Raw genomic sequence first — 57,671 nt, forward strand, 5'->3', positions numbered from 1 at the left:
CAGAACAGAAAATTGTTGTAAAACAAAATGTAACCTATTACAACTTCATGAATTCTACCGAACTCGAACAAGCTTTTAACGAAAGTGAAATGGTCCTTTGCCGTTCCGGATACACTACAATAATGGATCTTGCGCAATTGCGAAAAAAAGCATTTTTTATTCCAACACCAGGACAATACGAACAGGAATATTTGGCTAAAAAATTAAAAAAGGAAGGCTTAGTTCCTTATGCGAATCAAAATGATTTTAGAATGGAAAATATTCAAGAAATTCAGGATTATAAAGGACTTCCACGCTTAGATTCTAAAATTGACTGGACAAATTTATTTGCGGTTTTTGAAAAATAGTTTCTAATAATTACCCACAAAAAAACCGATTTAGAAAAATCGGTTTTTTGATATTAAAATATATATTTTCAGATTATATTTTAGTCGTTTTAGCTTTTTCAAGAGTAAAAGAAAATTCAGAACCCACACCAAATGTACTGTCTACATAAATTTTCTCATCATGAGCTTCAATAATGTGCTTTACAATTGATAGTCCCAATCCGGAACCACCTTCAGTTCTTGCGCCACTTTTATCCACTCTGTAAAAACGTTCAAAAAGTCTAGGAATATTTTTTTTCTCTATTCCTTCTCCGTTATCAGTAATACGGACAATTACTTTTTCATCTGTCAAATCCTCGATACTCACTTCGGTTGAACCCTTTAATTTTCCATATTTTATGGAGTTTACAATCAAGTTCATCACCACTTGTTGAATTTTTTCCTGATCTCCAACAACCATAACCGGCTTATTGTATTTCATGTCAAACATCAACAAAATATCTTTCTTGGAAGCTTTCATTTCGAGCAAATCAAATACATTTTGAACGAGTTTAACAATGTCAAATTCAGCTATTTCTAAATTCAAGTCGCCAATTTCAAGTTTGGAAATCATATCTAAATCCTGAACAATATAGATGAGTCTTTCCACACCTTTTTCGGCACGTTCTAAGTATTTTTTTCGGATTGTTTTATCGTTCATGGCTCCGTCAAGCAAGGTTGACAAATACCCTTGAACCGTAAAAAGTGGGGTTTTGAGTTCGTGAGAAACGTTTCCAAGAAACTCTCTTCTATATTCTTCACGGACTTTTAACGTTTCTATTTCCAGCTTTTTATCAGTTGCAAACTTCTTGACTTCACGAGTAAGTGTCGCCATATCCGTTGTTATCGGCTGATTTCTAAAAGTGCTTGATTCTAATAAAGAAACGTCATCATATATTTTTTTTACCTTTTTATAAATGAAACGTTCTACCCGATATTGAATCACAATAAAGGAGAAAGTAGCAATTGACAAGGCAAAAATCAAACAAAACTGGTAGGAAAAACTAAAAAACCAATGGGTAAGAAAACCAACTAATCCGGTAGAAAAAAGGGTGACATAGAGCGCCGACTTTACGGCAAAGCGATATGTTTTTTTAAAATTTATAGTCATTTATACTTCAAACTTATACCCAACACCTTTTATTGTTTTGAAAAAATCTTCTCCAATTTTTTCCCGTAATTTTCGGATGTGAACATCAATCGTTCTTCCGCCCACAACCACTTCATTACCCCAAACTTTATCCAGAATTTCATCGCGTTTGAATACTTTTCCTGGTTTAGAAGCTAATAAATAAAACAGTTCAAATTCTTTTCTTGGCAAAGCAATTTCAACATTATCTTTTACAATTTTGTATTCTTCGCGATTGATTTCGATTCCGCCAACGTTTAATGTCTCGCTGTTTTGCTCTTTTTCTTTTAATCGGCGCAACAAAGCTTTTACTTTGCTAACTAATAATTTAGGTTTGATGGGCTTTGTAATATAATCATCGGCACCTGCGTCAAAACCTGCAACTTGGGAGTAATCTTCACTTCTGGCGGTTAAGAACGTAATTAGAACATTGCTGAGTTCCGGGATTTTACGAATATTTTCACAAGCCTCCATTCCGTCCATTTCTGGCATCATAACATCCATTATAATAAGGTCTGGAATTTCTTTTTTAGCTTTAGCTACAGCTTCTTTTCCGTTAGCCGCTGTAAAGATTTGATATCCTTCCTCAGAGAGGTTGTACCCTACAATTTCTAAGATATCCGGTTCGTCGTCTACTAATAGAATCTTCGTGTGTTTTTTCTTCATAAAGCGCCAAAAATTGTTTTTGAATTGTAAATGTAACAATAATTGGGGTACTGAAAAGCTGTTAACCGTAATTTAATATTAGGTGCATTTTTGGACCCAAAACAAAACATAACCATAACAAGTCAGTAACTTACATTTTACATTTCAGGCGTTACTTTGCAAAAAAATTAAACCAAATGAAATTCAAGTTACTATTTTTAACGTTATTTATAACTGCTGTTTCTTTCGCACAGAATAAAGGAACGATAGCCGGAATCTTAACAGACAAAGATGCTAATAATCAGTCATTACCTTTTGCTAACGTTCTTATCAAAGGAACAAATATAGGAACCAATACTGATATTGATGGTAAATATACCATAACAATACTACCTGGAAGTTACACTTTACAACTTAGTTTCGTAGGTTATGAATCTGTAGAGATTCCTGTGACGGTAGTTGCTGATGAAACAGTAACTATTAACAAAGCACTAGGCTCTGCTGGATACAAGTTAGAAGATGTTGTGGTGAGAGCTACTTTTAGCAGAGAAAAGGAAACTGCATTATTATTGGACCAAAAAAATGCAGTAGCAATAAAACAAAGTATTGGCTCACAAGAACTATCGCGCAAAGGAGTTAGTGATGTAGCAACTGCAGTAACTAAAACTACTGGAATAACAAAACAAGAAGGTTCTGGAAATATATTTGTCAGAGGTTTAGGAGACCGCTACAACTCTACCACCATGAACGGTTTGCCAATTCCGTCAAACGATCCAGAAAAGAAAAACTTAAACCTTGAGATTTTTTCAACAGATATTGTTGAATACATATCGATTGATAAAGTTTACAACGGCAGTATCTATGGTGATTTCGCAGGAGGAAATGTTGACATTATCTCTAAGGACTATAAAGGAAAAGGATTCTTAAAAATTGATATCGGATCAAAAGTAAACACAAATGCAATTGCTGAGGATAATTTTAAATTGCGCAAGGGTTATGACTTATTTGGTTTCACCAAACAATCTATACCAAACAACCCGCTTACCGAATTCAATTACGGTTCGCTTCAAATGAAAGACTATACACCAATAGCTTCCTCTTTTGGAATATCGGGAGGAAAGTCATTTGACATAGGTTCAGAAGGAAAACTTAGCTTTTTTGCAACTGCTTCATTTGGGAATGACTTTTCTGCAAAAAGTAACGGTACAGCGAAGGCAAGCGTTAACGGTAACGGTGTAGCTAATAAAATCTTTAATAGGTTTAGTGAATTAGAATACGAAACTAATACTACTGGGATGGCTAATATTGGTTATAAAATAAACAATAACAACAAAGTAAGCTTCAACTCACTTTACATCAATACATCTACACAATCTAAAGAAGAATATTACGGGTATATTGTAGATATTGCAAATGACGGAAATGGTTTAATTCGTCGTTTTAACTATGAAAAGAACAGTTTGTGGATAAACCAGATATTAGGAGAAAATAAAATTGGAGAGCGTTCTAAATTAAATTGGGGAATTTCATACAATATTATTGATGGAAGCATGCCAGATAGAGTCCAAAATATTTTTAGAAACGAAGCTACAGGTTATCAATTATCGAGTATCTCAGCTCCAGACAATCATAGATATTTTCAAAAATTAAAAGAAGATGAACTTGCTGCAAACGCATCTTATGATTACAAATTCAACAAGAATGAAGACGGTGATTTTCTAGGGAAAGTTACTTTTGGTCTAAATGAAAGAATAAAATCAAGAGGTTTTCAAGCTACACAATTTAATGTAAAAGCTACAGAGGGAAATACAAACACAATTGTTGACCCAAATAATTTAGATTTATTCTATAACCAAGCTAATTTTAGTAACGACAATTTTAGGATAGCTACTTTCCGAGGAAATTCTCAAGTGTTTAACGCCCTATTCCCGCAAACTTACGGCGGTGACTTAATGATTCATGCCGCATTTGCAAACACAGAATATAAATTCAAAAAATTAACTGCCTTACTTGGCCTTAGAGGAGAACAAATTACTCAAAAAGTAGCGTGGAACACCCAATTAGGATCAATTGGTGAGGATCAATTAGAAAAGACTGCTTTTTTACCAAGTTTAGTTGTAAAATATGAATTGAATGATAAGCAAAATTTACGTTTAGGGTTGAGTAAAACGTATACTTTACCGCAATTTAAAGAAAGAGCACCTTTTATTTATGAAGAAGTATTACAAGTAAAAGTAGGAAATAAAGATTTATACGAATCTGACGACTACAATATCGACATCAAATGGGAAATGTTTCCAAAAAGTAACGAGCTAATTTCAGTAACAGCTTTTGGTAAATACATTTTGAACCCAATGAATGAAGTAACAATATCATCATCTTCAAATGATATCTCTTTTATAAACACAGGAGATTATGGTTATGTTGCAGGTGCTGAACTTGAATACAGAAAAGAACTTTTTAATATCGATTCAAATAACGCTAAGAAACTTTCAGCTGGAATTAATCTTTCGTACCTATATAGCAACCAAGAATTGAATTCAGAAAAAGTAAAAACAGAGACCGATTTTCAAGTTGATTTTACAAATACTAAAGGACAATTCACTGGCGCTTCTGACCTATTATTAAATACTGATTTAACATTCTTTAACGAATGGAATAATAAAAAGAGTAACTTAACAACAACTTTAGCATACTCTTATTTTTCAGATAGAGTTAATGCCATTGGAACAAGTGGTAAAGGAGATTTAATTGATAAAGCCTTTGGATCGCTAGATTTTGTTGTGAAATCTAAACTTACTGAAAAACTGGGATTAGGGTTAGTTGCAAAAAACCTACTCAACCCATCAATTAATAGGGTACAAGCAAATAATACTGGTGATGTCAACGTCCTTTCTTACAAAAAAGGAGCAACGATAAGTTTGAATTTGAATTACCAATTTTAAAATAACAACATTCTACATTATTATAAAAGAGCAGCTTAATAGCTGCTCTTTTTGTATTTCTAATTATTAAATAGGATTTATAATAGAGCTATACTATCGAATAAACTATAGCTCATTAACTTAATCTGATTTACATTAAATTAATATTGAAGTCGCTTTTTATTAAACAAACATTCATCTTTAGATAACATCAAAAAAAAGTACTTGTTGCATCTTTGTACCAGTAAATAACAAAAAAATTTATTTAACAATCATGAAAAAATCAACTTTAAAATTATTCGGGATTTTAACATTAGCTGCAGGTTTAATTACTAGCTGTTCATCTGATGACAATCCTACACCATCCACTCCACCTTCATCTACATTTACAGCAGATGCAAACAATTTTCAAGGAGCTATAAACGATGGTGAAGTTACTCTGGACGCAACAAAAACGTATAAATTAACAGGTAAAATTCAAGTTAACAATGGCGCTACATTAACAATTCCAGCCGGAACAGTTATTCAAGGAACAGGAGGTACATCATCTTACATTGCTGTTGCTCAAGGAGGAAAAATAAATGTAAATGGTACAGCAGCTAAACCAGTAGTAATGACATCTGGTCTAGCTACCAAATTTGCTGGAGATTGGGGTGGATTGGTTATTTGTGGAAAAGCTCCTATTAATCGCATAACTGGAGGAGCTGGATCTGCGCAATCTGAAGTAGCTGACTTAACTTACGGTGGAACTGTAGCGAATGACAATTCTGGTTCAATTACTTATTTAAGAATTGAATATGCTGGAGCTGCTTTTAACAGTGAAAAAGAATTTAACGGACTTTCATTATTTGGAGTTGGTTCTGGAACTAAAATTGATTACGTAGAATTTTACCATGGTGCTGACGATGGAATTGAATTCTTTGGAGGAACTGTAAATACATCTAACTTAATTTCTATTGGAAACGAAGACGATCAGTTTGACTGGACTGAAGGATGGTCTGGAACAAACACAAATTGGTTTGGTAAACTAGGATTTGGTAAAGGAAATAGAGGAATTGAGGCAGATAATTTTGAATTAGGTTACGCTAATACTCCCATCGCTAACCCTACTATTACTAACTTAACTCTTGTAGGTCCTGGAAGTGCTCCAACAAGTGGTACATGGTTAGAAAACGACGCGATGAAATTAAGAAGAGGTACAAAAGGTATTTTTACAAATTTAGTATTAAGCGGATGGAAAACAGGTTTTAATGTTGAAAACAACGAAACAATCGCATTTATTCCAACTGCATTAAAAGCAGTTAATATTAGTTTCATTGATGTATTGACAAAAACTAAAGGTACTTTAAATGTTGTTGCTCCTGCAACTAGCGGTGCAAGTGCTGATGTATCTGGAATTGTTTCATCAGAGGGTGCTGCAACTGGTGCTGGAAATGGCGTTGCAATGCCAACTTGGGCTACTGGATGGTCAGTAGGATTCTAATAAAAATCTTATATAAACAAAAGGCACTTCTCTTTCAAGAGAGGTGTTTTTTTTTGGTATGCTTTTTGAAATATATTTTGTATATTTACTATTCAAAATGATCTGATGGCAAAAAACTACTTTTATATTATTATTGTATTGGTTCTTTTATTTTCTCTGAGCGTTAGTGCTCAGGAAACTAAACCGCAACCAAGAACACAAGAAACCGCTACTATAGAAGGTTTAAGCTTGTATCCGAACCCTGTGAGTAATGGCAAAGTTTACATTTCTACGAAAAACGACTTGGATAAAGAAATAATTATCTTTGATGTTTTAGGAAAAAAAGTACTTCAAACCACGATAAGCTCAAGAGAATTAAATGTTTCTAATCTATCCTCTGGTGTTTACATCATAAAAATTAATGAAAAAGAAGCATCAGCGACCAGAAAATTAATCATCCGATAATTTCAAAAATACACTATCAAAGCTCCAATTGCAATTGGGGCTTTTTTTATATCTTGTTCAAATAGAATCAATCCTAAGAATCAAGTTTATCCAATTCCGTTATTGGTTTGCCTTTAAATTTTTGATTACTTTTGCAAAAAAAATTCTTGATCACAGCCTCCGATATATTTTCTATTTCCAGTCAAAAACAATTTGAAAAAATTGCTTTGAAAGTATTTCGTTTCCAATACGAAAACAACTTAGTCTATCAGGAATTTTGTGATTTTCTAAAAACAGATCCTCACAAAGTAAAATCGCTACAACAGATTCCCTTTTTACCAATTCAGTTTTTTAAGAGTCATCAGGTGGTTTCGAATACCAATCCTATTCAGGAAACCTTTACCAGTAGCGGTACAACCGGAATGATAACCAGCAAACATCTGGTTACCGATGTTACTTTGTATGAAGAAAGTTACCAGAAAGGATTTTCCGAATTTTATGGGAATATCGAAGATTATGTAGTTTTAGCCTTGCTTCCATCCTATCTGGAACGGGAAGGTTCCTCCTTAATTTACATGGTTAAGGATTTAATTGAACTTTCCAATCATCCTGAAAGCGGTTTTTACCTGCACAATCACGAAGAATTGATTGCCAAGCTTATCGCTTTAGATGAAGCAGGTCAGAATGTAATCCTGATCGGAGTGACATTTGCTTTATTGGACTTAATAGAAAAATACCAGTTTCAATTGCAGCATACCATTATCATGGAAACAGGCGGCATGAAAGGCAAACGCAAAGAAATGATTCGGGAAGAACTGCACGAACAATTGTGTAAAGGATTTGGCGTTTCAGCCATACATTCTGAATATGGAATGACCGAATTGCTTTCGCAAGCCTATTCTTTAGGAAACGGCGTGTTTGAATGCCCTTCTTGGATTCAAATACTTATTCGTGACACCGAAGATGCTTTGACCTATATTCAAGACGGAAAAACGGGCGGAATCAATGTGATCGATTTGGCCAACATCAATTCCTGTTCGTTTATTGCTACGCAGGATTTGGGCAAAAAAAATCCCAACAACTCTTTCGAGGTATTGGGACGTTTTGATAATTCTGATATTCGAGGTTGTAATTTGATGGTTCTTTAAACCACCCTCACCACAAAATAGTTTTTCTTTCCACTTTGCAACAATACAAATTGATTGTTGATTAAATCTTTCGTCGAAAACACAAAATCTTCAGCAACTTTTTCTCTATTTACTGAAATAGAATTAGCCGTCAAAGCGCGTCTAGCTTCGCCATTCGATTTTAAAAATCCCGTTTTTTCGTTTAAAACGTCAACAATATTGATTCCGGTTTCAATTTCGTTTCTGCTGATTTCCGCTTGAGGAACACCATCAAAAACATCTAAGAAAGTAGCTTCATCCAATTGTTTCAAATCGTCTGAAGTAGAATTCCCGAACAATATATTCGATGCTTTTATCGCATTTTCTAAATCTTCCGCTGAATGTACCATTACCGTAGTTTCTTCGGCCAAACATTTTTGTAACAAACGTAAATGTGGTGCTTCTCTATGTTTTTCAGTTAAAACTTCGATTTCTTCTTTGGATAAAAAAGTAAAGATCTTGCTGTATTTTTCAGCATCAACATCAGATGTATTCAACCAATATTGGTAAAATTTATAAGGAGAAGTTCTAGCCGAATCCAACCAGATATTTCCACCTTCAGATTTTCCAAATTTGGTTCCATCCGCTTTAGTAATCAATGGACAAGTCAATGCGTACGCTTTTCCACTGGCGATTCTGCGCACTAATTCGGTTCCTGTTGTGATATTTCCCCATTGGTCACTTCCACCCATTTGCAACGTACAATTCTTTTCTCTGTACAAATGCAAAAAGTCATATCCTTGAACCAATTGGTACGTGAACTCTGTAAATGACATTCCTTCGGCAGCTTCAGAAGACAAACGTTTCTTCACAGAATCTTTTGCCATCATATAATTTACCGTGATATGTTTTCCTACATCACGAATAAAATCCAGAAAAGAAAAGTTCTTCATCCAGTCGTAATTATTCACTAATTCTGCTGCATTAGCCGAATTAGAAGTAAAATCCAGAAAACGAGCCAATTGACCTTTTATAGCTTCTTGATTGTGACGCAAAGTCGCTTCGTCCAATAAATTTCTTTCATTCGATTTTCCGGATGGATCACCAATCATTCCTGTTGCACCACCTACTAACGCTAATGGCTTGTGTCCCGATAGTTGAAAATGTTTCAATAACATCACTCCTACTAAATGTCCTATATGCAATGAATCGGCAGTTGGGTCAATTCCCACATACGCCACACGCATTTGTTCCATCAAATGTTCTTCTGTGCCGGGCATAACATCGTGGAGCATTCCTCTCCAAGTTACTTCTTCAATAAAATTCTTCATCTTTTTAATCAATTTACTTTCGTCAATTCAGCCTTTTAGGCTTCGTGTGCACAAAGATAAAATTTATTGCGGATTAGGTTATTTGTTTAATAGGTTATTCGAAAAAAATTATTCGTATTTTCGTAGCATGATTTTAGTCACAGGAGGAACCGGTTTAGTAGGCGCACATTTATTGCTTCATTTAATTGAATCCCAAAGTATCGGGACAGAAAAAGTGCGTGCCATTTATCGAAGTGTCGCTACACTAGAGAAAACCAAGTCGCTGTTCTCCATGTACAAAAAGGAAGCATTTTTCGAGCAAATTGAATGGATTCAAGCAGACATTACCGAAGTCCCTTCGTTAGAAATCGCCTTTCAAAATATTGACACTGTGTATCATTGCGCCGCTTTGATTTCTTTTGATCCAAAGGATGAAGATATATTGCGAAAAACAAATATTGAAGGCACAGCAAATATTGTAAATTTCTGTATCGCCTATCAAATAAAAAAACTTTGTTTTATAAGTTCCATTGCCACTTTGGGCGATTTACTACCTCATGAAAAATTCATTACCGAAGAAACCGAATGGAATCCGGAAAAGTACCATAATGATTATGCCATTTCTAAATATGGTGCCGAAATGGAAATCTGGCGCGGACAGCAAGAAGGTTTAGAGGTAATAATTGTAAATCCAGGCGTAATTCTCGGACCCGGCTTTAGAGAGCAAGGTAGCGGACAACTTTTTACGAAAGTAAAAAACGGATTGAAATTTTATACACTGGGTTCCACAGGATTTGTTGCCGTTACTGATGTTGTTCGAATGGCGCATGAGTTGATGGAAAGCGAAATCAAAAACGAACGCTTTACTTTGATTGCAGATAATAGTATTTTTCGTGACATTTTGAATGCCATGGCTGATGCACTCGACGTGAAACGACCTGAAATTCACGCAAAACCTTTTTTTATGGAAATACTCTGGAGATTGGATTGGTTTGTTTCAAATGTTTTTCAACAAAAGAGAAAATTATCGCAAGCCACTGCAAGAGCTTCTTACTCGGAAAACACCTATTCAAATCAGAAGATTAAAGACCAATTGAAAACTGATTTCATCGACATCCACCACTACATAAAAGACATTTCGAAATTGTAAAAATCTGCAATTTTTCTATTTCAATTTTGTAGTGTCACCAACAATTGGAGCTGGTTTTTTATTGTTTTGAAGAACCGGTTTCTTTTTCTTTTTTTCGACAGTTACTAATGAATCGGCACTTTTTTTAGTGGTTTCCAATCGTTTTGTAATTTGCTCAAACATCAATTTATAATCTTCATAATCTGATGCGTAATACACATTACTTTTAGCAAACTGAAGGCTGTCGACTTTATATTTTTTTAGAATAAAATCTCTTGGATTTATTTTAAAAGTATCCAAAGAAACAGGGTTTTGATACTTTATTGCTTCCAAAACAGATAAATCATACATAATATCAAGCATTACATCTTTTTCGATAAGACGTTCTGGTTTTTGTACTACTTCCTCTTTGCAACTTACCAAGAAAGTCAATACTACTAAAAATAGTATGGTTTTTTTCATCTGATACATTTATCTTTCAAACAGTAAACGTTTTCCTGCACGAATATCTTTCACTTTAAAAGCGGTGTAAACTAATTGTCCGTTGACAAAAGTATGGGTAATTCTAGATTTAAAAGTAAAACCTTCAAACGGAGACCAACCACACTTAGCCAAAATATTTTCTTTTTTTACGCTCCAAGGCAAGCCTGAATTCACGATAACCAAATCCGCATAATAACCTTCTTTGATAAAACCACGTTTTTCTATTTTGAAAATTTTAGCCGGATTATGACACATTTTCTCCACAATTTTCTCCACGCTTATTTTCCCTTGGTGGTGCGCTTCAAACATAGCCACAACAGCATGTTGAACCAATGGACCGCCGGAGGGCGCATTCAAATAGGATTGTTTTTTCTCTTCTAAAGTGTGTGGGGCGTGATCTGTAGCAATCACATCAATTCGGTCATCAAGCAAGGCTTCCCAAAGCACTTTTCTATCATTAGCTGTTTTTACCGCAGGATTCCATTTAATCAGATTGCCTTTTGTAGCATAATCATCATTGGTAAACCACAAATGATGCACGCAAACTTCGGCAGTAATTTTCTTTTCTTCCAAAGGGATTTTGTTGGTAAACAAATCCATTTCTTTGGCCGTCGAAAGATGAAAAACATGCAAGCGAGCACCTGTTCTCTTAGCTAAAGCAACGGCTTTGGAAGACGAAATATAACACGCTTCCTCGCTACGGATTAGGTGATGCACCGTAACAGGAACATCCTCTCCGTACTCTTCTTTGTATTTCGCTAAATTGTTTTGTATTGTAGTTTCATCCTCGCAATGCACCGCAATAAGCATGGGTGTACTGGAAAATATTTTTTCTAGTGTTGCTTCATTATCCACCAACATATTTCCGGTTGAGGAACCTAAAAATATTTTGATTCCGGCCACATTCTTTGGATTTGTTTTTAAAACTTCTTCCAAGTTATCATTAGTTGCACCCATCATAAAAGAGTAATTCGCATACGATTTCTGTGCAGCCAATTCATATTTTTGCTCTAATATTTCTTGAGTAACCGCATTTGGAATCGTATTGGGTTGTTCGATGTATGAAGTGATTCCGCCTGCAACTGCTGCTCTGGATTCGGATTCAATATCGCCTTTGTGCGTGAGTCCTGGCTCTCTGAAATGTACTTGATCATCAATAGCTCCCGGAATCAGATAATTCCCTTCGGCATCAATAATTTTACAATCGGAGAACTTGGCACTGATACTTTCTGAAATTTCAACAATTAAGTCATTCTCAATTAATACGTCGCCTTCAAAAATTACCCCTTCATTTACTATTTTGGCATTCTTAATTAAAACCCTATTCATCCTATCTTTTTCTTATAATGTGTTGACTAATCTTTTTAATCTAAGCGCAATAACTCCAAAAACGGCTTCAACTATAATTGAATTACTCATCTTGGATTGCCCTTTTGTCCGGTCGGTAAAAATAATGGGAACCTCCGTAATTTGAAATTTTTTACAATATGTTCTGTATTTCATTTCAATTTGGAAAGCGTAACCAACGAATTTTATTTTATCTAAATTGATCTCTTCTAAAACTTTTCTTTTATAACAAACGAATCCCGCTGTGGCATCATGAATTTTCATTCCCGTAATCATTCGCACATAAACCGATGCAAAATACGACATCAAAACGCGACTCAAAGGCCAGTTTACCACATTTACACCAGTGACATAACGGGAGCCAATCGCTAAATCAGCATCACCAAAATGACAGGCGGTGTATAATTTTTCTAAATCGTTGGGGTTATGGGAAAAATCAGCATCCATTTCAAAAATGAAATCATATCTATGCTGCAAAGCCCATCTAAATCCATGAACGTAAGCTGTTCCTAAACCAGATTTTTTTTCTCTTTTTTCCAAAAACAAACGGCCTTCAAATTCTTTCTGAAGTAAAACAACCTTATCAGCAGTGTGATCCGGCGAATTATCATCAATAATCAGAACATGAAAGGGTTTGTGTTGCGAAAGCACCGATCGAATAATGCTTTCAATATTTTCAATTTCGTTATAGGTAGGAATTATAACAATACAATCATTCATATTTCGACTAATTTCACCGCAAAAGTAAACTTTTTATGCCATTTCAGCCTTAATAAAATTATAATAAAAAGAATGATGGAAAAATTAGTAATTTTGCAGCGTTATGATCGAAACTATACTTCATCCAAGAATAACTGAGAACAAAGACTGGGCAACCGTGCTTTTCGTTCTGTCATTTGCTATTATTGCGATCACCAAATCTATTTTTGAAAATCGATTTGGTGATTTTGCAAATCTGATTTTTTCGAATAAATACACCAAAGTGTACAGAGACAGCAGCCATTTAAAAAGTGGATTTACTGTCGCATTATTTTTTGTCCAAGTGATTTCTCTTGCATTTTTTATTCAAATTTCGCTGAGTTATTTTGGCAATGCCTCAAAAACAGATTGGCTGCTTTACATCCAGATATTTACGTTTCTGGTTTTCTTCATTTTATCGAAATATTTAATTGAAAAAATAATTGCTACTTCCTTCAATATCGAAGAATTTATGGAGCAGTTTAACCTTCAAAAGGTAACTTACAGAACTTATATTGGATTATTCATACTTCCATTCAATATAATTTTGTTTTATTACGACTCCTTTTCAAGAAATATTCCATTAGTGATTATAGCTATGATATTACTCATCAACGCTTTAACATATTTTATTTCAATAAAAAATTATCAAAATTTAATATTCGGTAAGTTGTTTTATTTTATTTTATATCTTTGCGCTCTCGAAATAGCTCCCTATTATTTTATGTATTATTGGTTTACAAAAGGGAGTGCTTAGAAAACGTTAAATATGAAAGTGAAAACAATTTTGGTGTCACAACCTGAGCCTAAGGTGGAAAACTCACCTTACTTTGAACTTCAACAAAAGCATAAAGTAAAAATTGATTTCAGACCTTTTATTCATGTAGAAGGAGTTAATGCAAAAGAGATTAGACTTCAAAAAATCGATCTCAACCATTACACCGCGATAATTTTAACGAGTAAAAATGCTGTTGACCACTTTTTCAGAGTAGCTGATGAAATGCGTTACAAAGTTCCTGAAGGATTAAAATACTTCTGCCAATCAGAAGCTATTGCTTTTTACCTGCAAAAATACGTTGTGTACAGAAAACGTAAAATTTACGTTGGGCCAAAAGATTTTGCTGATTTATCTCCGCTGATTAAAAAATATAAAGACGAAAAATTCTTATTACCTGCTTCAGACCAATTGAATGCCGATGCCCCAATAACGCTCAACGCACTAAAAGTAGATTGGACTCCAGCCGTTTTTTACAGAACCGTAATGAGTGATTTATCCGATTTGGCCGATGTATATTATGATGTTTTGGCTTTCTTTAGCCCAACCGGAATAAAATCATTATTCATGAATTTTCCTGATTTCGAACAAAACGACACCCGAATTGCCGTTTTTGGGAGTACAACTCAAAAAGAAGCATTGGATCACGGTTTGAGAGTGGATATTCTTGCACCAACACCAGCAACACCTTCTATGACAATGGCTTTGGAAAAATACATTATTGAAGCCAATAAAGGAAAATAAAGAAAATACTTTTTAGATACAATTAAAGCCATTCGCAATCCGAATGGCTTTTTTTTATGGCGTAAATTATAAAAAATGCAACTTACTCTTTACACTAATCGTTTTTTACTTAAATTTGATTTCCAATTCAAACTAAATTTAATATTTTAGTTTAAAATAACAACTCATGAAAATCAATTCCCTAGTAGTAGAAATTGACGGCATCGATAAAGAGATTTTACGCGACCTGATGGAAGATGCCCGAAAACCAATTCTTCAAATCGCCAATAAAATAGGGATTTCAGGAGCGGCAATTCATCAACGTTTGCGAAAACTGGAGCAGTCCGGCGTCATTTCGGGATCAAAATTCACGGTAAATAATAAAATTCTGGGTTATAACACAATGGCTTTTGTTGGGATTTATCTGGACAAAGCCGCCCGAAATCCAGAAGCAGTTCGTGATTTAAAGAAAATTCCTGAAGTATTGGAATGCCATTACACCACAGGAAACTGGTCGATTCTGATAAAAATTATCTGTCGCGATAATGAACATTTAATGCAGTTGCTCAATACAAAAATCCAAGCGATAGAAGGCGTTTCCAGAACGGAAACCTTCATTTCCTTAGACCAACAAATCGACAGACAGATTCAACTTTAGATTTTTAGATTGTTAGATTGTTAGATCATATGCACAAATAAAAAGCCGTTTGCTTACAAACAAACGGCTTTTCTAATTATCTAAGCAGTCTAAATATCTAACAGACTAATCTCTTCTGCTTCCGCCCATATAAATGGAAACGTAATACAACAGCGTAGCAATTGATCCTAAAGCAGCCACGACATACGTTCGGGCAGCCCATTTCAAGGAATCCTTAGCTCCCGCTTGTTCTTGTTGCGTCAGCATTCTTTTGTTTTCCAACCAAGCCAATGCACGATTACTCGCATCATATTCGACTGGTAAAGTAACTATCGAAAACAAAGTGGTTGCTGCAAAAATGATAATCCCTACCAATAATAATTGCGGAAAAGTTTTCATCATTAAGATTCCGGCAAGCAAAATCCACTGCATGTACGTTGATGCCACATTCACCACAGGCACTAACTTGGAACGCATCGTAAGCCATTGATACCCCACAGCGTGTTGTACGGCATGACCACATTCGTGCGCCGCAACCGCTGCCGCAGCAGCATTGCGTTGGTTGTAAACCGCCTCACTTAGATTTACCGTTTTATCTGCTGGATTGTAATGATCCGTCAAACGTCCCGGCGTAGAGATCACTCTTACATCGCGAATTCCGTTATCGGCAAGCATTTTTTCGGCGATTTCTGCGCCTGACATTCCGTTTTGTAATTGTAATTTAGAATAATGTTCAAATTTACTTTTTAGTCTTGAACTAACTAACCAGCTGAAAAGCATAATTGCTCCGGCAAGAATCAAATAACCCATTCCCATATTTTTGTTTTTTAATTGTATTGTTAAAGTTATAAAAGAATTATCAAAATCTGAACCAATTTTTTATTTTGTCAATTTGGCATTGGTGAAATGGAACACGGATAACGCAGATGAAACGGATTTGCGCAGATTTTTATTGATTAGAATTAAAAAATCCAAATTCTAAAAATAGAATTTGGATTAATATGATTATTGCAATATTGGATAATTATCCCACCAAATTGATAATTTTCCCCGGAACAATTATCACCTTATTAGGCGTTCTGCCTTCTAATTGTTTGATGGTTCTTTCGTCTTTCATTACGATTTCTTCGATTTGTTCCTTGGTTAAATCCAAAGGTAAAACCATCGTGAAACGCATTTTTCCATTGAAAGAAACTGGGTATTCCTTTTCGCTCTCCACTAAATATTTAGCTTCAAAAACAGGAAAAGCAACCGTTGCAATCGAACCCTTATTTCCTAACAACGACCATAACTCTTCGGCGATGTGAGGCGCATACGGCGAAATCACAATAGCTAAAGGTTCCAATATTGCACGAGAATGACAATTTTGCGTAGACAATTCATTCACACAAATCATAAACTGAGAAACTGATGTATTAAAAGAGAAACCTTCAATATCTTCCGCTACTTTTTTAATCGTTTTGTGTAATGATTTTAAGTTGTCTTTGGTTGGTGCGTCATTGGTCACAATCAAACCATTTTCATCAAAATACAAACGACACAGTTTTTTCAAGAAACCAAAAACTCCAGAAATTCCTGCTGTGTTCCAAGGTTTTGCTTGTTCCAATGGTCCTAAAAACATTTCGTACAAACGCAACGTATCCGCTCCGTATTCAGTACAAATATCATCCGGCGTTACGACATTGTATTTGGATTTCGACATTTTTTCAACTTCGCGGAGAACTCTAAATTCTTTTTTTCCGTTCGGAATAAAAAGGGCGTTTCTAAATTCTTCTCTCGAATTTTTTAATTTTTCTAAATCTATTTCATTTTCATTTTTGAGCAATGAAATATCCACGTGAATATATCTAAACTTAATTTTTGAAATTTCTTCAATAGATAATTTCTTGTCTAAATAGAATTTATCTTTAATTTCAAAGTGATCAGATTCGGTATCTGAAAGGTCCAATAAATCTTTTGAAAGGTATATTGGTTCTATTTGAATTGTTTCGTGATAAGATTGAAGCACAAACGCACTCATCCCCAAAATCATTCCCTGATTGATCAGTTTTTTGAATGGTTCTTCGGTTGGCGCAAAACCTTTGTCTTTTAGGAATTTATTCCAAAAACGAGAATACAATAAATGACCTGTAGCGTGTTCGCTTCCGCCAATGTATAAATCAACGCTTTCCCAATACGCCAAAGCATCTTTGCTCGCAAATTCGTTTTCGTTATGCGCATCCATATAGCGCATCCAATACCAAGAACTACCCGCCCAACCTGGCATCGTGTTCAATTCTAAAGGAAATATTGTTTTGTTGTCGACTAAATCCGTATTAACTACTGAATTCGTTTCGGTATTCCAAGCCCAAACCGTAGCGTTTCCTAAAGGCGGTAAACCGTCTTCGGTTGGTAAATATTTTTCTACTTCCGGAAGGATGATTGGCAAATGTTGCGCATCAATCATTTGCGGCAAGCCATTCACGTAATATACCGGAAACGGTTCTCCCCAATAACGCTGGCGAGAGAAAACAGCATCACGCAAACGGTAATTTGTTTTTCCTTTTCCTTGATTTAATTTTTCTAATTCTTCAATTACTTTTTGAGTTCCTTTTTTGTAATCTAATCCATTAAGAAAGTTCGAATCTACTAATTGAAAACCTTCTTTGGCTCCAAAAGCAGCTTCAGAAATATCTTTGTCAAAAATGTTCTTGATTTCTTGCATTCCGATTTGACCTTTGAAGAAATTCGCAAAAGCATAATCTCTTTCATCGCCACAAGGAACCGCCATAACTGCGCCTGTTCCGTAACCCGCCAAAACATAATCGCCAATCCAAACTGGAATTTGTTCTTTAGTAAACGGATGTTCTGCATACGCTCCGGTAAATACTCCAGAAATAGTTTTTACATCAGCCATACGTTCTCTTTCGGAACGTTTTGAGGTTTTTTCTATATAGGCATCCACTTCCGCTTTTTGTTCTGCAGTTGTAATTTGAGAAACTAATTCGTGTTCCGGAGCCAATGTCATAAACGTAACGCCGAAAATAGTATCGGGACGCGTTGTGAAAACCGCAATTTTAGCTTCTGAATTCTGAACATTGAATTCCACAGTAGCACCAACCGATTTTCCAATCCAGTTTCTTTGGCTTTCCTTGATGCTTTCGCTCCAATCAATATCATTTAAACTTTGTAATAAACGTTCTGCATAAGCCGAAATTCGCATGCTCCATTGCGTCATTTTTTTACGAACAACCGTAAAGCCACCTCGCTCCGAAACACCATTTACGATTTCATCATTTGCCAAAACCGTTCCTAATCCCGGACACCAGTTCACCTCAGTCTCGGCTAAATAAGTCAATCTGTATTGTAGCAAAATTTTCTCCTGCTGTTCTTTTGCAAAAACATTCCATTCATTTGCTGTAAAACCTTCGATATTTTCATCACAAACGGCGTTGACATTTGCATTTCCTTCTGTCGAAAAAATGGAAACCAAAGTCGAAATATCTTCGGCTTTATCGCTGTTTTTATTGTACCAAGAATTGAATAATTGGATGAAAATCCATTGTGTATGCTTATAATAATCCGGATTTGAAGTGCGGACTTCTCTGCTCCAATCGAACGAAAATCCAATTTTGTCCAATTGCTTTCTGTATCCGGCAATTTTATTTCCTTCTTTATCCGTTCCACCGTCAATATTTACCGAAGTTGTATCTTCTGGGCGTTGTCCCGTTTGTATCGCATATTGTTCCGCTGGCAACCCAAAACTGTCGTAGCCCATGGGGTGCAACACATTAAAACCTTGATGTCTTTTGTATCTTGAATACACATCAGAGGCAATATATCCTAACGGATGTCCCACGTGCAATCCCGCTCCGGAAGGATAAGGAAACATGTCAAGTACGTAATATTTAGGTTTTTCTGAGTTGTTCTCGGCTTTAAATGTTTGGTTTTCTAACCAATATTTTTGCCACTTGGCTTCAATTTCGTTTGGATTGTATTTCATAGTATAAGCTTCAGAGAAACTGGCTAAGTCAGTTTCTTTCATTTTTTCTGGCAATGATTATTTTCAGGTGCCAAATTTACGTTTATTGTACGAAAGTTGAAACTTTGAGCGTTATTAACTTTAAATAAAGAAATTCTTTATTATTTTTACCCAATAATTTTAGTAAACTATGAGTTCTTCCTTTGATAATTTTCAAAAACGCCGGTTAATTTCCTCTTATTTTTCAGTAGTGCTAAGTGTATTCTTAGTTTTGTTTCTATTGGGAATATTGGGACTTTTTATTATAAATTCTAAAAAATTAGCCAACGATTTCAAAGAAAATATTGCCATGACGGTTTTTTTCAAGAATGAAGCCAATGACAGCATTGTGAAAGCTTTTGGAACCCAAATAAAAGCAAGTCCATTTGTGAAATCATACACTTATGTGACCAAAGAAGCTGCCGCTAAAGAACATACGGATATTATTGGTGAGGATTTTATGGAATTTCTAGGTGAAAATCCATTGCAAAACTCCTACGATATTCACTTGAAAGGAGATTATGTAATTAAGGACAGTATCACAAAAATTGAAGCTGGCTTGCGCAAAAATACTATGATTTCGGATATTGTATATGACAAACAATTAGTGAATTTAGTAAACGATAACATCAAAAAAGTGAGTATGTGGATTTTAATAATCAGCGGATTCCTTGCTGTTATTGCCGTATTACTAATCAATAGTTCGTTACGTTTATCGATACATTCGAACCGATTTATCATTAAAACCATGCAAATGGTAGGTGCTACCAAAGCCTTTATCAGAAAACCTTTTGTAATGCGAAGCATAAAATTGGGAATGATAGGTGCCGTTTTGGCGGTTTTAGCATTAATTGGCGTTTTGATTTATGTTGAAACCAGTTTTCCAAATCTTGGTATTTTAGAAGACAAAACTATGATTGGCTTGGTATTATTGGCAGTTTTAGGAATTGGCGTTTTAATTACTTGGTTAAGCACGTATTTTGCAACACAGCGTTTCTTGAATTTAAGAACAGACGATCTTTATTAATTTTAATAATGAGGAATAAGATTGCTTCGTTCCTCGCAATGACTTTATGAAAAACAACGAACAGAAACCAGAATTTCTTTTTGATAAAATAAATTACAAAATCTTATTAATTGGGATTGGAGTTATTGCTTTGGGATTTATTCTAATGTCAGGCGGTGGAAGTGACGATCCAAATGTGTTTAGTGAAGACATTTTCAATTTCAGAAGAATCCGATTGGCGCCAACAACCGTTTTAATCGGTTTTGGAATTACTATTTATGCCATTCTTAAGAATCCCAAAAACGCATAAATGAATACACTACAAGCATTTTTAATTGCTGTTATAGAAGGACTAACCGAATATCTTCCTGTTTCCTCGACTGCTCACATGGTTTTTCTAAGTTCTTATTTTGGAATTCAAGAGGATGATTTTGTGAAACTATTTCAGGTTTCTATTCAATTTGGAGCCATTTTGGCCGTTGTCGCTTTGTATTGGAAGAAATTTTTCGATTTCTCTTCAAAAAGTGTTGCCATCAACTTTTACATAAAACTGATTTGCGCCGTAATTCCTGCTTTGGTTTTAGGAAAATTATTCGACGATAAGATTGAAGCCGTTCTAGGAGATCCAATTCCCATTGCGATTGTATTGATTTTAGGTGGAATCATTTTATTGTTTATTGACAGTCGTTTTCAAAGTCCAACGGTTCTTAAAGAGGAAGACATCACCATTAAAAAAGCAGTAACCATCGGTTTTTGGCAATGTTTAGCAATGATGCCGGGAACAAGTCGTTCTGCCGCTTCAATCATTGGAGGAATGCAACAAGGATTAACGCGTCATGCCGCAGCGGAATTCTCTTTCTTTTTAGCAGTCCCCACCATGATGGCAGTTACCTGTTATTCCGTGTTCTTAAAAACCTACGAGTCTTCACAAATGAAAGGCTACGAATTGATTTTAAAATCAAACGAAAACATACAATTGTTCTTGATAGGAAACGTTGTTGCTTTTATTGTTGCCATTATAGCCATTAAATTCTTCATTGAAATCATCAAAAAATACGGCTTCAAGCCTTGGGGTTGGTACCGAATAATCGTAGGAATCTTTTTATTGATTTACTTTTCATACTTTAAATAAATTCCTTTGAAGACAGCCGAAGATTACCAAGATGGACAAATTTTACTCATCGATAAACCCTTGAATTGGACTTCCTTTCAGGCGGTGAATAAATTGAAATGGGCTTTAATAACCAAACTGAATCTGCCAAAAAAATTCAAGATTGGTCACGCCGGAACTTTGGATCCTTTGGCAACTGGATTGTTATTAGTTTGTACAGGAAAATTCACCAAAAGAATCACCGAACTTCAGGGTCAGGCTAAAGAATACACTGGAACGTTTTATATTGGAGCCACAACGCCTTCGTATGATTTAGAAACGGAAATCGACCAAACTTTCCCAACAGAACATATTGACGAAGCTTTAATCCATGAAACTGTCAAACAATTTCTAGGCGAAATCGATCAAAAACCACCTATATATTCTGCTATAAAAAAAGATGGTGTTCGCTTATACGAACATGCCAGAGCAGGAGAAACCATTGAAATTGCGACCCGAAAAACAACTATTCATGAATTTGAAATTACCAGAATAGCACTTCCTGAAGTTGATTTCAGAGTCGTTTGCAGCAAAGGAACCTACATTCGTTCACTGGCTTTTGATTTTGGAAAAGCAATGAATTCCGGTTCACATTTAACGGCTTTGCGCCGAACAAAAATTGGTGATTACGACGTAAAAGACGGCATAGATGTTATCGCTTTCGAAGATAGTTTAGCATCAAATAATTAATATTTTGAGACTTTTAAGAATCTTAATCGTTTCGCTTTTTTTTACTTTTTCTGCTTTTTCCCAAAATAAAAAATTTACCTACATTCAATTTGATGTAGCCATTCCTATTAAAGGAAATCCGGAACGTGAAGAAACAGTTGCGAATGGCAACAAAAACAGCTCTTGGTTCCTGCCCGATGGACTAAACACTAAAATAGGTTATGGAGTACATTACAACAAATGGATTGCTTTAGGAATCAATACTGGAATAGACTGGCAATGGACCGAAAAATTAGTTATTGTTCCAGTTTTTGCAAATCTAAAGTTAAGTCCAAAAATTAGTGAGGATACTCGAATTGCATTACAACTGGGTTTAGGAAAAGCAATGGCGCTAGGTCGCGGGGATTTAATGGGAGAGTATAAAAAAATAAGTTTGGGTATTCAAACACCTGACGATTTGATTATATTTATTGAACTAAGCCATTACGCGATTCCTATTAATAATCAAAAAGATACTGGAAGCATCAGTTTAGGACTTTCTTTAATCACTTTTTAAAGAATACTTTCTAAATCCTCCCTTCGAATAAAAAGCAAAAACACATGATAAATACAAAATTGGATTTATTATGTGTTTTTTCTAAAATTAAAGTACTGTTAATCCATACTCTTTTTTCTACTTGGCTACGCCAAATTAATTTAATAATGAGGTATGTTCTTACCTCCAAATAGTAAATTAGACAAATAATCGTAAACCTTTTCAAATAGCTTTTTCATAGCGATGTTATTTAAATTGTTAAACAATATTTTTAAACACCAACAAAAAAGTAAATCAAATAGCAGACTTGGTTTTCAGATTACTAATATACAATTTTTTTTTAATACAAAAAAATTAATTGTTTGATTTTAAGAAGTTTACACGCAGTTTGAATTTAAACTATAGCGTCTGCATTAAATTAATTATTTCATCTTGAGTACTAATTCCTTTATCGTGCAGATACCATAATTGCAAGTTAGTTTTTAAAGTTTCATCAATAACACCAAATTCTTTTTTATAATCAGCAACTAAATTCGCGGCAGCTTTAGGTCTCGGACCCCAATTTCCCAGCACACTTCCCGTTTCTTTATCTACGACAATCAGTATTGGAATCGCTTGCTTTTTATTGGTTAAAAACAACTTCATCAATTCTTCATTTTCATCGCGCAACACAATTCTTAAATCAATTTTGCCGGATTCTACTGCCATCTTATTGATAATTGGCAATAATTGAGCGGCATCTCCACACCAACCTTCAGAAATCACTAACCAAATATATTCACTTTTCAAGGATTTTAATTTCTGAATAATCTCTTCTGATATTTGAATCGTTTTATCAAGACGATGCATTCGGGTTTCGTTTAGTTCACTGTAATGTGTTAAATCTTCTGATTGTTCTTCACCGGTTGATTTTTTTTCAAGTAATAAATCTATAATAAGTTTTCTGTATTCAGAATACGAATGGCTATTAAACAATGCTTTGGCTACTGGAATTTTCATAATGAATTATTTGTTTTCACAAAGTTACCATAAAAAAGAAGCATTAATATGATATCTATCACTTTCAATTCCGCAAAAAGAGTAATTTTATGACAAATAATAATGATGGATTTAAAAACAAAATCAATAGGACTGGTTCTTTCCGGTGGTGGATCTAAAGGGTTAGCACATGCTGGGGTGATTAAATTTCTGGAAGAACAAGACATCAAACCGTGTCAAATTGCGGGAACTAGCGCGGGATCAATCGTAGGTGCCTTGTATGCTTGGGGAAAAACACCTGAAGAAATTTTGGAATTTTTCAAGTCTATTTATCTTTTTCATTGGAAACATCTGACTTTCAAAAAAGCAGGACTAATTGATTCCGAATCCTTCCGTTTTTATTTTCACAGTATTTTTGGCGATGCCGTTTTGAGCGATTTGAAAATTCCAATTCAAATTACAGCAACTGACATGGTTCGGGGAAAACTAAAAATATTTGCTCCCAGTACAAAAATCGTTGACGCCATTTTAGCCTCTTCTGCCTTTCCGGGAATTTTGTCTCCGTATGAAATCGAAGGGAGTATATACAGTGACGGTGGGATATTAAACCATTTTCCTACTGATATTTTACAAGGGCAATGTGATACCGTAATAGGAGTTTATGTAAGTCCGATTCAGAAAATTGAAGCCAAAGATTTGCGTTCCATCAAGGCAGTGACGACGCGGGCTTTTGATATACTTTCGGCAAATTCAAATATGCATAAATTTAATATTTGCGACTGGGTTATTGAACCAAAGGATTTGTGTCTTTATAGCACCTTTGAAACCAGTAAAGTAAAGATGAATGCGGTTTTTAACATTGGTTATGAAGCCGCAAAAAAATCGTATGAAAAACTTAGTTTATAAAATTTAAGCAACATTATATTAAAAAAAAAGAATATTCTATATTTGCACCAATCAACTCAACACACACATGAAATACAAAAGAATTCTTCTGAAACTAAGTGGCGAAGCTTTAATGGGCGACTTGCAATACGGAATTGACCCTAAAAGACTTGCTGAATATGCTGACGAAATCAAGCAAATTCATGATAAAGGAGTAGAAATCGCTATTGTAATAGGTGGTGGAAATATTTTTAGAGGAGTTGCCGGAGCGAGCGCAGGAATGGATCGAGTTCAAGGAGATTATATGGGAATGCTAGCCACCGTGATCAACGGAATGGCATTACAAGGCGCACTGGAAGAAAAAGGTATGAAAACCCGTTTGCAAACGGCGCTGAAAATGGAATCCATAGCAGAACCTTATATTAAAAGAAGAGCAGATCGTCATCTGGAAAAAGGAAGAATCGTAATCTTTGGAGCCGGAACCGGAAATCCATATTTCACAACGGATACTGCAGCGGTTTTACGTGGTATTGAAATAAATGCCAATGTGATTTTAAAAGGAACTCGTGTAGATGGTGTGTATGATTGCGATCCAGAAAAAAATGCATCAGCCGTGAAATTCGATTTCATTTCCTTTGAAGATGTCCTTAAAAAAGGATTGAATGTAATGGATACGACTGCATTTACATTAAGCCAGGAAAATAAATTACCAATCGTTGTTTTCGATATGAATAAAGTAGGAAACTTATTGAAAATCTGCGAAGGAGAAAATATAGGAACTGTAGTAAATATATAATAGAATGTTAGACTCCTTAGATTTTTAGATAGACAAACAAGATGATTAGCAACACTAAAAATCTAAAAAAAATCTAAAAACGTAATAAGTCTAAAGATCTAAAAACCTAAATTATGACTGAAGAAATTGAATTTATATTAGATAGTACTAAAGAATCCATGACGGGTTCTATTGCGCATTTAGAAAAAGAATTTTTGAATATTCGTGCAGGAAAAGCTTCTCCGGCCATGCTTGGAAGTGTATTTGTAGATTATTACGGATCTGCAACGCCACTTTCTCAAGTATCAAAAATTAGTGTTCCTGATGCTAGAACAATTACACTGCAACCTTTTGAAAAAAATATGCTACAAGTAATTGAAAAAGCAATTATGGTGGCCAATATTGGTTTCAATCCGATGAACAACGGTGATGTAATTATTATCAGTGTTCCTGCATTGACTGAGGAAAGAAGACGCGATCTTGCCAAACAAGCCAAAGTTGAAGCAGAAGATGCCAAAGTTGGAATTAGAAATGCAAGAAAGGATGCGAATACAGATATTAAAAAATTAGAAAAAGAAGGAACTTCCGAGGACATTTGTAAAAGTGCCGAAGAAGAAGTTCAAAACTTAACCAATAGTTATATCCGTAAAATTGATGAACTTTTAGTAGTGAAAGAAGCTGAAATTATGAAGGTGTAATTCCCTTTCAAATTTTATTAAAAATCCGTCTCGTTAAACTAACGAGACGGATTTTTTATTTCAAAAAATTGAATTTCCCATTAATGACTCGAAACGAATTTCAATCCAATAATAGAACTGATTAATGTGGTGATGAAAAAGATTCGCCAAAAATCAGCTGGTTCTTTAAATACAAAAATTCCAACAAGAACTGTTCCTACTGCTCCAATTCCCGTCCAAACCGCATAAGCCGTTCCTATAGGCAATGTTTGTGTGGCTTTGTAAAGCAACACCATACTTATTGTCAAACAAACCAAAAATCCGCCCAACCATAATGTTGATGTCGTTCCGGTGCTTTCTTTGGCTTTGCCTAAACAAGTGGCGAAACCCACTTCAAAAAGGCCTCCGATAATCAATAATATCCAGTTCATCTTATTGTTTTAAAATTAATACCGACGGAACTCCACTCAACCAATCACTTCTGGAATCCACTAGTTCTTTCCAACTTTCGAGACTAATCAGCATTAAATCCTGCTGTACCAAAAATTCCTCTTTAATAATTTTATCAGATATTAGAACTATATTGTTTGGGTATTTTTGCTCCAAAGAATCAATAGCGCTGTTCATTACAAAATTAGTTGTAAGATGTCCATTAACATCCAAAATAACAATTTTAGCGTTATTATTGTACACTAATTTCTGAATATAATCAATCACAAACGAATCTTCGGGACTAAAAATAGGGATAAAAACATGGTTTACATGCTGCAAATCTTTATCAATCAAAATCCCAATTGGCATTTTGGTTTTAGAAATAATCTGTCTGGTTCTTTCATCAAAAGGAGAGTTTTCGAACAAGCCTTCTTTCCCGGTAAACTTATCAATCAAACGATCCGGATTAATTATTCTTGTTGTAAAACCGATTACTTTTCCAAGAATGGTACCTTCAAATATTGACTTACCTAGACCTATCAATAACAAATCATAATCGCCTTGATTGGCGACATCAGCAATCTCAGTTTCAATATCCATCGTTGCTTTAAAAATGGTAGTGATGTCCTGTTTCAGCAGTTGTGATTCTTCAACAATGGGATAAAAACTATTTTTTTCTTTATCATCTAAATTAAAAGTATGCACCTCATCGCTTAGAGATAAATGCATCACGGTAATACTCGAGGTGCTTTTCTGTTTTTTTATCAAACTATTGGCCAATCGCAACAAGGATTTTCCTTTTTCATTGTTTCCAAATGAAATTAAAATGCGGTATTTATTATGGTTTGTCGGTTCCAAAACTTCAACTCCATCTTTCGTTTTAAAGATGTAATTGATTAAATCCAAAGCCGGCCCCGTCATGAAAGTAGTGACCAGCGCCATAATTACCATCATGGTAAACACTTCGGGGGTCAAAACTTTAAGCTCTAATCCAATATTTAAAACAATCAATTCCATCAAACCTCTAGTGTTCATCAAAGCGCCAATTGTTAAACTGTCACGCCAACTCTGACCAACAAATTTGGCTGCCAAGGCGCTTCCTAAAAATTTTCCAACTACAGCCACCAAAATAATAAAACCGGTAACTTTCCATAAATACGGATCATTAAGAAGACCTACTTCAGTTTTCAAACCCGTGAATACGAAGAATAATGGGAGTAAAAGAATCAACGCCACATCCTCTACTTTTTCTATGAATATGGTTCTAAATTTTGGAACATCCGGCATAATAGCTCCCGCCATAAACGCTCCAAATAAAGCATGAATCCCAATCACTTCGGTAGCATAAGACGAAATAATAAGCACCAGAAAAAAGATGGCCACAACCGGTTTGATAATAGTATCTTTTGAACCATATAAATCTCCAATTCGCTTTAGAAATGGCTTTACAATATATATCATGGCGATAACATAAAGTACTGCCAACATAATAATGTATAGCGAACTAACGAAAGTTCCTGCTTTGACGATGGCAATTACCACTGCCAGAATACACCAAGCCGTAATATCATCGGCAGCTGCACAGGTAATGACAATAGCACCTAATTTCGTTTTATGAATTCCTCGTTCCTGCACGATTCTGGCCAAAACCGGAAATGCGGTGATACTCAACGCAATTCCCATAAACAAACTAAAGGAAAGGAATTTAACACCTTCGGGAGCAAATCGATTGTACACAAAATATGCTAGTCCTATTCCAAGAGCAAACGGAATTACAATACTCGCATGACTGATGACCACCGCTTCATTAGCTTTATTTTTCAGTACTTTCAAATCAAGTTCCATTCCGATGACGAACATAAAAAGGATTAATCCTATCTGGCTCAAAAACTTTAAATTACCCAAAGATTCAACAGGAAATAAAGCGCCCGAAAATTCCGGAAAATACATCCCTAGCAATGAGGGCCCGAGCACAATTCCCGCGATAATTTCCCCAATTACGGAGGGTTGTCCTATTTTCTTGAAAACCCAACCAAAAACACGGGCAACAAGTATTATGGTTATAATTTGAGCCAAAAGAATAGCCAAAGGATCTTGAAAATTGTGTTGCAACGAAGTTAGAAAATCGCCCCATGAACCTCTACCACTTTCAGGTGTCACTATTGTTTCTGCCACTTCTAAACGTTTCCCTTTGGTTATAATCCAATACATCAAAGCAGTAAAACCGCCCGTTATCACCAAATAAAAAACTGTGTTTTTATAATTCTTCATATACTATTTTATGTCAGCATTTTCAACTGTGAACCATCACGATGAGAATTCAAATGTATCAATTATATCTCAAAAAAATATTTAATTGCAAATAAAATAAAGTTGCGTTAATATTGGCATATACTTCTAAAAAGTTTCCGTTAAAACAAATGATTTATAGCGGTTTTAACTACCTTTACCGCCGTTAAACAGGAAATATGATTAAGTGGTTCAGTTTAGGATTTTGGGAATTAATAGCCCGAATTGTCCTTAGAAATAGAATTTTAATGTTATCCATTATTGTTGTGATAACTGCGCTTTTAGCACTGCAATGGAAAAATATCCACTTCACTTTTACCGAAGCCAATTTATTGCCGGATGATAATATTGTAAATATTGAGTACAACGCCTTTTTGAACAAATTTGGTGAAGAAGGAAATCTGGTCATCATCGGTGTAAAAGACGACGCCATATTTACCCCAAAAGCCTATGCTTCGTGGAGTAAAATGATGAATACGCTAAAAGGAGACAAAGCGGTTGATTTAGTTGTTTCATTAAATGATTTAAAGAAATTACAAAAAAATGATTCGCTGGAAATCTTTGAACTGGTTCCTTTTGTGGACCAAAGCAAAACTGTTGACCCGGCTTATCTTCAAAAAATAAAAAAAGAACTTTTCAATGATTTGCCTTTTTATGAAGGATTGCTTTTCAACAAAAGATCTGGAAGCATTCGCTCTGCTGTTTACATGGATAAGAAAATTGTAAACACGGCTGCCAGAAAAGATTTTGTCCTTGATAAATTGGTTCCCGCAGTCGAAACATTCGAAAAAGAAACTGGAATCGACCTGCGCGTTTCAGGAATGCCTTACATCCGAACGCTGAATGCAAAAACCATCACCGATGAAATTAGCATCTTTATTGGAGCCTCATTATTAGTCACTTCATTGCTTTTCTTTTTCTTTTTTAGAAGTTTTAGAGCGACATTAATATCAATGATTATTGTTATTATTGGCGTGATGTGGTCGTTTGGATTTTTAGGATTATTGAATTACGAAATCACGGTTTTAACGGCTTTAGTTCCTTCATTAATCATCGTAATCGGGATTCCGAATTGTATTTTCCTGACCAATAAATACCATCAGGAATATAAAATTCACCACAATAAAGCCAAAGCATTGCAACGCGTCACCACCAAAGTAGGAATGGCAACCTTGATGACAAACCTTACTACTGCGATAGGTTTTGCTACATTTGTGGCTTCAAACAATCAATTATTATTGGAATTTGGGGTGGTGACTTCCATCAATATTATGGCACTTTTCTTTTTGTGTATCATTGTCATCCCTATTTTTCACAGTTATATTCCGGCACCAAAAGAACGTCACATCGAGCATTTAGACCGTAATTATGTGAAGGTTTTCATGGATTGGATTCTGAGAAACGTAAAATACAATCGGTTTTCAATTTATGTCGTTTCGATTGTTCTTCTTGTAATTAGCATTATCGGAATCTATGAAATGCGAATTTCCGGCAGTTTGATTGAAGACATGCCTAAAAAAGAAGCCTTTTTTGAAGATATTGTTTTCTTCGAAAAAGAATTTGATGGTGTTATGCCGCTCGAAATCATGATTGACACCAAGCGCAAAAAAGGAGTCATGAAATTATCTACGCTAAGGCGAATGGACGAACTGGAGGAAACCATTGACGAAATTCCGGAATTATCAAAACCTATTTCGATTGTGAATCTGGTAAAATATTCCAAACAGGCGTATTACAACGGAAACCCCGATTATTACGATTTACCAAGTTCACAAGAACAGTCGTTTATTTTGTCTTATGCTAAAAATGCCACAAAAAATTCGAAAGACAATCTGATGAAAAGTTACGTGGATTCCACGGGACAATTTGCCCGAATCACGACTTTTATGCGCGATGAAAACGGCAATAATATTGCCAAAATTGAAGCCGAAATTCGCAAGAAAGCCGATAAAATTTTCCCGCCAGATCAATATAAAGTCACTATCACCGGAAAAGCTTTGGTTTTTCAGAAAGGAACAGGATACCTCCTGGACAACTTACTTTCGTCGCTGGCATTTGCCTTTTTCTTGACTGCGCTTTTGATTGGTTTTATGTTCCGCTCGTTCAAAATGGTACTGGTTTCCATCATTCCAAATTTACTGCCGTTAATGTTAACTGCAGGAATCATGGGATTTCTGGACATTCCACTGAAACCATCGACGATATTGGTTTTTGGAATTGCATTTGGACTTTCGGTAGATGACACTGTGAGATTCTTGTCTCAATACCGTGAGGAATTAAAGAAAAACAACTGGAAAATCCGCAAATCTGTTTACGCCACATTTACGGACGCCGGCTTGAGCATGTTCTATACTTCTATCGTGTTGTTCTTTGGATTTTCGGTGTTTATGTTGTCCAGTTTTGGAGGTACAATTGCACTTGGAGGATTGATTTCGTTAACATTATTGTTTGGAATGCTATCAAATTTAATGTTGCTGCCAGCTTTGGTATTGACCTTAAATAAAACACTGGCCAACGAACAAGATTTTATAGAACCGAAAATAGATATCATCGAACCAAGCGATGCCGAAATTGATGATTTAGAAAAGAAAAAATTGGATAATTAGTCCCTATTATAATATAATCTTCCCAATCCTGTCAGGTTTTTGTACCCTGACAGGATTAGCTTTAAAATAAAAAAGTTTTTTTTAGGATCTGGGTTTATTAAGTCCTCGATCATAAAGAACAATGCTTCCTGCAACAGAAACATTCAAACTTTTCTCAGATTTGAATTTTACGAGGTAATGACATTTTGCAATAGCTGCTTTTGATAGCCCGCTATCCTCAGCACCCAATAGATATACACAACGTCTTGGATGTTCAAAAGTTTCTAAATCAGTTGCGTTTTCATCTAATTCGACACCTACTAATCGGGCACCTTTTGGCAAGTTTTTATAGAAGTCTTCAAACGACTCATAGTGAAAATAAGGAATTGACTTTACGGCATTATGCGTATCGGAAGACTGTTTAGCATACCGATTACCAATTGTAAAAATATAACTTGCACCAAGATTTTGTGCTGTGCGCCATAATACACCCAAATTCTCAGGAGTTTTACCGTTTTGAATCCCAATGCCAAAATATTCTGTTACAAAATTGTCGTTCATGGTGCAAAAATACAAACTGTTAGTAGGTTTGTCAAGTTTTTAAAATATTTATACCTGCAGTCTTTTGCTTATACTGTCGATTTTTATTGAGACAGCTTCTAATTTTGTTTGAAAACCTAAAATTCCACCACAACCTAGCCCTGATAACAGCGGCATCCTTTTACTTTTTTCTTTAAAAAGTAAAAGATATAGCGAATAGCAGGAAATAGCTCCTGATTACCCTATTTCTTACAATGACTTTTCAAACAAATCATTTATATTTGCAGTTCAGTCACGAGACAATTTTTAATATCAATTATATACATAAAATGAGACATACAAAAGTTAAAGACTTACTAAACAGCACAAAAACGCTTCATGAAGTAAATGCAAAAGGATGGGTGAGAACTTTTAGAAACAATCAATTTATTGCCTTAAATGATGGTTCGACCATTGATAATATACAATGCGTTGTCGATTTTGAGAACACGCCAGACGAGACTTTGAAGAGAATTACGACTGGAGCCGCAATATCTGTAACAGGAACTTTGGTGGAAAGTAAAGGTGCCGGACAGAAATTTGAAATTCAGGTGGCTAAACTTGAAATCCTTGGAGATTCAGATGCAGAGAAATTCCCGATACAACCAAAAAACAAACCGAGCTTGGATTTCTTGCGTGAAAATGCGCATTTGAGAGTTCGTACCAATATGTTTGGAGCCATAATGAGAGTGCGTTCAGTATTATCATACGCGGTTCACAGCTATTTTCAAGAAAAAGGTTTTGTGTATGTGAATACGCCAATTATCACGGGATCGGATGCTGAAGGTGCTGGTGAAATGTTTAAAGTTACTGCTTTGCCATTTGACGGAACACCAAGAACTGAAGACGGAAAAGTGAATTACAAAGAAGATTTCTTCGGGAAAGAAACGAACCTAACGGTTTCGGGACAACTGGAAGGAGAAACTTTTGCGATGGCTTTGGGTCAGATTTATACTTTTGGACCAACTTTTAGAGCTGAAAACTCGAACACTTCGCGTCACCTTGCAGAATTTTGGATGATTGAGCCGGAAGTGGCGTTCAATGATTTGAATGATAATATGGATTTGGCCGAAGATTTTATTCAATACGTAATCAAATACACGATGGACAAATGTCCGGAGGATTTGAAATTCTTGGAAACACGATTATTGGATGAAGAGAAATCAAAACCAGTTGCTGAAAGAAGCGAAATGGCTTTGCTCGACAAACTGAACTTTGTTTTAGAAAACAATTTCAAACGAGTTTCATACACCGAAGCAATTGACATTTTAAGAGATTGTACGCCAAATAAAAAGAAAAAATTCAACTACATCATCAATGAATGGGGTGCTGATTTACAGTCAGAACACGAGCGTTATTTGGTGGAGAAACACTTTAAATGTCCGGTAATCTTGTTTGATTACCCGGCAAATATCAAAGCATTTTACATGCGTTTGAACGAAGACGGAAAAACAGTTCGCGCAATGGATATCCTTTTCCCTGGAATTGGAGAAATCGTGGGAGGTTCTCAAAGAGAAGAACGTTTTGATGTTTTAGTTGAAAAAATGAAAACCTTAGGAATTGATGAAGAAGAATTGTGGTGGTATCTTGATACCCGAAGATTTGGTTCAGCAGTTCACTCTGGTTTTGGACTTGGATTCGAAAGATTGGTATTATTTGTAACAGGAATGACAAACATTCGTGACGTAATTCCTTTCCCAAGAACGCCAATGAATGCAGAATTCTAAAAATTTGTTTCAGATTTAAAGTTTAAGGTTGTTGAAAGTTCAGCAACCTTAAACTTTAAACCTTAAACTTTTAAACAATAAAAATGCTAAAGCAATTTCTAAATTTAAAATTATCCCAGAAATTATCTCCACAGCAAATTCAGCTGATGAAGTTAATTCAATTGCCTACGCAAGCTTTCGAACAACGTTTATTGGAAGAAATGAACGAAAATCCAGCTTTGGAAGCCGGAAAAGAAGAAGATGAATATGAAAAGGATGAGTTCGAAAACGAAGATTATGACGATTATGACGATGCCGAATCAGAGCGCATTGACGCCGAAGACATCAACATTGACGAATATTTAAGCAACGACGAAACGCCAGATTATAAAACACAAGCTAACAATTATAGCGATGATGACGATGATCGCGAAACGCCTTTTGCTGCGCCGGTTAGTTTTCACCAGGATTTAATCAATCAGTTGAACACCTTTATTTTGAATGATGAAGAGCGTGAAATTGCCGAATTTCTGGTAGGAAGTATTGATGACATGGGCTATATCCGCAGAAGCGTTCCAGATATGGTAGACGACATGGCGTTTACACAAGGCATTTACACCGACGAAAAGATGGTGGAAAAAATGTTGCAGGTTATTCATGAACTCGAACCATCCGGTGTAGGAGCACGTGATTTGCAGGAATGCTTGTTGTTGCAATTGAAACACAAAACTCCAACGGAATACGTAGAATTAGCCACTGATATTATCGAAAATCAGTTTGATGCTTTTACCAAAAAACATTACGATAAGCTATTACAAAAATACAATGTTTCGAATGAGCAACTTAAAAAAGCCATTCACGAAATAGAAAAACTTAATCCAAAACCAGGCGGATCGTTTACCGGAAACAACAAAGTAACTGAAAATGTGGTTCCTGATTTTGCCATCAGAATTGTAGACGGTGAATTGGAATTGACCTTAAACGGACGAAATGCTCCTTCCCTGCACGTTTCTAAAGATTATCAGGAAATGATGCAAACGTACAAGGATTCCCGCGATAAATCAGCGCAACAAAAAGATGCGGTGCAGTTTATCAAACAAAAATTGGATTCGGCTAAATGGTTTATCGATGCCATACGCCAACGTCAGGAAACGCTTTTTGTAACCATGAATGCGATTATGCATTATCAGGAGGAATATTTTCTGGACGGGGATGAAACCAAACTGAAACCGATGATTCTGAAAGATATTGCTGATATGGTAGGTCTAGATATTTCTACGATTTCACGTGTGGCGAACAGCAAATATGTGGAAACGCCTTACGGAACGAAACTGATAAAAGAATTCTTCTCGGAAGCGATGAAAAATGATCAAGGCGAAGATGTTTCGACATTGGAAATCAAAAAAATCCTTCAAAATACTATTGAAGAGGAAGACAAGAAAAAACCACTTCCAGACGATCAACTGGCTGAAATCCTAAAAGAAAAAGGCTATCCAATTGCAAGAAGAACGATTGCAAAATACAGAGAACAACTCGATATTCCGGTAGCGAGAATGAGAAAGAAGATGTAAGATTGTTGATTTAGAAATATTAAAAAGGGGAAATTTGTTTAAAAACAAATTTCCCCTTTTTTATAAATTAACCCTTTCAGAGTTTAAAACTCTGAAAGGGTTATATATTTCAATCCTGACTCGGCTCCCTCTCCTTTGTGGGGAGAGGATTTATTTTTTCTCCTGATCTTTCCGCATCGCATGATAATACGCGGCACGACTCAACGGTTCATATTCTTCTGTTTCTCCTAACATAACGAGTTTGTCATTGTCGGTTTTTCGGAAGCTATAATTAGCGAGATTGCCGGTGCGGGTGCATACAGCATGCACTTTGGTCACATATTCGGCAGTTGCCATTAATGCAGGCATTGGACCAAAAGGATTTCCCTTGAAATCCATATCTAATCCGGCAACAATTACCCGAATTCCCTGATTCGCCAAATCATTACAAATTTTGACAATTTCGTCATCAAAAAACTGCGCTTCGTCAATTCCTACAACATCACAACCTTGCGCCAAAATAGCAATATTTGCGGCAGCAGGAACAGGCGTGGAACGGATTTCATTGGCGTCATGAGACACGACCATTTCATCATCATAGCGTGTATCGATTGCCGGTTTGAAAATTTCGACTTTTTGCTTGGCAAACTGCGCTCTTTTCAAACGACGGATCAATTCTTCGGTTTTACCCGAAAACATGGAGCCACAAATGACTTCGATCCAACCAAATTGTTCTTTATGATTTACTGTATTTTCGAGAAACATTTTGTATTTTTCTGACTTAAAAAATGAATAGTTTTTATTACTTTGTAATGGATAAACCGACTTAAAAATTTTATACTTTTACGTCGTTTCAAAAGTATAAAATTTATATCAAATCGGAGATTTGCGAGCACTTATTTAAAAAAATAAAAATCGCGTACACAAGGAACCCCTTTTCTGGGGGCGATATAAAAAGGTAATACAAAAACGCATCAAAAAAGCCCCGCCTAACACCCTATAATTTCAAAAGTCATGAAAAAAAAATTGGAAGCCGATTTAATCAGCATTGCACACAGAATATTACAGCTAAAAAATAAATCTGACATCAATCAATTATATCTGGAAACACAGAAGTTATATGAAAAACTTTCTGTCTTACGATTTGTGGACGAACATTTTAGTGAAGCAAAACCAACTATTGGTGTAACTGAAATTAGCAAAGAAATAGAAACTATTTACGATAAAACCGAGTCGACTCAACCAGAAGCAGCAATTGTAATTGAAGAAACTGTTGTAGAAGAAGTTGCTGAAACTACTTTAGAACAAACAGAAGAAACAACTCCTTCAGAGGAACAAGAAACTGTTACCATAGAGGAAGAGAGTGCTGCAGAGGAAGAAGAAATGGTAACTGAGGAAATTCAAGAGGAAGAAACAATCACTGAGAAAACTGTTGCTGAAGATGCAGATGAAATGCCTTTGGAACAAACAGAAGAAATACTTGACGCGAGCGAGGAAGAGGAAGAGACTGTGGTAGAACAAGAAACAGTTGCGAACACAGAAATGGAAATAGAAGAAGAAACAGAAGAGCCTGAAGCGCCTTTTGAACCTGCTTTCGAATTATCACAGGAAAAAGAAGTGCAGGCCGAGCTGGAAATACCAAAGAAAACAGAAGCCGTACAAATCTCTTTTGAAGATTTATTAGGTGGCAATTACCACGATACACTTTTTGTGAAAAAACAGCAAGTCGATAATATTCCCACTGCAATAGTTATTGAAACTCCAAAAGAAGTGTTACCTGCTGAAGAGCCAAAATTAGAAAATGTTTCAGCAGAATCTGCTGAAAAAGCGGAGCCAAAAATAGTTTCTTTGAACGATAAGTTAGCCAAAGGGATCAACATCGATTTGAATGATCGTTTGGCCTTTATAAAACATCTTTTTGGCAACAGCAGCGAGGATTACAACCGTGTTTTAAGCCAACTTATCACGTTTGACACCTTCTATGAAACACGCGATTTTGTACAGGAAATGGTAAAACCAGATTACAACAATTGGGAAGGAAAACAAGATTATGAGGAACGTTTCATGGATATTATAGAGAAAAAATTCTTGTAACTTTCCTGTACCTTTTCTGAATATACATTTGAACAAATACAGATTTCCTATAAAATTTGTATTTAATTATTTTATTTATGTCAAAATTATACATCGTTCCTACGCCTATTGGCAATCTTGAAGACATGACTTTTCGAGCCATTCGGATCCTTAAGGAAGTCGATTTGATTCTCGCTGAAGATACGCGTACGAGTGGAAAATTGTTAAAGCATTTCGAAATTGGCACCCACATGTACAGCCATCACATGCACAACGAACACAAAACCGTTGAGAATTTAATTTCTCGTTTAAAAGCTGGGGAAAATATCGCATTAATCTCGGATGCAGGGACACCTGCTATTTCGGACCCAGGCTTTTTATTAACCCGCGCTTGTGTTGAAAATGGAGTTGAAGTAGAATGTTTGCCCGGAGCAACAGCATTTGTTCCTGCATTAGTGAACAGTGGCTTACCGAATGATAAATTTGTTTTCGAAGGTTTTTTACCTGACAAAAAAGGAAAACAAACCCGTTATTTGGCCTTAGCCGAAGAAACCAGAACGATGATTTTATATGTTTCACCGCATAAATTACTAAAAACTTTAGCGGAATTCATTACTTATTTTGGTGAAGAGCGACCGATTTGTGTTTGTAGAGAATTGTCAAAACTACATGAAGAAAATGTTAGAGGAACGGTACGAGAAGTTTTGACTCATTTTGAAAAAATAGCTCCGAGGGGCGAAATTGTTGTGGTTGTAGGTGGAAAACCAGTAACAAAAGAACCTAAAAAATCTAAATTCTCAGCTGAAGAATTATCATGAAAAAGGAAAAAGTTATTGTAATCGGTGCGGGACTTTGTGGACTCTACACTGCTTTTTTACTTCAAAAAAAGGGAATAGAAGTTCTGATATTAGAAGCTAATACCAGAATTGGAGGTCGCATAAAAACCATAACCGGAACAACAGCTGTCACGATGGAAATGGGTGCGACTTGGTTTGGAAACCAACACCGCCATCTTCTGGAAGTACTTCACACTTTAGAACTCCTTTATTTTAGACAACATACAAAAGGCATTTCATTATTTGAAACAATGTCTTTTGTACCGCCACAGAAATTTGAAATATCAGATTCCGAAGAACCTTCTTTTCGCATTGAGGGCGGAACGGCAGCACTAATTGATAGATTGGTCTCTGAGATTGGGATGCAAAATATTAAAACACAAACCAAAATAGTCGCAATAAAAGAACAAAATAATCAATTAATAGTAACGGATTCAAGCGGAAACACTTATTCAACCGATAAAGTAATCAGCACTATTCCACCCAATTTGTTTGTAAACTCGGTGATTTTTGAACCCAAATTACCCGACAATTTCACACAACTAGCCAAGAAAACGCATACTTGGATGGGAGAGTCTATTAAATTCGCTGTGGAATATAAAACTCCTTTTTGGAAACAGAATAATTATTCTGGAACGTTATTCAGCCAAGCCAGTATTATTCAGGAAATGTATGATCACAGCACTGCTGATAATTCCGGTTTTGCATTGAAAGGTTTCCTAAACAGCGGAACCGCAGTCCTGTCTTTGGAAGAACGCAAAGAAAAAGTAATTGCACAATTAACCACTTTCTTTGGGTCGGAAGCTACCGATTATGTGTGCTATTATGAAAACGTATGGAGGGAAGAAGCATTAACATTTCACCCATACGATCAACTGGTATTGGCTCACCAAAATAACGGACATTCGCTTTTCAAAACGCCATTACTAAACGATAAATTATATTTTTCCGGAGCAGAAACAGCCACTCAAAACCCTGGTTATATGGATGGCGCTATTTTTGCCGCAAAAACAATTGCCTCACAATTCTAAACAATGAAAATCAATATGACTATAGCCGCTTTCTTAGAGAAATTAAAACAAACACCTGGAGGGATAGTGTTTTCAGAAACCATTGCTACTATCGAAGAAAACTACGACTTTACACCCACAGCATTTGAGAATGGTTTGCAACACAATGCAGCAGGAGAAAATTCAGGATCTTGCAAATTATTTTCGTTCGCCGAAATTCAAAACTTATCCGAAGAAGAAACACTAGCCTGTTTTGGAGCCTATTATTACGAAGATGTTTTACAAAATCCAAACGGAACTGATCATCAAAATATTCGTAATTTCATAAAAACCGGTTGGGATGGAATTGCCTTTTACGGAAGTGCTTTAGTGTTGAAAAAATAAAAATTGTTAAAATGCTAATTCCTATTATAAATCGACAGACATAATTAGCGAATTAGCGGTGGTTCCCTTTTCGAATTCCTAAATTTTATAATCCAAAATCAATATGCGTTGGACCTTAAAACCAAAACCTTCCGAGGAGACTGTACAACATTTGGCGAAAGCGCTGAATGTAGAAGATTTTGTGGCCACTTTATTAGTGCAACGCGGTATTGAAACATTTGAAGATGCCAGAAGGTTTTTTCGCCCGAGTTTAGAGGATTTACACGATCCATATTTGATGAAAGATATGGAAAAAGCAGTCGCCCGAATTGAAAAAGCAATTGAAAATGAGGAAAATATTCTCGTTTTTGGTGATTATGATGTCGATGGAACCACGGCAGTTTCACTCGTTTCTTCCTATTTAAAAACCTATTATCCAAACGTGGCGACCTACATTCCGGATCGTTATGACGAAGGCTATGGAATTTCATTTAAAGGAATTGACTTTGCTGATGACAATGGATTTTCGCTTATTATTGCTTTGGATTGTGGTATAAAATCTATCGATCATGTGGGGTACGCCAAAGCAAAAAACATTGACTTCATCATTTGTGACCATCACAGACCAGGCGATTCTTTGCCTGATGCTGTTGCCATTCTCGATCCAAAAAGAGACGATTGCACCTACCCCTACGATGAATTGTGCGGTTGCGGAATAGGTTTCAAATTGATTCAGGCTTTAGGCCAAAACCGAAATGAAACAATCCATGATTTGATTCCGTATTTAGATTTAGTTTCAGCTGCGATTGCTGCTGATATCGTCCCAATGACCGGAGAAAATCGGGTACTGGCTTATTTTGGATTGCAAGTCATCAATTCTGACCCAAGACCAGGAATCAAAGCTATCATTCACCAAATAAAAAAACAAACCTTAGACATTACCGATGTTGTTTTCATCATCGCACCCAGAATAAATGCCGCCGGACGCATCAAACACGGGAATCATGCGGTGGAATTATTAACCGAATTTGATTTTGAGCAAGCCCAACAATTTGCTTCTGAAATCGAGGCGTATAATTCAGAGCGAAAAGATTTAGACAAATTAATTACCAAAGAAGCATTACAACAAATTGAGGAAAACAATGAAAAAGAGCGTTTTACTTCAGTAGTTTTTCAAGAAGATTGGCACAAAGGAGTGATTGGAATTGTCGCTTCCCGATTGATTGAAACCTATTATCGACCAACACTTGTTTTTACTAAAAGCGGCGATAAATATGCCGCTTCGGCACGTTCCGTAAAAGGGTTTGATGTGTATAATGCACTCGAAGCCTGTATAGAACATTTAGAACAATTTGGTGGTCACATGTATGCCGCGGGAATGACGTTGAAGGAAGAAAATTATCAAATCTTCAAAGATGCTTTCGAAAAAGAAGTCGAAAGAACCATTCATCCCGATATGTTAACTCCAGAAATTGCAGTTGATGCCGAAATTGATTTTGCAGATATTACTCCAAAATTAATCCGAATCCTGAAACAATTTGAGCCGTACGGACCACAAAATATGACCCCAATTTTCCTGACTAAAAATATCAAAGACACCGGTTATGGAAAACCTATGGGGCAAGAAGACGAACATCTAAAACTTTTTGTCAAACAAAATAACTCCGAAGGCATCGCTGCAATTGGTTTTAATTTGGGAAACAAAATCGAACTGACTACCCATCAAAAACCTTTTCAAGCGGTGTATTGCATCGATGAAAACGAATGGAAAGGCAAATTCAGTTTGCAATTGCGATTGCGAGATATTAAACAATGATTGTGATACAATGAAAAAAAACGACCCATACTCTGCCCTGCGTTATAAAGAATTTAATATTTTTTTGCTATTACGTTTTGCTATGGTTTTTGGTTGGTCAATGCAGTTTATCGTCATTGAATGGGAAGTATATAGTTTGACCAAAAATCCGCTGTCGCTAGGAATCATTGGATTAATGGAGGTTATTCCGGCAATTTCAATGGCATTGTTTGCTGGACATATTGTGGACCAAAAGGAGAAAAAAGGATTGCTTTTCAAATGCATTTTAGGATTTTCAATCATAAGTTTGGGCTTGTTCTTATTTACGTGGCCCCCTTTCATCAAAGACTTTTCTACCCAAACTATTTTATATTCCATTTACTTTTTCGTGTTTTTAGGAGGATTGGTACGTGCTTTTCTTGGCCCGACGATATTTTCTCTTTTAGCGTTAATTGTTCCTAAAAAATTATATCCCAATGCTGCCACTTGGAGCAGTTCCGTTTGGCAAATAAGTTCGGTTTTAGGTCCTGCAGTAGCTGGTTTTTCGATTAATTGGATTGGTGTTCATTGGTCCATGTCCATCGTTTTGGGATGTTCGCTTTTTGCATTAATTGCTTTAACCCAAATTGCAACTAAGCCTATTTTAAATCCAAAAATTGGTGAACCCATTATGGAAAGCTTAAAAGAAGGCGTGAAATTTGTTTTCAATAACAAGACAATTTTAGGCGCTTTATCACTGGATATGATTGCCGTTCTTTTTGGTGGAGCAGTTGCGTTGTTGCCCATTTTTGCTCAGGATATTTTGAAAGTGGGACCACAGGGTTTTGGTGTTTTGAGAGCCGCCCCAGCTGTTGGCGCTTTTTTGATGCTAATTATTTCCGCATACATTCCTTTTACTAAAAATGCGGGTATGAAATTGTTGTCGGCTATTTTTGCATTTGGGATTTGTATTATCGTTTTTGGGCTTTCTTCTATTTTTTGGTTGTCCGTTGCAGCTTTATTTTTTAGCGGTGTTTTCGATGGGATTTCGGTGGTGATACGCCAAACTATTTTGCAATTGAAAACTCCGGATCACATGCGAGGCCGAGTTGCAGCCGTGAATTCTATATTTGTGGGTTCCTCTAATGAATTGGGTGCTTTTGAAAGCGGATTAACTGCTAAGCTGATGGGAACCGTTAGCGCAGTGGTCTTTGGCGGAAGCATGACATTGATTACCGTATTTCTTACCGGTGCCGTATCGCCTACTTTTAGAAAACTGGACTTACAAAAAGATGTTGAGGAACACGAAAAGAGCGAGTAATAAATAGTTTTTTTTTAGAAAAAACACTTCTTACTATCTTTCAGTAAATTAATCTCAAGATTACTTACCGACTTTTTTTATGTCTTTTTTATGTTTTATTATTTAGAACAAATATAAATAATACTTATATTTGTTTCAAATTGATTACACATGCAAGAAATAAAACAAATATATCATAACTATTTAGGCACTGCTTTTTACTGGAGAAAGGATAATGATGTACTATTGAACAAAGTCCAACTGGTTTTTAGAGAAATGGGTTTTTATTTTACCAAACAGGAACTGCAACTATTTAAGCGCTGCATTGAAGACAGCTATATGCAAAATAAATGCTGCGACGATTGTGAACTGAAAAACAAATGCCACAAATTTTTACTAAAAACACCTTGTTCTCAAATTGATTTGGCCGTTTCCATAGAAGAATTAAATGCCGTAAAAGACTTGGTGGAAGGCACTTTGTTTAAAATAAATCTGGATGATTATTTGTATGGAGAGGGAATGAATTAGGGATTAATACTTTTCAATCTCAAAATTCTCGCCATCAAAAACGCCATAGGTAAAATACGTAATCCAGTCGCCTAGATTCACATACTCGGCATTTTCTCCTACGGTAACTTTCATAGGCAAATGGCGGTGTCCAAAAATAAGGTAATTGTAGTGTTTGGTTTCCAGTTTTCTTTTGGAATAGAGAATTAGCCATTCGTTGTCTTCGCCAAGAAAAGTTACATCTTCATCGCCAGAAATCAATTTGTTTTTTACGGAAAGATATTGCGCCAGTTTCACGCCAATATCCGGATGAAGCCATCTAAAAAGCCATTTGAAAAACGGATTTGTAAATATCTTTTTCATGCGTTTGTAACCTAAATCGCCAGGACCTTTTCCGTCGCCGTGTCCAATAAGGAATGTTTTATCTCCAAAAGTGTATTCTTGATTGTCATGAAACACAGGAATATTCAGTTCTTTCTGGAAATAATCGGCCATCCATAAATCATGGTTTCCCACAAAGAAATAAATAGGGATTCCGCTGTCACGGATTTCGGCGAGTTTACCTAAAACACGAATAAATCCTTTTGGGATTACGGTTTTATATTCGAACCAAAAATCAAATAAATCGCCCAATAGAAAAATAGCTTCGGCATCGCCTTTTACCTCATCGAGCCAGGCCACAAATTTTTGTTCTCTCGGAAAACTCAATTCAGGTGTTGGTGCGCCAAAATGCTGATCGGAGGCGAAATATATTTTTTTGTTATGGGGTAATTGCATGAAGTTACAGTATGGATTTCATATTATCACTGGCAAACCATTCTGCAAAAGAAGATTCGGTTTCCTGTAATTTTAAGGAAAAAAGCGTGATTCCTTGCGGTAATCTATTGATGATTCTTTGAGAAAAATCTACTACCATATTTTCACTCGTTGGCTGGTAATCTACCAAAATAACGTGGTGTCCGCGGGTCATTAATTCATTTGCCAATTCGATATGCGGCGTTGTTCCGTTGAAAACTGTCGCATGGTCAAATTGATCTACAATTTCTTCTTTTACAATTTTCTTTAAATCCGTGAAGTCAATCACCATTCCAAATTTTACATTGGAACGATCCGTAATTGGAGTTCCAATTACTGTTACTGACAATTTATAACTATGTCCGTGAACATTTTTACATTTCCCGTCATACCCGTATAAGGCGTGTCCGGTTTCGAAACTAAATTGTTTTGTAATTCTGATATTGCTCATCGGAGTTTAATTTTGATGCAAATTTAGCAAATTGATATGAGAAATGTGATGTAAATCTTTCCCCTCCCCAAGAGAGAGGGAGATAGTATGGAATTATTTTGCTTATAATCTGAATTTGATAGTTCCCAAATGTTCTAGCCCTGATGGAAACGGCATCCTTTTTATAAGGTGATTTTTCTTCACCTTATAAAAAGATATAGTGAACAGCAGGAAATAGCTCCTGAAAAAATTAATTTTTGAATTGAGACAATGCTTTTCTGGTAAAATCAGACAGCACCAATTTACCCGAAATCGCGGCGCGTTCCAGCAACAATGTATCCCAATGTTGCGTTCCTTCCCACAACACTTTTTTCATTTCCAGTAAAGCTTCGGGATTATAACTGGATAATTTAGCACTGAAATCAGCTATTGCGGCATCCAATTCTTCAATGGTTTCAAAAGTATTGGCGTACAATCCTTTGGCTGCAGCCCAATCAGCGGTTTTCCATTCGTGAGCTGCGAGCGTCATTTCGGCCATTGCTGTCTTTCCAATCTTCTTTGAAACTACGGGTTCTATCACAAAAGGACCAATTCCGATGGCCAATTCTGATAATTTTATGGAAGCATTTTTTGTAGCCAAGGTGTAATCACAAGCGGATGCAATTCCTACGCCGCCGCCAACTGCTTTTCCGTGAACGCGGCCCACAATAAGCTTGGAACACAAACGCATGGCATTGATTAAATGTGCAAATCCAGAGAAAAAATGGGCTCCTGCGGCTTCATCCGAAACGGCCAAAAGTTCATCAAAAGAAGCGCCTGCACAAAAAGCTCCCGAGCCTTCACTTTGAATAACAATCACCGAAACAGCTGGATTTGAACTCAAAACAGCGAACTCATTCGTTAGACGATCTAACAATTCTCTGGGAAAAGAATTGCTCGAAGGATGACCAAATGAAAGGGTTGCGATTTTGTTTTCGATTGTTGTGAATAGCGAACCTGTTGGGTTTTCTGATACCATAGCGGGGATTTTGATGTAAAGTTAAAAAAAGTAAAGTAGGATTTGGCTTTTTTTCAAATAGAATAGATTTGTAATTTGAAATTTGCTTTTTGGAAAATTTATATGTTATATTTGCGAACTCGTTTGGGGGATTAGCTCATTTGGCTAGAGTGCTTGCCTGGCAGGCAAGAGGTGATCGGTTCGAATCCGATATTCTCCACTAATTGATAATCAAGCCTTACAGCAATGTGAGGCTTTTTTATTTTAAAGCCTATGTTTTATACTTATATTATTTTCTCTAAAACTTTAGACAAATATTACACTGGTTCCTGTGAAAATATTGAAAATAGACTTAATGACCATTTAAATAGCAGAAGTGCTTACACAAAAGTGGCTAAAGATTGGATAATGGTTTATTTTGAAAGTTTTGATTCACGCTCATTGGCTGTACAAAGAGAAATGGAAATCAAAAAGAAGAAAAATAGAAAATATATTGAATTTTTAATATCAAAAGAATCATCTGAATAGAGTGTCCCGAAAGCGTTCGGGAAGGTGACCGTTTCGAATCCGGTATTCTCCACAAAACAAAACCGTAAAATCTTTTAACTAAGAGTTTACGGTTTTTTTATTTTTATAAATTTTATAATTGAGATTTAGAATCAAAGACAACTATTTCAAATAATCTATTTTACCAACAGTTCGCATCACGCGCACAATTTTAGCTTTTCGTCTGTTGATATAAGAGGAAGAACTGGTTGCCGAATATTTTCTAGGATTGGGCAAAATCGCTGCAATTCCAGCTGCCTGCATCGGCGTGAGGCTGGAAGCATCTTTTCGGTACCAATGTTCTGCAGCTGCTTGCGCTCCATAAACACCATTTCCCATTTCGATACTATTCAAGTACACTTCCATAATGCGTTCTTTACCCCAAATAACTTCAATCAGAACAGTGAAATAGGCTTCAAGTCCTTTTCTCAAATAACTTCGGCCTTGCCAAAGAAATACATTTTTGGCCGTTTGTTGTGATATGGTACTTCCTCCTTTTATTCTTCGACCTCTTTCATTGCTTTTATACGCTTTTTGCATCGCAACAAAATCAAAACCATTGTGTTTCAGAAACGTTCCATCCTCACTGGCGATTACGGCTTTTTGAAGATTCTCCGAGATATTCTCAATTGGTTCCCAGTCGTGGCTGAAAAAAACTTCTTTTCCAGCGGCTTTATTTTCAATCGCCCGAATCACCATTAAAGGCGTAAACGGAACCGGAACAAATTTAAAAAATACCACAAAAAATAAAGAAAGTCCGAAGAACCATAACAATACTTTAAATAAAAAACGGGTTAGTTTGCTCATAAAAGAGGTCGGTTCTTTTTTAACGGGTTGTCTTGATTTCTTTGGTGTTATTTTCGTTGCCATTATACTAATTCTGCTAATTCTGTTCCAATTAAACTTCCTATTGCCACTCCCATTCCACCCAATCGTACGCCACAATAGACATTATCGGACAGTTGTGAAACGATAGGATTCTTACTATTGCCAATACCCATAATCCCGCTCCAACGGTGTGCAATCTGGAAATCCTGATTCGGCAAAATTACTTCTTTTAATAATTGTTCCAATTTTTTTTGGACAATTTCTGTTTGTCCAAATTCGGTTGTGTTTTCCGTCTCAAAATCCAGGTTTCTTCCTCCGCCCAATAGTATTCTGTCGCCAATATTCCTAAAATAATAATACCCTCGATCTAAGTGAAAAGTCCCTTTTATGTCTAAATTTTTAATAGGTTCCGTGATTAAAACCTGTGCTCTGGCTGGTTTAACAGCTCCATTAGTCAATTCGTTTGCAAAACCATTAGTCGCAAACAATATTTTTTTAGTACTAAAACTGAAATCGCCAAGTGCCACTTCCACTCCATTTCCTTTATCAAAATAAGAGGTGACAATTTGTTGGTTTAGAATTAAAATATTTTTAGAAACTGATTCTTTCAACAAAGCCTGCATCATATTTCCGGTATCAATCTGTGCTTCAAATGGATTAAAAACTAAATATTCCTGTATCCCGCCAAATCCAAAACGATCTACTTCTTTGGCAAAAACATCCGCTTTAAAAAGTGGTCTTAAAATTTCATTGATGAATGGTAATTTCCCGACACACTCACTGTAACAACTTTCATCGTCTTTTAAAAACAACTCATATCCGCCATACGGTTTAAAATCTATCGTGTCATCACCGAGTCTTTTCCGCAACAATTGCAATCCTTTCCACCGTTTTTGGATAAGATGAATCACTTCTTCTTCTGAATGGGATTTTAAATCGTCTATGATTTCTGAAAGACTTCCAAAACACGCAAAACCAGCATTTTTAGTACTTGCGCCTTGCGGCAATATCCCTTTTTCCAGGACTAGAATTTTGCTTTCCGGGAATCTTTCGCGCAAGCGTAATGCAGCGTGCAAGCCCACAATACCGCTTCCTACGATGGCATAATCGACATCCGTAAACCAGTTTTTCAACTCCCAATAGCTCAAATCCATGTTTAAATATTTTTCATAAAATTAATAATTTTTTGGATTTATTCTCAATTTATTTCAGGAGCTAATCCCGCTATCCGTTTCAATCTTTCTAGTCCTGAACTTGTTTCAGGATTCTGAAACAAGTTCAGGACTAGAAAGGATTTCCACTTTTATCGGGGCTAAAAAGCAAGTGTTAAAAACGAAAAAACATCAATTTAAATTAGCTAATTTTAGCATTCGAAAAAATCAATTAATACAATGAAAAAAATACTGTTTATACCCTTATTAATGATGAGTTTAACTGCTATGGCACAAAATGTAATGACCCCGGAACTGCTCTGGAAACTAGGAAGAGTCACTCCTTTAGGTATTTCCAAAGATGGAAAAAATATAGTTTATAAAGTGACCACTCCTTCGGTCCAAGAAAACAAATCCGACTCAAAATTCTACATTTTACCCATAAATGGAGGAAATCCAACTGAAGTAAAAGATACCGCAGCCCTATTAAAAGACAAGAACATTTCTCCAGACGGGAAATATATCGTTTATAATGAAGAAGTAAAAATCGAAAAAGTTCACGGAAAAGATTTTTATCCGGAACTGGAAAAATCAGACGTTCAAATCTATGACGGCTTGAATTACCGCCATTGGGACACTTGGAACGAAGGCAAATACAATCATGTTTTTTACAAAGAAAACAAAGAAGGCGCAGTAGGTATTGAAATTATGAAAGGCGAAAATTTTGACAGTCCACAAAAACCTTTTGGTGGAGACGAGGATTACATTTGGTCGCCAGACAGCAAAAGCATCTTGTATGTCAGCAAGAAAAAAGCAGGAACCGATTATGCTGTTTCTACCAACACCAATATTTTCGAATACAATCTGGAAACAGGAAAAACCGGCAATAGAACCGAGGAAAACCTAGGATATGATACCGCTCCACAATTTTCTCCAACAGGAAATTTAACTTGGTTGCAAATGAAACGCGACGGTTATGAAGCCGATAAAAACGACCTGATGGTGAGTTTCAAAGGAATGAAAATGAACTTAACGGCGAATTGGGACGGAACAGTTGATCATTTCATTTGGAGTACTGACGGGAAAAAAATCTTTTTTGTGGCGCCGATAGACGGAACAAAACAATTGTTTGAAGTTAATTTTCCAGGTCTGACCAAAATAGCAATTATTGTTCGCCAAATCACAACTGGCGATTTTGATGTCAATGATTTAGTTGGTATCTCAGGCGATAACATCATCGTAACGAAAACCGACATGAATCATGCAGCGGAAATTTTTTCATATAATTTAAACAAAAATACTTGGAAACAACTTTCGAATGTCAATACGGCAACCTATAATTCTTTGGCGTTAAGCAAAACCGAAAGGCGATATGTAACGACGACGGATGGCAAAAAAATGTTGGTTTGGGTCGTTCTTCCGCCTAATTTTGATGCCACAAAAAAATACCCAACACTTTTATACTGTCAAGGTGGACCGCAATCTGCATTGACACAGTTTTATTCCTACCGATGGAATCTACAGTTGATGGCTGCCAACGGCTATATTGTTGTGGCTCCAAACCGACGCGGAATGCCGGGTCACGGTGTAGAATGGAATGAGCAAATCAGCAAAGACTGGGGCGGACAAGTGATTGACGATTATCTATCAGCGATTGATGACGTAGCGAAGGAAAATTATGTTGATGCCAGCCGTTTAGGATGCGTTGGCGCCAGTTATGGCGGATATTCTGTTTTCTATTTAGCTGGAATTCACAACAACCGATTCAAAACGTTCATTGCCCACGATGGCGTTTTTAATACCCAAAGCATGTTTGGAACTACTGAGGAAGTTTTCTTTAGCAACTGGGATTTTGGTGGTGCATATTGGGAGAAAGACAATGTTGTAGCTCAAAAAGCCTACACGACTTTTAATCCAATGACTTTAGTAGAAAAATGGAACAAACCTATTTTAATTATTCAGGGCGGAAAAGATTTTCGTGTACCAATTGGACAAGGTCAAGAAGCGTTCCAAGCAGCACAATTACGTGGCATAAAAAGTAGATTCTTGTATTTTCCAGAAGAAAACCACTGGGTGTTGAAACCACAAAATGCTCAGGTCTGGCAAGGTGAATTTTTTAAATGGCTAAAAGAGACGTTGTAGATTAGAATTATTGACAAATGAAACCTCACTTTTCCGTGAGGTTTTTTTGTTGATGCCAAAATATTTTGAATATCTTAACTTTAAAGCCTTTTCTAATTTTTATCTTTGAAAAATGGATAACAAAAAAAGCTACATTCCGATAAAAGTTTTCTTAAGCTACCTAGTTTTAGTGCTGCTTTTTGGAAGCGTAGGTTGGTTTCTATATTCCGAAAACAAGAGTTTTTCTTCAACTGAAAGAAGTTTTACCGAGAAAAACGGGTCTATTTTGAAAGTAAGCAATGTATTGTCCAATTTATACAAAACAGAAAGTCTGGCCAGAATCGCTATTCAGTCGGAATCCGAAAAAGATTTCAAAGATTATGTTTCAAAGACTACAGCGCTGAAAGTTGACATTGATTCCTTGAAAGCGGCGGTTTCTACTCCATATCAAATCACATTACTGGACAGTGTACAGGTTTTATTATCCAAAAAAATTCAGAACATTCAGCAATTAAAAGCAATAAAAAACAAAACCGAAGATGAAATTGCAGTCAGTAGTGCCATCTCTGATTTGACAAAAATGGAATCTTCAATGCGGAAACTTCAATTGGAGGATTTTGCTAAAAACCCCTCGATGATGGGTGATTATGAGCGCAATGTACTCAAGAAATATGTTGCCTATCTCAATCAAAACATCCCTGATGACAGCACCAATACGTTAAGTAAAAAGGCCTCTGATTCTATTTTATCGGTTTCAAAAATGTTGCTGAATGAAGTACAAAAAGAGACCGCAAATAAGAAAAAACTATTGAGTTTTGAGGAAAATAAATTGCTTCAAAACGAACTTTCAATCTCGGACCAATTGAGAAAAGTTCTTGGAATTATAGAACGGGAAATTATTCTTAACACTACCAAAAGCTATTTAGGAAGAGAGAAATCTTTAAAAAAAACCAATCAAATTGTTACTACCGCAGCGATAATTGGGTTACTGCTGACATTATTTTTTCTAATTTTAATACTAAATGATTTTTCTAAGACACAATCATACAAGAAACAATTAGAGGCTGCTAATCTTAAGGCTAAAAAACTACTAACAAGCAGAGAGCAACTTATTTCAACGGTAAGCCATGATTTAAAAACGCCATTAAGTACTATTATTGGGTATACTGAACTGCTTGGAAATTCAGATTTAAACACCAAACAATTGCACTTTACCAAGAACATCAAGGGTTCCTCCGACTATATTTCAAAACTGGTTCAGGACTTATTGGATTTCACGCAAATCGAAGCTGGAAAAATTTCCATTGAAAAAATTGCATTCTCTTTGCCCGATATTATTACTGAAGTAAGCAACAGCATTCAATCCGTTTACAATCAAAAACCGATACAACTCATCATTGAAATTGATCCTAAACTACACCAAAAAATAATTGGAGATCCGTTTCGCTTAAGACAAATATTATCTAATATTATTGGGAATGCTTTCAAATTTACCGAAGAAGGATTTATAAAAATTGAAGCTAACGTTCATTCAGAAACCGATACAATGATCATACTAATCGAAGATTCCGGTATTGGAATTGCAGATAAGAACCAACAATTAATTTTCGAAGAATTTACACAAGCTGATGAAAAAATAGAAAAAAAATATGGTGGAACAGGTTTGGGCCTTACGATTTCTAAAAAAATGGTTGCTATTTTAGGCGGTGAATTGCATTTGAAAAGTAAATTGGGTACTGGAAGTATTTTTGAAATCCAAATTCCGTTAATTTTTGATACGCAATTATCTCGTAGTGAAACAGGAATCGGAATCTCAAAAAAACAATACACCGCGATTATTATTGATGACGATCAAAATTTATTGCAATTGACCACAGAGGTTTTGCGGCAGCAGCAGTATCTTGTTTTCCCCTTTGACAAGGCACAGGATGCACTTTCGTGGATAAAAAACAACGATTTCGACTTTATCATTACTGATATTCAGATGCCAGTTATGGATGGTTTTTCATTTTTGAAAGAATTACAAAACAAAACCATCTCTAATTATGAAAATCAACCTATCATCGCTGTAACCGGAAGAAATGACATCGATTTAGAACACTACCAAAATTCTGGATTTACAACTGTTATCAGGAAACCTTATACTCCAAAAACTGTTTTGGCAACCATCAAAGCTATTCTAGATAACAGTGAAATTCCTGCTGTTTTACCTGTGATGAGTCATCCCAAAAACACAACAAAAACATATACATTGAAACCGCTAAAATTATTCTTATCTGATGACAAAGATGCTTTGAAAGAAATTTTAGAATCGTTTATGACGAATACAATAGAAAGTTTAAATGAATTAGAACAAGCTGCGACTGAAAGCAATTTTGAGGAAATAAAAAATATCGCCCATAAAATGAATCCAATGTTTAAACAAATAGAAGCAATGGATATTAGTACAATTTTAGACCAATTGGAACTTGAGGATCTTTCCTCGGATGAAATTAAAAAAGCTGTTTCCGATTTAAAAAGTAAAATAACAGCTCTTTTTGTACATCTGGAAAAGGAAAAAAATTAATTAATATTGTACAATTTTAATTTATTATACAATGTTTTCCTGTTGATTTTAAGCAATTTAGCCGCTTCTGTTTTATTGTTATTTGTTTTATTTAAAGCTTCCATAATAGTTTCTTTTTCATTTTCTGATAAAGAAAAATCAGTAGTTACTTTCTCTTCATTTTGAAAAAATTCAGCCGGAAGCGCCGCTTTTTCAACAAAATCCCCTTGTGTTAAAAGTATTGCCCTTTTAATACAGTTTTGAAGTTCCCTAAGATTTCCAGGCCATCTATAATTTTGAAAAATAGTCATCACTTCAGATGAAAATCCGAGGACATTTTTATTTAGCTCCTGATTTGATTTTTCCAGAAAAAAATCTGAAAAAAGCATTAAATCTTCATTTCTTTCTGTTAATGAAGGCGAATGGATGGAGAATTCATTGATCCTGTGATACAAATCTTCGCGAAAATCACCTCTTTTTACTGCTTCTCGCAAATCTTCATTTGTTGCGGTAATAATTCTGATATCAACGTTGATTTCTTTATTACTGCCTACGGGTTTAATTTTTCTTTCCTGCAAAGCACGTAACAGTTGGATTTGGTTTTCATAAGAAAGATTTCCTATTTCGTCCAAGAAAATAGTTCCGCCATTTGCTGCTTCAAAAAAACCGATTTTATCCTGAATTGCACCGGTAAAAGATCCTTTTACATGTCCAAAAAATTCACTCGCAGCCAACTCTTTTGGAATGGAACCGCAATCAACCGCAATGAAATTAGTGTTTTTTCTAGAACTATTTTCATGAATACTTTTGGCAATTACTTCTTTTCCAGTTCCGCTTTCGCCGATAATTAAAACCGACATATTTGTTGGACTCACCAGTTGGATGTACTCAGCAAGTTTTTGGGAAGCTTTAGAAATTCCCTGAACAAAATTATTTTCTGCTTTTTTTGTTGCTTGCTTTACACTTTTAGAAATTGAAGCAACATTATTCAATTCTTTACTATCTGAATGCAAAGCATTATTGATAACCAAAAGTACTTCTTCTGGATTGAAAGGCTTGGAGATATAATCTGCTGCGCCATTTTTTATCGCTTTTACAGCAGTGCTCACATCCGAATATCCAGTCATTAATAACACTGGAACAGCAGGATGTATAGCTTTTATTTCAGTCATAAGAAGGATTCCATCATAATCAGGAAGTCTTAAATCTGTGATAATCAGATCAAATTCACTGTTTTTTAGTTTAGATTTCGCTTCCGCAGCTGAAAATGCTGTCGTTACCTCAAAGGATTTTTTTATCAGAAATTTTTCTAATAATTTACAAAAAGCCACATCATCTTCAATCAATAAAATTTTGGTCATTACATTTTAACTTTAATGCTAAAATAAAGTTATTTAAGTTGTATTCTCATAATTTTTTGCAAAAAAAAAGAGAGACTGTGAAAACAATCTCTCTTTTTAAAAATAAAAATTTCCCTAAATTATTTATTTATCCAGTTTCCAGCTGCATCCGCATAAACAGTAGCTTTTTGGTCTTTAACTGTGATTTCTAGTTTATATTCTTTTTTTGCATTGATGTATGCTTTTCCGAGAACTGCTCCCGGATAGGCTGTTTCTAGCGCTTTTTTGACAGCATCAGGAACTTTTTCAACTTCAATATATCCTTCTTGAAGAACAGAAGATTGATTTTGTACCTGCACTGTTGGAACTTCCCCCGCATAACTTGATAAACTTCCTAAAACGATTGCTGCTGATAAGAGTAACTTTTTCATACTATTTTATTTTAATTGCTATTATTTAATCTTTTATTTTTGAATCCATTTTCCGGTTTCATCTGCAAACAGATTTCCTTTTTTATCTCCAAGAGTTATATCTAATTTGTACTCCTTTTTTGCATTGATGTATGCTTTGTCTAAAATCGCACTAGGATAAGTAGCCTTCAACGCCTCAGTAATTGCAACTGGAACTTCTTCAAGTTTCACTTCGGTATATTCTTCTTGAACCGTTACTGTTTTTGTGACATCATTGGTATTTGGAACTGAAGCTGCGTAAGTTGATAAACTTCCTAAAACAATTGCTGCGGATAAAATTAATTTTTTCATGATATGTGTTTTTTAAATTATTTATTTGTTATTGTTGTTTAGTATAATAGAATAATCATACCATTCTTCAAACGTTACACAAAACAGCTCTAAACCCTTTAAAAACAACGTTTTTTAAAATTTAATAATTTTTTTGTTTGGGAAAAGTGGGTAATCAACTGAGTAACGTGTATAATTTTTACACAAAAACAGATCGCATTTGAAACTATTTTAAACAAAAAAACCTTGCATCACTGCAAGGTTTTTTAACGTAATTGTATAATTTCTATTCTGGATCGTTCATTTTGAAAGTATCCATAAATGCAGTTGTATAATCTCCCGCAATGTAACGAGGATCATCCATTAACTGTCTGTGAAAAGGAATAGTCGTTTTTATACCTTCGATAACAAATTCATCTAAGGCTCTTCTCATCTTACTAATTGCCTCTTCACGAGATTGTGCCGTTGTAATCAACTTCGCAATCATTGAATCATAATTTGGCGGAATAGTATAACCAGAATACACATGCGTATCTAAACGAACACCGTGTCCTCCAGGCATATGCAACGTAGTGATTTTCCCTGGTGAAGGACGAAAATCATTATAAGGATCTTCCGCGTTGATACGACATTCAATAGCGTGTAATTGAGGTAAATAATTTCTACCTGAAATCGCAACTCCAGCTGCAACAAGAATTTGCTCACGAATTAAATCATAATCAATAACCTGTTCCGTAATAGGATGCTCCACTTGTATACGCGTATTCATTTCCATGAAGTAGAAATTGCGGTGTTTATCCACTAAAAATTCTACCGTTCCGGCTCCTTCATACTTAATATATTCTGCCGCTTTAACCGCTGCTTCTCCCATTTTCTGACGCAATTCGTCAGTCATAAAAGGAGATGGAGTTTCTTCCGTTAATTTCTGATGACGTCTTTGCACGGAGCAGTCTCTTTCAGAAAGATGACATGCTTTACCGTAGGCATCACCCACAACTTGAATTTCGATATGACGAGGCTCTTCGATTAATTTCTCCAGATACATTCCGTCATTTCCAAAAGCTGCAGCAGATTCCTGACGAGCACCTTCCCAAGCTTTTAATAATTCATCTTCTTTCCAAACCGCACGCATTCCTTTTCCACCACCACCAGCAGTTGCTTTTAGCATTACTGGAAAACCAAAATCTCTCGATAATTGTAGGGCTTGATCATACGATTCTAAAATCCCTACTGAACCAGGAACACAAGGGACGCCTGCTTCAATCATAGTCGATTTAGCGGAAGCTTTGTCTCCCATTCGATCAATCATTTCAGGAGATGCTCCAATGAATTTGATACCATGTTCTTGACAAATTTTAGAAAATTTAGAATTTTCAGAAAGAAATCCGTATCCTGGATGTATTGCATCTGCATTTGTAATCTCTGCAGCAGCAATTATATTCGACATCTTCAAATAGGACAAGTTGCTTGGAGGTGGTCCTATACAAACCGCTTCATCAGCAAACTTAACGTGTAAACTTTCGGCATCAGCAGTAGAATAAACAGCTACTGTTTTGATACCCATTTCCTTGCATGTTCTAATTACGCGTAACGCAATTTCTCCTCTATTTGCAATTAATATTTTTTTAAACATCTTTTTTTGAAATTTTAAATGTTGAATTTTAAATTAAAAATTATTTCAAATAACGAAAACTCATCATTCAAAATTTATAATTTATAATTTATAATTTCTTATGATGGATCTACTAAGAATAAAGGTTGGTCAAATTCAACAGGTGACATATCGTCAACCAATATTTTTACAATTTTACCAGAAATTTCAGATTCAATTTCATTAAATAATTTCATGGCTTCGATTACACAAAGTACGTCACCTTTCGAAATTGTTTTACCTACTTCAACAAACATTGGTTTATCCGGAGATGGTTTTCTATAAAAAGTTCCAATGATTGGTGATTTTATAGTGATATAATGAGCGTTTTCTACTACAGGAACTTCTGGAGCAGCTGCTACTGGCGCAATTTGCTGAGGAACTGCCGCTTGCTGAAGTGGTGCTTGAGCAGGCATTTGCTGAACATACGTGGTTTCTGTTACATTTCCTTCCAAAGTCGTTCTGATAGTGATTTTTACATCATCCATCTCCAACTTAACCTCTGCAACTCCTGAATTTGCTACAAACTTGATAAGATTTTGAATTTCTTTTAAATCCATAATTATTTGTTTTTAGTTTAAATTTATTTTTTGTCGTACGCCCATTTTAGATAAATAGAACCCCATGTGAATCCTCCACCAAAAGCGGCTAAAATTATCGTGTCTCCTTTTTTGAATAAATGTTCAAAATCGCTAAGTACTAGTGGTAAAGTAGCAGAAGTGGTATTTCCATATTTTTCGATATTCATCAGCACTTTAGAATCTTCTAGATTCATTCTATTTGCTGTTGCATCGATGATACGTTTATTGGCTTGATGAGGAACTAACCAATCTACATCTTCATTTGTCAAATTATTTCTTTTCAAAATTAATTCGCTTGAATCAGCCATATTTGTCACAGCATATTTAAACACTGTTTTCCCATCTTGTATAATATTATGCCTTTTTTCTTTTATTGTATCAATAGAAGTTGGATGAAGTGAACCTCCAGCATCAATTTTTAAAAAATCCCTGCCAATTCCGTCACTGCGCAAGTATTCGTCTTGCAATCCTAATCCTTCATAATTAGGTTCGAATAATACTGCACCAGCGCCATCACCAAAAATAATACAAGTTGATCTATCAGTATAATCAACAATAGAGGACATCTTATCAGCACCAATTAAAAGTACTTTTTTATATCTACCGGATTGTATGTAAGCAGCTGCGGTTGACATTCCAAATAAGAAACTGGAACAAGCAGCCTGCAAATCATAAGAAAAAGCATTAGTTGCTCCAATTTGAGTAGCAACATATACACCTGTAGCAGCAACTGGCATATCCGGTGTAGCGGTTGCCATAATCAACAAATCTATTTCCAGCGGATCGATATTAGCCTTGGCTAATAAATCTTGTGCCGCTTTTATGGCCAAAAAAGAAGTTCCTTTTTCATCATCTTTTAGGATTCTTCTTTCTTTTATTCCTGTACGAGAGGTGATCCACTCGTCATTGGTATCTACCATAGCTTCAAGAGCTTTGTTCGTTAGTACAAAGTCTGGAACATAGGCTCCAACAGCGGTAATTGCGGCTGTAATTGTATTCATCGTATGCGTTTATTTCTAGCCAAATGTTGCCATTTGAAAATTTTTTAAA

The 57,671-nt window shown here is 35.6% G+C and carries 54 protein-coding genes and 1 tRNA gene (1 of these 55 cut by a window edge); 31 read left to right on the top strand and 24 right to left on the bottom strand.

Annotated features, from left to right (window positions below; all coding sequences use genetic code 11):
- Positions 1 to 347, top strand: the 3' end of a protein-coding gene (locus DR871_RS02760; RefSeq protein ID WP_242497067.1) for a glycosyltransferase. The gene continues 709 nt to the left of window position 1, outside the view; the window shows 347 of its 1,056 coding nt (coding positions 710-1,056); its start codon lies off the left edge, out of view; its stop codon occupies positions 345 to 347.
- Positions 348 to 420: 73 nt separating this feature from the next.
- Here the strand turns inward: DR871_RS02760 and DR871_RS02765 are convergent, their stop codons facing one another.
- Entirely contained in the window at positions 421 to 1,476 is a 1,056-nt protein-coding gene (locus DR871_RS02765) for a sensor histidine kinase (RefSeq protein WP_113664950.1), read from the bottom strand.
- Positions 1,477 to 2,160 carry a response regulator transcription factor gene (locus DR871_RS02770; RefSeq protein WP_113664949.1) on the bottom strand — a complete coding sequence of 228 codons (684 nt, stop codon included), beginning with the start codon at positions 2,158 to 2,160 and terminating at the stop codon, positions 1,477 to 1,479. It abuts the gene before it with no gap.
- A gap of 176 nt (positions 2,161 to 2,336) precedes the next feature.
- Between DR871_RS02770 and DR871_RS02775 the strand changes: the two genes are divergently transcribed.
- The 4 genes from DR871_RS02775 (at position 2,337) to DR871_RS02790 (ending at position 8,117) form a co-directional block, all read left to right on the top strand.
- Entirely contained in the window at positions 2,337 to 5,084 is a 2,748-nt protein-coding gene (locus DR871_RS02775) for a TonB-dependent receptor (protein WP_113664948.1), read from the top strand.
- Positions 5,085 to 5,337: 253 nt separating this feature from the next.
- Entirely contained in the window at positions 5,338 to 6,546 is a 1,209-nt protein-coding gene (locus DR871_RS02780; protein ID WP_113664947.1) for a hypothetical protein, read from the top strand.
- Between the two features lie 105 nt (positions 6,547 to 6,651).
- Positions 6,652 to 6,990 carry a T9SS type A sorting domain-containing protein gene (locus tag DR871_RS02785; protein ID WP_113664946.1) on the top strand — a complete coding sequence of 113 codons (339 nt, stop codon included), beginning with the start codon at positions 6,652 to 6,654 and terminating at the stop codon, positions 6,988 to 6,990.
- A gap of 146 nt (positions 6,991 to 7,136) precedes the next feature.
- On the top strand, positions 7,137 to 8,117 hold the full coding sequence (locus DR871_RS02790; protein ID WP_113665470.1) for a LuxE/PaaK family acyltransferase: 981 nt from the start codon (positions 7,137 to 7,139) through the stop codon (positions 8,115 to 8,117).
- On the opposite strand, the gene tyrS is transcribed toward DR871_RS02790, so the two are convergent.
- On the bottom strand, positions 8,114 to 9,406 hold the full coding sequence (gene tyrS / locus DR871_RS02795) for a tyrosine--tRNA ligase (RefSeq protein WP_113664945.1): 1,293 nt from the start codon (positions 9,404 to 9,406) through the stop codon (positions 8,114 to 8,116). The genes DR871_RS02790 and tyrS overlap by 4 nt on opposite strands.
- Positions 9,407 to 9,533: 127 nt before the next feature.
- Here tyrS and DR871_RS02800 point away from each other — a divergent pair, with 127 nt between their 5' ends.
- Positions 9,534 to 10,535 carry an NAD-dependent epimerase/dehydratase family protein gene (locus tag DR871_RS02800; protein ID WP_113664944.1) on the top strand — a complete coding sequence of 334 codons (1,002 nt, stop codon included), beginning with the start codon at positions 9,534 to 9,536 and terminating at the stop codon, positions 10,533 to 10,535.
- Between the two features lie 15 nt (positions 10,536 to 10,550).
- On the opposite strand, the gene DR871_RS02805 is transcribed toward DR871_RS02800, so the two are convergent.
- From DR871_RS02805 to DR871_RS02815, 3 genes are read right to left on the bottom strand one after another with little or no spacing between them, the layout of a single operon-like run.
- Positions 10,551 to 10,976 (bottom strand): DUF4296 domain-containing protein, encoded by a 426-nt coding sequence (locus tag DR871_RS02805; RefSeq protein ID WP_113665469.1) that lies wholly within the window; start codon positions 10,974 to 10,976, stop codon positions 10,551 to 10,553.
- Between the two features lie 9 nt (positions 10,977 to 10,985).
- Positions 10,986 to 12,326, bottom strand: a complete 1,341-nt coding sequence (locus DR871_RS02810; RefSeq protein ID WP_113664943.1) for a dihydroorotase — start codon at positions 12,324 to 12,326, stop codon at positions 10,986 to 10,988.
- A 12-nt stretch (positions 12,327 to 12,338) separates the two neighbouring features.
- Positions 12,339 to 13,064: a polyprenol monophosphomannose synthase gene (locus tag DR871_RS02815; protein WP_113664942.1), complete on the bottom strand. Its 726-nt coding sequence runs from the start codon at positions 13,062 to 13,064 to the stop codon at positions 12,339 to 12,341.
- A gap of 103 nt (positions 13,065 to 13,167) precedes the next feature.
- Here DR871_RS02815 and DR871_RS02820 point away from each other — a divergent pair, with 103 nt between their 5' ends.
- The 3 genes from DR871_RS02820 (at position 13,168) to DR871_RS02830 (ending at position 15,238) form a co-directional block, all read left to right on the top strand.
- The gene (locus DR871_RS02820; protein WP_113664941.1) at positions 13,168 to 13,839 is read left to right on the top strand and encodes a DUF4271 domain-containing protein; all 672 of its coding nucleotides are present in this window, start codon (positions 13,168 to 13,170) and stop codon (positions 13,837 to 13,839) included.
- Between the two features lie 12 nt (positions 13,840 to 13,851).
- Positions 13,852 to 14,601, top strand: coding sequence for a uroporphyrinogen-III synthase (locus tag DR871_RS02825; RefSeq protein ID WP_091166128.1), 750 nt, complete (start codon positions 13,852 to 13,854; stop codon positions 14,599 to 14,601).
- A gap of 166 nt (positions 14,602 to 14,767) precedes the next feature.
- Positions 14,768 to 15,238, top strand: a complete 471-nt coding sequence (locus tag DR871_RS02830) for an Lrp/AsnC ligand binding domain-containing protein (RefSeq protein ID WP_113634111.1) — start codon at positions 14,768 to 14,770, stop codon at positions 15,236 to 15,238.
- Positions 15,239 to 15,343: 105 nt separating this feature from the next.
- On the opposite strand, the gene DR871_RS02835 is transcribed toward DR871_RS02830, so the two are convergent.
- Positions 15,344 to 16,033, bottom strand: coding sequence for a zinc metallopeptidase (locus DR871_RS02835; RefSeq protein ID WP_206531540.1), 690 nt, complete (start codon positions 16,031 to 16,033; stop codon positions 15,344 to 15,346).
- A 208-nt stretch (positions 16,034 to 16,241) separates the two neighbouring features.
- The gene (locus tag DR871_RS02840) at positions 16,242 to 19,199 is read right to left on the bottom strand and encodes a leucine--tRNA ligase (protein WP_113665467.1); all 2,958 of its coding nucleotides are present in this window, start codon (positions 19,197 to 19,199) and stop codon (positions 16,242 to 16,244) included.
- Positions 19,200 to 19,368: 169 nt separating this feature from the next.
- Here DR871_RS02840 and DR871_RS02845 point away from each other — a divergent pair, with 169 nt between their 5' ends.
- Genes DR871_RS02845 through DR871_RS02865 form a run of 5 tightly spaced genes read left to right on the top strand, consistent with a single transcriptional unit; the run spans position 19,369 to position 22,598 of the window.
- Positions 19,369 to 20,244: a cell division protein FtsX gene (locus DR871_RS02845; protein WP_113664940.1), complete on the top strand. Its 876-nt coding sequence runs from the start codon at positions 19,369 to 19,371 to the stop codon at positions 20,242 to 20,244.
- Between the two features lie 46 nt (positions 20,245 to 20,290).
- Complete coding sequence (locus DR871_RS02850) at positions 20,291 to 20,533, top strand: DUF3098 domain-containing protein (protein ID WP_091166136.1); 243 nt, start codon at positions 20,291 to 20,293, stop codon at positions 20,531 to 20,533.
- Positions 20,534 to 21,355: an undecaprenyl-diphosphate phosphatase gene (locus DR871_RS02855; RefSeq protein ID WP_113664939.1), complete on the top strand. Its 822-nt coding sequence runs from the start codon at positions 20,534 to 20,536 to the stop codon at positions 21,353 to 21,355.
- 6 nt (positions 21,356 to 21,361) lie between these two features.
- Positions 21,362 to 22,063, top strand: a complete 702-nt coding sequence (truB, locus tag DR871_RS02860; RefSeq protein WP_113664938.1) for a tRNA pseudouridine(55) synthase TruB — start codon at positions 21,362 to 21,364, stop codon at positions 22,061 to 22,063.
- 4 nt (positions 22,064 to 22,067) lie between these two features.
- Positions 22,068 to 22,598: a hypothetical protein gene (locus tag DR871_RS02865; RefSeq protein ID WP_242497068.1), complete on the top strand. Its 531-nt coding sequence runs from the start codon at positions 22,068 to 22,070 to the stop codon at positions 22,596 to 22,598.
- Positions 22,599 to 22,976: 378 nt separating this feature from the next.
- On the opposite strand, the gene DR871_RS02870 is transcribed toward DR871_RS02865, so the two are convergent.
- On the bottom strand, positions 22,977 to 23,576 hold the full coding sequence (locus DR871_RS02870) for a thioredoxin family protein (protein ID WP_113664937.1): 600 nt from the start codon (positions 23,574 to 23,576) through the stop codon (positions 22,977 to 22,979).
- 105 nt (positions 23,577 to 23,681) lie between these two features.
- Between DR871_RS02870 and DR871_RS02875 the strand changes: the two genes are divergently transcribed.
- The 3 genes from DR871_RS02875 to frr all read left to right on the top strand — a co-directional run bounded on the left by DR871_RS02875 (position 23,682) and on the right by frr (position 25,913).
- A complete protein-coding gene (locus DR871_RS02875) occupies positions 23,682 to 24,461 on the top strand; it encodes a patatin-like phospholipase family protein (RefSeq protein WP_113665465.1) in 780 nt (259 codons plus the stop codon).
- 67 nt (positions 24,462 to 24,528) lie between these two features.
- Positions 24,529 to 25,236, top strand: coding sequence for a UMP kinase (gene pyrH, locus DR871_RS02880; RefSeq protein ID WP_113634118.1), 708 nt, complete (start codon positions 24,529 to 24,531; stop codon positions 25,234 to 25,236).
- 113 nt (positions 25,237 to 25,349) lie between these two features.
- A complete protein-coding gene (gene frr, locus DR871_RS02885; protein ID WP_099714201.1) occupies positions 25,350 to 25,913 on the top strand; it encodes a ribosome recycling factor in 564 nt (187 codons plus the stop codon).
- 80 nt (positions 25,914 to 25,993) lie between these two features.
- On the opposite strand, the gene DR871_RS02890 is transcribed toward frr, so the two are convergent.
- Positions 25,994 to 26,323, bottom strand: coding sequence for a DMT family transporter (locus tag DR871_RS02890; protein WP_113664936.1), 330 nt, complete (start codon positions 26,321 to 26,323; stop codon positions 25,994 to 25,996).
- A gap of 1 nt (position 26,324) precedes the next feature.
- Entirely contained in the window at positions 26,325 to 28,595 is a 2,271-nt protein-coding gene (locus DR871_RS02895; protein ID WP_113664935.1) for a cation:proton antiporter, read from the bottom strand.
- Between the two features lie 197 nt (positions 28,596 to 28,792).
- Here DR871_RS02895 and DR871_RS02900 point away from each other — a divergent pair, with 197 nt between their 5' ends.
- The gene (locus DR871_RS02900) at positions 28,793 to 31,219 is read left to right on the top strand and encodes an efflux RND transporter permease subunit (protein ID WP_113664934.1); all 2,427 of its coding nucleotides are present in this window, start codon (positions 28,793 to 28,795) and stop codon (positions 31,217 to 31,219) included.
- Between the two features lie 81 nt (positions 31,220 to 31,300).
- Here DR871_RS02900 and DR871_RS02905 read toward each other — a convergent pair whose 3' ends face one another.
- Positions 31,301 to 31,759, bottom strand: coding sequence for an RNA methyltransferase (locus DR871_RS02905; RefSeq protein WP_113664933.1), 459 nt, complete (start codon positions 31,757 to 31,759; stop codon positions 31,301 to 31,303).
- A gap of 308 nt (positions 31,760 to 32,067) precedes the next feature.
- Between DR871_RS02905 and asnS the strand changes: the two genes are divergently transcribed.
- The gene (gene asnS, locus DR871_RS02910) at positions 32,068 to 33,504 is read left to right on the top strand and encodes an asparagine--tRNA ligase (protein ID WP_113664932.1); all 1,437 of its coding nucleotides are present in this window, start codon (positions 32,068 to 32,070) and stop codon (positions 33,502 to 33,504) included.
- 83 nt (positions 33,505 to 33,587) lie between these two features.
- Positions 33,588 to 35,054, top strand: coding sequence for an RNA polymerase factor sigma-54 (rpoN, locus tag DR871_RS02915; RefSeq protein WP_113664931.1), 1,467 nt, complete (start codon positions 33,588 to 33,590; stop codon positions 35,052 to 35,054).
- A 150-nt stretch (positions 35,055 to 35,204) separates the two neighbouring features.
- On the opposite strand, the gene DR871_RS02920 is transcribed toward rpoN, so the two are convergent.
- Entirely contained in the window at positions 35,205 to 35,798 is a 594-nt protein-coding gene (locus DR871_RS02920; protein WP_091166173.1) for a thymidine kinase, read from the bottom strand.
- Between the two features lie 249 nt (positions 35,799 to 36,047).
- On the opposite strand from DR871_RS02920, the gene DR871_RS02925 reads away from it, so the two are divergent.
- From DR871_RS02925 to DR871_RS02955, 7 genes are all read left to right on the top strand, one after another.
- On the top strand, positions 36,048 to 37,127 hold the full coding sequence (locus DR871_RS02925; protein ID WP_113664930.1) for a hypothetical protein: 1,080 nt from the start codon (positions 36,048 to 36,050) through the stop codon (positions 37,125 to 37,127).
- 77 nt (positions 37,128 to 37,204) lie between these two features.
- Positions 37,205 to 37,924, top strand: coding sequence for a 16S rRNA (cytidine(1402)-2'-O)-methyltransferase (rsmI, locus tag DR871_RS02930; protein ID WP_113664929.1), 720 nt, complete (start codon positions 37,205 to 37,207; stop codon positions 37,922 to 37,924).
- Complete coding sequence (locus DR871_RS02935) at positions 37,921 to 38,973, top strand: flavin monoamine oxidase family protein (RefSeq protein ID WP_113664928.1); 1,053 nt, start codon at positions 37,921 to 37,923, stop codon at positions 38,971 to 38,973. Before rsmI ends, DR871_RS02935 begins: the two co-directional genes overlap by 4 nt.
- 15 nt (positions 38,974 to 38,988) lie before the next feature.
- On the top strand, positions 38,989 to 39,336 hold the full coding sequence (locus DR871_RS02940) for a HopJ type III effector protein (protein WP_113665464.1): 348 nt from the start codon (positions 38,989 to 38,991) through the stop codon (positions 39,334 to 39,336).
- A gap of 103 nt (positions 39,337 to 39,439) precedes the next feature.
- Positions 39,440 to 41,131: a single-stranded-DNA-specific exonuclease RecJ gene (gene recJ / locus DR871_RS02945; protein ID WP_113664927.1), complete on the top strand. Its 1,692-nt coding sequence runs from the start codon at positions 39,440 to 39,442 to the stop codon at positions 41,129 to 41,131.
- A gap of 10 nt (positions 41,132 to 41,141) precedes the next feature.
- Positions 41,142 to 42,410 carry an MFS transporter gene (locus DR871_RS02950; RefSeq protein ID WP_113665463.1) on the top strand — a complete coding sequence of 423 codons (1,269 nt, stop codon included), beginning with the start codon at positions 41,142 to 41,144 and terminating at the stop codon, positions 42,408 to 42,410.
- A 150-nt stretch (positions 42,411 to 42,560) separates the two neighbouring features.
- Entirely contained in the window at positions 42,561 to 42,917 is a 357-nt protein-coding gene (locus DR871_RS02955; protein ID WP_113664926.1) for a hypothetical protein, read from the top strand.
- Between the two features lie 3 nt (positions 42,918 to 42,920).
- Here DR871_RS02955 and DR871_RS02960 read toward each other — a convergent pair whose 3' ends face one another.
- From DR871_RS02960 to DR871_RS02970, 3 genes are all read right to left on the bottom strand, one after another.
- Positions 42,921 to 43,673 (bottom strand): UDP-2,3-diacylglucosamine diphosphatase, encoded by a 753-nt coding sequence (locus DR871_RS02960; RefSeq protein ID WP_113664925.1) that lies wholly within the window; start codon positions 43,671 to 43,673, stop codon positions 42,921 to 42,923.
- Positions 43,674 to 43,677: 4 nt separating this feature from the next.
- Complete coding sequence (locus tag DR871_RS02965; RefSeq protein WP_113634136.1) at positions 43,678 to 44,142, bottom strand: 6-pyruvoyl trahydropterin synthase family protein; 465 nt, start codon at positions 44,140 to 44,142, stop codon at positions 43,678 to 43,680.
- Between the two features lie 229 nt (positions 44,143 to 44,371).
- Positions 44,372 to 45,139 carry an enoyl-CoA hydratase/isomerase family protein gene (locus DR871_RS02970; RefSeq protein ID WP_113664924.1) on the bottom strand — a complete coding sequence of 256 codons (768 nt, stop codon included), beginning with the start codon at positions 45,137 to 45,139 and terminating at the stop codon, positions 44,372 to 44,374.
- 125 nt (positions 45,140 to 45,264) lie between these two features.
- Here DR871_RS02970 and DR871_RS02975 point away from each other — a divergent pair.
- Both DR871_RS02975 and DR871_RS02980 read left to right on the top strand, forming a co-directional pair.
- Positions 45,265 to 45,338, top strand: a tRNA-Ala gene (locus DR871_RS02975).
- Positions 45,339 to 45,391: 53 nt separating this feature from the next.
- A complete protein-coding gene (locus DR871_RS02980; protein ID WP_113664923.1) occupies positions 45,392 to 45,646 on the top strand; it encodes a GIY-YIG nuclease family protein in 255 nt (84 codons plus the stop codon).
- A 141-nt stretch (positions 45,647 to 45,787) separates the two neighbouring features.
- On the opposite strand, the gene mtgA is transcribed toward DR871_RS02980, so the two are convergent.
- The gene (mtgA, locus tag DR871_RS02985; protein WP_113664922.1) at positions 45,788 to 46,534 is read right to left on the bottom strand and encodes a monofunctional biosynthetic peptidoglycan transglycosylase; all 747 of its coding nucleotides are present in this window, start codon (positions 46,532 to 46,534) and stop codon (positions 45,788 to 45,790) included.
- Positions 46,534 to 47,646: an NAD(P)/FAD-dependent oxidoreductase gene (locus DR871_RS02990; protein WP_113664921.1), complete on the bottom strand. Its 1,113-nt coding sequence runs from the start codon at positions 47,644 to 47,646 to the stop codon at positions 46,534 to 46,536. The genes mtgA and DR871_RS02990 overlap by 1 nt, the downstream gene beginning before the upstream one ends.
- A gap of 237 nt (positions 47,647 to 47,883) precedes the next feature.
- Here DR871_RS02990 and DR871_RS02995 point away from each other — a divergent pair, with 237 nt between their 5' ends.
- Both DR871_RS02995 and DR871_RS03000 read left to right on the top strand, forming a co-directional pair.
- Entirely contained in the window at positions 47,884 to 49,785 is a 1,902-nt protein-coding gene (locus DR871_RS02995) for a S9 family peptidase (RefSeq protein WP_113664920.1), read from the top strand.
- 112 nt (positions 49,786 to 49,897) lie between these two features.
- Positions 49,898 to 52,330 carry a hybrid sensor histidine kinase/response regulator gene (locus tag DR871_RS03000; RefSeq protein ID WP_113664919.1) on the top strand — a complete coding sequence of 811 codons (2,433 nt, stop codon included), beginning with the start codon at positions 49,898 to 49,900 and terminating at the stop codon, positions 52,328 to 52,330.
- Here DR871_RS03000 and DR871_RS03005 read toward each other — a convergent pair.
- The 6 genes from DR871_RS03005 to DR871_RS03030 all read right to left on the bottom strand — a co-directional run bounded on the left by DR871_RS03005 (position 52,327) and on the right by DR871_RS03030 (position 57,622).
- On the bottom strand, positions 52,327 to 53,670 hold the full coding sequence (locus DR871_RS03005) for a sigma-54-dependent transcriptional regulator (protein ID WP_113664918.1): 1,344 nt from the start codon (positions 53,668 to 53,670) through the stop codon (positions 52,327 to 52,329). The genes DR871_RS03000 and DR871_RS03005 overlap by 4 nt on opposite strands.
- 119 nt (positions 53,671 to 53,789) lie before the next feature.
- Positions 53,790 to 54,080, bottom strand: a complete 291-nt coding sequence (locus tag DR871_RS03010; RefSeq protein WP_113664917.1) for a hypothetical protein — start codon at positions 54,078 to 54,080, stop codon at positions 53,790 to 53,792.
- 33 nt (positions 54,081 to 54,113) lie between these two features.
- Entirely contained in the window at positions 54,114 to 54,410 is a 297-nt protein-coding gene (locus DR871_RS03015; RefSeq protein WP_113664916.1) for a hypothetical protein, read from the bottom strand.
- A 265-nt stretch (positions 54,411 to 54,675) separates the two neighbouring features.
- The gene (accC, locus tag DR871_RS03020; RefSeq protein WP_113664915.1) at positions 54,676 to 56,022 is read right to left on the bottom strand and encodes an acetyl-CoA carboxylase biotin carboxylase subunit; all 1,347 of its coding nucleotides are present in this window, start codon (positions 56,020 to 56,022) and stop codon (positions 54,676 to 54,678) included.
- Positions 56,023 to 56,120: 98 nt separating this feature from the next.
- Positions 56,121 to 56,600, bottom strand: a complete 480-nt coding sequence (gene accB, locus DR871_RS03025) for an acetyl-CoA carboxylase biotin carboxyl carrier protein (protein WP_113634146.1) — start codon at positions 56,598 to 56,600, stop codon at positions 56,121 to 56,123.
- A 23-nt stretch (positions 56,601 to 56,623) separates the two neighbouring features.
- Positions 56,624 to 57,622, bottom strand: coding sequence for a beta-ketoacyl-ACP synthase III (locus DR871_RS03030; protein ID WP_113634147.1), 999 nt, complete (start codon positions 57,620 to 57,622; stop codon positions 56,624 to 56,626).
- Between the last annotated feature and the right edge of the window lie 49 nt (positions 57,623 to 57,671).

The sequence above is a fragment of the Flavobacterium petrolei genome (genome assembly GCF_003314435.2).
Lineage (GTDB): Bacteria > Bacteroidota > Bacteroidia > Flavobacteriales > Flavobacteriaceae > Flavobacterium > Flavobacterium petrolei.

Bases quoted from the DNA above. Each gene is read 5' to 3' on its own strand.
- DR871_RS02765 (WP_113664950.1), bottom strand. From the start codon at position 1,476: ATGACTATAAATTTTAAAAAAACATATCGCTTTGCCGTAAAGTCGGCG.
- DR871_RS02770 (WP_113664949.1), bottom strand. From the start codon at position 2,160: ATGAAGAAAAAACACACGAAGATTCTATTAGTAGACGACGAACCGGAT.
- DR871_RS02775 (WP_113664948.1), top strand. From the start codon at position 2,337: ATGAAATTCAAGTTACTATTTTTAACGTTATTTATAACTGCTGTTTCT.
- DR871_RS02780 (WP_113664947.1), top strand. From the start codon at position 5,338: ATGAAAAAATCAACTTTAAAATTATTCGGGATTTTAACATTAGCTGCA.
- DR871_RS02785 (WP_113664946.1), top strand. From the start codon at position 6,652: ATGGCAAAAAACTACTTTTATATTATTATTGTATTGGTTCTTTTATTT.
- tyrS (WP_113664945.1), bottom strand. From the start codon at position 9,406: ATGAAGAATTTTATTGAAGAAGTAACTTGGAGAGGAATGCTCCACGAT.
- DR871_RS02800 (WP_113664944.1), top strand. From the start codon at position 9,534: ATGATTTTAGTCACAGGAGGAACCGGTTTAGTAGGCGCACATTTATTG.
- DR871_RS02805 (WP_113665469.1), bottom strand. From the start codon at position 10,976: ATGAAAAAAACCATACTATTTTTAGTAGTATTGACTTTCTTGGTAAGT.
- DR871_RS02810 (WP_113664943.1), bottom strand. From the start codon at position 12,326: ATGAATAGGGTTTTAATTAAGAATGCCAAAATAGTAAATGAAGGGGTA.
- DR871_RS02815 (WP_113664942.1), bottom strand. From the start codon at position 13,064: ATGAATGATTGTATTGTTATAATTCCTACCTATAACGAAATTGAAAAT.
- DR871_RS02820 (WP_113664941.1), top strand. From the start codon at position 13,168: ATGATCGAAACTATACTTCATCCAAGAATAACTGAGAACAAAGACTGG.
- DR871_RS02825 (WP_091166128.1), top strand. From the start codon at position 13,852: ATGAAAGTGAAAACAATTTTGGTGTCACAACCTGAGCCTAAGGTGGAA.
- DR871_RS02830 (WP_113634111.1), top strand. From the start codon at position 14,768: ATGAAAATCAATTCCCTAGTAGTAGAAATTGACGGCATCGATAAAGAG.
- DR871_RS02835 (WP_206531540.1), bottom strand. From the start codon at position 16,033: ATGGGAATGGGTTATTTGATTCTTGCCGGAGCAATTATGCTTTTCAGC.
- DR871_RS02840 (WP_113665467.1), bottom strand. From the start codon at position 19,199: ATGAAATACAATCCAAACGAAATTGAAGCCAAGTGGCAAAAATATTGG.
- DR871_RS02845 (WP_113664940.1), top strand. From the start codon at position 19,369: ATGAGTTCTTCCTTTGATAATTTTCAAAAACGCCGGTTAATTTCCTCT.
- DR871_RS02850 (WP_091166136.1), top strand. From the start codon at position 20,291: ATGAAAAACAACGAACAGAAACCAGAATTTCTTTTTGATAAAATAAAT.
- DR871_RS02855 (WP_113664939.1), top strand. From the start codon at position 20,534: ATGAATACACTACAAGCATTTTTAATTGCTGTTATAGAAGGACTAACC.
- DR871_RS02870 (WP_113664937.1), bottom strand. From the start codon at position 23,576: ATGAAAATTCCAGTAGCCAAAGCATTGTTTAATAGCCATTCGTATTCT.
- DR871_RS02875 (WP_113665465.1), top strand. From the start codon at position 23,682: ATGGATTTAAAAACAAAATCAATAGGACTGGTTCTTTCCGGTGGTGGA.
- pyrH (WP_113634118.1), top strand. From the start codon at position 24,529: ATGAAATACAAAAGAATTCTTCTGAAACTAAGTGGCGAAGCTTTAATG.
- frr (WP_099714201.1), top strand. From the start codon at position 25,350: ATGACTGAAGAAATTGAATTTATATTAGATAGTACTAAAGAATCCATG.
- DR871_RS02890 (WP_113664936.1), bottom strand. From the start codon at position 26,323: ATGAACTGGATATTATTGATTATCGGAGGCCTTTTTGAAGTGGGTTTC.
- DR871_RS02895 (WP_113664935.1), bottom strand. From the start codon at position 28,595: ATGAAGAATTATAAAAACACAGTTTTTTATTTGGTGATAACGGGCGGT.
- DR871_RS02900 (WP_113664934.1), top strand. From the start codon at position 28,793: ATGATTAAGTGGTTCAGTTTAGGATTTTGGGAATTAATAGCCCGAATT.
- DR871_RS02905 (WP_113664933.1), bottom strand. From the start codon at position 31,759: ATGAACGACAATTTTGTAACAGAATATTTTGGCATTGGGATTCAAAAC.
- asnS (WP_113664932.1), top strand. From the start codon at position 32,068: ATGAGACATACAAAAGTTAAAGACTTACTAAACAGCACAAAAACGCTT.
- rpoN (WP_113664931.1), top strand. From the start codon at position 33,588: ATGCTAAAGCAATTTCTAAATTTAAAATTATCCCAGAAATTATCTCCA.
- DR871_RS02920 (WP_091166173.1), bottom strand. From the start codon at position 35,798: ATGTTTCTCGAAAATACAGTAAATCATAAAGAACAATTTGGTTGGATC.
- DR871_RS02925 (WP_113664930.1), top strand. From the start codon at position 36,048: ATGAAAAAAAAATTGGAAGCCGATTTAATCAGCATTGCACACAGAATA.
- rsmI (WP_113664929.1), top strand. From the start codon at position 37,205: ATGTCAAAATTATACATCGTTCCTACGCCTATTGGCAATCTTGAAGAC.
- DR871_RS02935 (WP_113664928.1), top strand. From the start codon at position 37,921: ATGAAAAAGGAAAAAGTTATTGTAATCGGTGCGGGACTTTGTGGACTC.
- DR871_RS02940 (WP_113665464.1), top strand. From the start codon at position 38,989: ATGACTATAGCCGCTTTCTTAGAGAAATTAAAACAAACACCTGGAGGG.
- recJ (WP_113664927.1), top strand. From the start codon at position 39,440: ATGCGTTGGACCTTAAAACCAAAACCTTCCGAGGAGACTGTACAACAT.
- DR871_RS02950 (WP_113665463.1), top strand. From the start codon at position 41,142: ATGAAAAAAAACGACCCATACTCTGCCCTGCGTTATAAAGAATTTAAT.
- DR871_RS02955 (WP_113664926.1), top strand. From the start codon at position 42,561: ATGCAAGAAATAAAACAAATATATCATAACTATTTAGGCACTGCTTTT.
- DR871_RS02960 (WP_113664925.1), bottom strand. From the start codon at position 43,673: ATGCAATTACCCCATAACAAAAAAATATATTTCGCCTCCGATCAGCAT.
- DR871_RS02965 (WP_113634136.1), bottom strand. From the start codon at position 44,142: ATGAGCAATATCAGAATTACAAAACAATTTAGTTTCGAAACCGGACAC.
- DR871_RS02970 (WP_113664924.1), bottom strand. From the start codon at position 45,139: ATGGTATCAGAAAACCCAACAGGTTCGCTATTCACAACAATCGAAAAC.
- DR871_RS02980 (WP_113664923.1), top strand. From the start codon at position 45,392: ATGTTTTATACTTATATTATTTTCTCTAAAACTTTAGACAAATATTAC.
- mtgA (WP_113664922.1), bottom strand. From the start codon at position 46,534: ATGGCAACGAAAATAACACCAAAGAAATCAAGACAACCCGTTAAAAAA.
- DR871_RS02990 (WP_113664921.1), bottom strand. From the start codon at position 47,646: ATGGATTTGAGCTATTGGGAGTTGAAAAACTGGTTTACGGATGTCGAT.
- DR871_RS02995 (WP_113664920.1), top strand. From the start codon at position 47,884: ATGAAAAAAATACTGTTTATACCCTTATTAATGATGAGTTTAACTGCT.
- DR871_RS03000 (WP_113664919.1), top strand. From the start codon at position 49,898: ATGGATAACAAAAAAAGCTACATTCCGATAAAAGTTTTCTTAAGCTAC.
- DR871_RS03005 (WP_113664918.1), bottom strand. From the start codon at position 53,670: ATGACCAAAATTTTATTGATTGAAGATGATGTGGCTTTTTGTAAATTA.
- DR871_RS03010 (WP_113664917.1), bottom strand. From the start codon at position 54,080: ATGAAAAAGTTACTCTTATCAGCAGCAATCGTTTTAGGAAGTTTATCA.
- DR871_RS03015 (WP_113664916.1), bottom strand. From the start codon at position 54,410: ATGAAAAAATTAATTTTATCCGCAGCAATTGTTTTAGGAAGTTTATCA.
- accC (WP_113664915.1), bottom strand. From the start codon at position 56,022: ATGTTTAAAAAAATATTAATTGCAAATAGAGGAGAAATTGCGTTACGC.
- accB (WP_113634146.1), bottom strand. From the start codon at position 56,600: ATGGATTTAAAAGAAATTCAAAATCTTATCAAGTTTGTAGCAAATTCA.
- DR871_RS03030 (WP_113634147.1), bottom strand. From the start codon at position 57,622: ATGAATACAATTACAGCCGCAATTACCGCTGTTGGAGCCTATGTTCCA.